This window comes from Sphaerisporangium rhizosphaerae, assembly GCF_042665155.1.
Taxonomy (GTDB): domain Bacteria; phylum Actinomycetota; class Actinomycetes; order Streptosporangiales; family Streptosporangiaceae; genus Sphaerisporangium; species Sphaerisporangium rhizosphaerae.
In genome coordinates this window covers 115,344-171,834 of sequence record NZ_JBHTCG010000005.1, presented here as the reverse complement: position 1 = coordinate 171,834, position 56,491 = coordinate 115,344, and the positions used below count along the sequence as shown (strand labels likewise).

Here is a 56,491-nt window from a genome sequence, read left to right as displayed (position 1 = left end):
CTCCCGTTGACAGTCGATCCATAGTGGATAAGCATGGGTCCGGTTTCTGTCCCTGCACGTGGTGCAAGCTGCACACAATGAGATGACATTTCCGGAAACATAAGTCAGCGACCCCCCGTCCTCCATATCCGTGACCATGCCGTCCCGCACCGTGGTCATGCGGTTCATCTCGATCGGCCCTGGCGCTGGTCGGTGTCAGCGCATGGTCGAGGCTGCCGGCCCGGTCCCCGATCCGGGAGCCCCCCACCCATGAGGATCAGCGAGAAATCCGACCGCGACGGCCGCGCGCCGTCGAACGCGGAGCGCCCGGGGTCGCCTGGCGCGCTGTCGGGGCCGGCCTCCCGCAAGCTCCCCGTGCCTCCCCGCGAACGCAAACCCGCACTCGCGGCCCTGGCGCTGCTCCTGGTCCTCGGCGGAGCGCTGGCCACCACGCTGCTGGTCATGCGCAGCGGCGACCGCGTCTCGGCCATCCAGATCAGCCGGCAGATCGGCCCCGGCCAGCCGATCGCCACCGACGCGATGGAAGAGGTCCAGATCGCCGACACCGGCGTCGCGTACGTCCCCTGGGTCTACCGCGACCAGGTCGCCGCGACCTTCGCCCGGGTCACGCTCCTGCCCGGCACCCTGCTGACCGAGCCGATGACCAGCAGGACGAGCGAGCAGGTCGGCCCCGGCAAGGTCGTCGTCGGCCTCGCCCTCAAGGCGGGGCAGGTCCCGCTCGGCCTGCGGGCGGGCGACCACGTCCAGGTGGTGTACGTCCCGGGGTCGGGCCGTGGCGCCGCGCAGAGCAAGGTGCTGGCCCCGAGCGCGCTGGTCGAGAGCGTCGGCGACAGCGAGCGCAGCGGCTCGGGCCTGGTGTCGGTCATCGTCGACGCCACGGTCTCCCCGACGATCGCCATGTACTCCTCCAGCGGCGAGATCGCCCTGGGCAAGCTCGCCGGAGCGGGCTGAGGTGGCCCTCATCGCGCTCGCCGCCGACAAGGGGGCGCCCGGCGTCACCACCGCCGCGACGGCGCTCGGCGCCGTCTGGCCGAGGCCGGTGCTGCTGGCCGAATGCGACCCCTCCGGCGGCGACCTGGTCTACCGCCTGCCCGGCGCGGACGGCTGCGTGCTGAACCCCTCGCGGGGCCTGCTCAGCCTCGGCGCGACCGCCCGCCGGGGCCTGCGCCCCGAGCAGGTGCACGAGCACACCCAGAAGCTCGTCGGCGGGCTCGACGTCCTGACCGGCCTCACCCACGGCGAGCAGGCCGCCGGGCTCACCTGGCTGTGGGGGCCGCTCGGCCGGGCCCTCGCCGCGCTGCCCGGCGCCGACGTCCTGGCCGACTGCGGCCGGCTCGGCGCCCACCCGCAGATGGCCGACCTCATCGCCGAGGCCGAGGTGACGCTGCTGTTCACCCGGCCGAGCCTGGACCACGTGGCCCACCTGCGCGAGCGGCTCATGCTCATCGGCGGGCAGATCGGCGTGGTGGTCATCTCCGATCCCCGTTCCTACCGCGCCTCCATCGACGAGGTGCGCCGCATCGTCGCCGCCACGAGCAGGGACGTCGCGTTCGTGGCGGGCCTGGCCTACGACCCCAAGGGCGCCGAACTGCTGCGGGGCCAGTGGGGCGGCCGCCTGGACCGCTCCCTGCTGATCCGCACGGCCCGCGAGCTCGCCGGCCGCCTGGCCGCCCGCGTCGCCCCCGTCCGCGCCGCCGACCCCCTCACCGACCTGCCCCGCCCGAGAACGGGGGACCGCGCATGAGCATCGACCACACGCTGGTCAAGCGGTTCCGGCAGGAGGTCGGCGACCGGCTGGCGCACCAGCGGCGGCTGGACCAGGCCAGCGGCCTGACCCCCATGTCCGGCGAGGACGAGCGCCAGTTCGCGCGGGCGCTGATCTCGCAGGTGCTCGAGGAGCACGCGCGCAACGAGATCGGCTCAGGACGCACCCCGCCGACGGCCGAGGAGGAGGAGGCCCTGGCGGCGGGCATCCACGCCGCGCTGTTCGGCGTGGGCCGGCTCCAGCCCCTGCTGGACGACCCCGAGGTCGAGAACATCGACGTCAACGGCTGCGACCGGGTGTTCGTCGGATACGCCGACGGCCAGGAGCTCGTCCACGACCCGGTGGCCGACTCCGACGAGGAGCTCGTCGAGCTGATCCAGATCCTCGCCGCCTACAGCGGCCTGTCGAGCCGCGCGTTCGACACCGCCAACCCGCAGCTCGACCTGCGCCTGCCCGACGGCTCCCGGCTGTCGGCCGTCATGGACGTCACCGTGCGGCCCGCGGTGTCGATCCGCCGCGCGCGGCTGGGCAAGGTCTTCCTCAGCGACCTGGTGGGCAACGGCACCCTGACCCCCGAGCTCGGCCGCTTCCTGTCGTCGGCCGTCGCGGCCAGGAAGAACATCATGATCGCCGGCTCGACGAATGCCGGGAAGACCACGCTGCTGCGGGCGCTGGCCAACGAGATCCCGCCGCACGAGCGCCTGATCACCGTCGAGCGCGCGCTGGAGCTCGGCCTCGACCAGTTCCCCGAGCTGCACCCCAACGTCGTGGCCTTCGAGCACCGCCTGCCCAACTCCGAGGGCCAGGGCGAGATCACGATGGCCGAGCTGGTGCGGCGCTCGCTCCGTATGAACCCGAGCCGGGTGATCGTCGGCGAGGTGCTGGGCGACGAGATCGTCACGATGCTGAACGCCATGACGCAGGGCAACGACGGGTCGCTGTCCACCATCCACGCCAACTCCTCGATGGAGGTCTTCAACCGCATCGCCACCTACGCGCTGCAGGCCGAGGAGCGCCTGCCGATCGAGGCGACGCACATGCTGATCGCCGGCGCCATCGACTTCGTGGTCTTCATCCAGAAGCGCAACGACTACCACCAGGGCGGCCGGCTGCGGCGGTACGTCGCGAGCGTCCGCGAGGTCGCCGGCGTGGACGGGCGGGTGCTGTCCTCGGAGGTCTTCGCTCCAGGGCCGGACGGGCACGCCGTCCCGCACGCGCCCATCGCCTGCGTCGACGACCTGGCCGAGCACGGCTACGACCCGACCATGGGAGCGTGGTCGTGATGCCGCTGCCGGCCGGGCTGTTCGACCCTCTGGCGGTCCTCGCGGGAGCGGCGGCCGGCGGCGGCCTGTTCCTGCTCGGCCTGGCCCTGTACGGGGTGCGCCCGGGCCCGGCGACACCCGACCGGAGGGCCCGGCGGCGCGAGCTGGTGCGCCGGCTGTCCACCCGCTCGGCGGTCGCGACCGTCACCGGCGCCCTGGTGCTGGTCGTCACCCGCTGGCCGGTCATGGCGGCGGGCGCGGTCCTGCTCGTGCTGGCCTGGCGCGGCCTGACCGGCGGGGCCGCCGAGGAACGCGCGGCCATGACCCGCCTGGAAGGGCTCGCGGCCTGGACCGAGTCGCTCAGGGACACCATCGCGGGCGCGGCCGGCCTGGAGCAGGCGATCCCGTCGTCGATCAGGGCCGCGGCGCCGACGCTGCGGCCCCACCTGCGGGCCATGGTCGACCGCCTGCACACCCGCATGCCGCTGCCCGACGCGCTTCGCATGTTCGCCGACGAGCTGGACGACCCCTCCGCCGACCTGGTCATCGCCGCCCTCATCCTCAACGCCAAACTGCGCGGCCCGGGCCTGCGCGAGGTGCTGGGCGCGCTGGCGGTCTCGGCGCGCGAGGAGCTCGACATGCGCCGCCGCGTCGAGGCCGAGCGCCGCTCGACGCGGCGCAGCGTCCAGATCGTCGTGGGCACGGCCGTCGCCTTCGCCGCCGCCCTGGTGATCTTCAACCCGTCCTACGTCGTGGAGTACGACTCGCTGCTCGGACAGGCCGTGCTGGTCGTCGTCGCGGGCCTGTTCGGCGCGGGCTTCGCGTGGATGCGGCGGCTCGCCCGGTTCGACAAGCCCGCCCGGCTCCTCGGGCCGGTCTCCGGCGCCCCGCTGGAACGCGAACCGGTGACGGGAGGGGTGGGCGTCCATGGTTGAGAACGTGCTCGCGGGAGCGGTGTTCGGCCTCGGGGTGTTCCTGCTCGTCCGGGCGCTGTTCCCGCCCCGGCCGGGGCTGGTCGCGCGGTTGCTCGCGCTCGACTCGGCCCGTGAGGTCGACGACGCGGCGCGGCTACGGCTGATCAACCCCGACGAGGAGGTCAGCGCCCTGCGCCGCGAGGTCGGCGTGCGGCTCGCGCAGCTGTACGCCGCGCGGGGCTGGGAGGTGCGCTCCACCCGCGCCGACCTGGCGCTGCTGGGCAAGTCGTTCGAGGGCTACCTGGCCACCAAGGTGCTGCTCGCGGTGTCCGGCCTGCTGGCGTTCCCGATCCTGGCCGGCTGGCTCACCCTGATGGAGGCGGGGGTCCCGCTCCAGGTGCCGCTGTGGGCGGCGCTGATCGTCGCCCTGGTCTTCTTCTTCCTCCCCGACCTGCAGATCCGCAGGGACGCCGCCGTCCGCCGCCGTGACTTCCGGCACGCCGTGGGCGCCTTCCTCGACCTGGTCGCCATGAACCTCGCGGGCGGCCGGGGCGTGCCGGAGGCGCTGCTGATGGCGGTGTCGGTCGGCGAGGGCGGCGACTCGCGCAACTGGGCGATGGCCCGCATCCGCGAGGCCCTGGCCAACGCCCGGATCATCGGCATCACCCCCTGGCAGGCGCTCGGCCGGCTCGGCGACGAGATCAACGTCGACGAGCTGCGCGACCTGTCGGCGGCGCTCGGCCTGGTCGCCGACGACGGCGCCAAGGTCCGGGCCTCGCTCACCGCCCGGGCCGCGACCATGCGCCGGCGCGAGCTGGCCGAGGTCGAGGGCCAGGCGGGGGAGCGTTCACAGTCCATGCTGGTCGCCCAGCTCCTGCTCTGCGCCGGCTTCGTGATCTTCCTGAGTTTTCCGGCAGCGATGAAGATGTTGGGGTCCTAGATGTTCACACCACCGTGGTTCACCTACCTGATCGCCGTACTCCACGTGCGTCTCGACCGAGCCAGGAACGCCCCCTCGCGCGGCGCCTCCGCCGTCGAATGGGTGATCATCACCGCCATCATCGCGGGCGTGGCCCTCGGCCTGGCCACGCTGATCAAAACGCTGGTCACGCAGAAGCAGGCCGAGATCCAGAGCAACTTCGGCGGCGGGGGTGGCGGTACCGGCGGAAAGCCGTGACCGCGCGCCCCGCGCCCGGCCAGGGCGCCACCGCGGCCGCCGCATCGCGCGGCGTCCCGGCGCCCGCCGGGCGGCGCGGGCGCGACCAGGGGTCGATGGCCGTCGAGACGGTGATGCTGGCTCCGGTCTTCCTGCTGTTCCTGCTGTTCCTGGTCGGCGCGGGACGCGTCGTCGAGGCGCAGGGCGAGGTCAACGGCGCCGCCAGGGACGCCGCCCGCGCCGCGTCCGTCCAGCGCACGCTGAACGCGGCCGAGGGCGCCGCCCGCGACGCCGCCCGCTCGGCGCTGGACGCGCAGTGCGCGCCGGCGGTGAGCCTCACCGGCAGCGACTGGCGCGAGGGCGGCACCGTGCGCGCGAGCGTCACCTGCGAGTTGAAGCTCGACTTCCTCGGGTTCGGCGTGGCCAGGCGGATGAAAGGCGACTCGGTGGTGCCCCTGGAGCAGTTCCGGAGGGTCGAATGACCGCCCGGCGGCCCTCGGAGGACCGCGGGTCCATGTCGGTGTTCGTGGTGATCTTCTCGGTGGTGGTCTTCCTGCTCGCCGGCCTGCTCGTGGACGGCGGCGCGGCGATCAACGCCCGGCTGCGGGCCTCCGACGTCGCCGAGCAGGCCGCGCGGGCGGCCGCCGACCAGATCGACGTGGAGAACCTGCGCGGCACCGGGCAGGTGCGCCTGCTCGGCGACGAGCGGGTCGTCTGCGGCCGGGCCCGCGAGATCGTCGACGCGCACGACGGCGACGACGTCAAGCTCACCCGGTGCGGCGTCGCCGCCGGGCAGGTCGCGGTGACCGTCGCGGTGAGCGCCCACTGGGACGCCACGTTCCTCGCGGCGTTCGGGTTCGCGGGCTCCGACATGTCCGGCACCGCCACCGCGGGCCCCGACCCCGGCGACCAGGAGGGATAGCATGACCGCGTCGCGCAGACCCCCCGCGCGCCCGCCGTACCGGGCGGCGCCGCCGGTGCAGCGCATCCGGCCGCGGCGGACCGCAGGCGACGTGATCGCCGGCATCGCGGCGCTCGCGGCGCTGGCCGCGCTCATGGGCGGCGTCCCCTACGCCCTGCTGCGCCTGACCGGCCCCCCGCTGCCCGCCGCCCTGCTCAACGGCGACCTGCTGACCCGGCAGATCAGCACCACCACGGCCGTCGCCATCCTGGTGCTGCTGGTGTGGCTCACCTGGTTCCAGCTCGTCATCTGCGTGATCGTGGAGGTCTACTCCGGGATCCGTCGCATCGGCATGCCCGCGCGCGTGCCGCTGTCGGGCGGGCCGCAGGCGCTGGCCAACCGGCTGGTCTCCACCGCGCTGATGCTGTTCACCGTGTCCGCCGTCGCGATCCCGATCGCCGGCATCGGCTCCGCGCCGCCGCCGGCCCGTCCCGCCGTGGTGGCCGCGGCCCTGACCGCGCCCATCCCCGAGGGCGGCTCCACGGCCGGGGTGATGAGCGGGTCCGCGCTGGAGGAGGTCCGCCAGGTCAAGAAGGTCTACGTGGTCCAGCCGCCGCACGGCCGCCACCACGAGAGCCTGTGGGAGATCGCCGACAAGTGCCTGGGGGACGGGCGCCGCTACCCCGAGATCTACCGGCTCAACCAGCACAAGCAGCAGCCGGACGGCAGCCGCCTGCAGATGGCCGACCTGATCCGGCCGGGCTGGGTGCTCGACATGCCGGACGACGCGCGGAACGTCCATGTCGTCCCGGTGGACGAGCGGCGGGAGACCACGCTCAAGAGGCACGCGGACGCGCCCGCCGAACTGGACGGCCGCACCCAGTTCCTGCCGTCCACCGCGGGCGAGGACGCGGCCGGGGACGACGCGCGGGGCAGCCGGAGCACCGGCGTGACCCAGCACTCCCGGCGCACCACCGGACCGGCGGAGCACGGCCGCGCGCCCTCCGCCACCGGCCACGAACAGGGCACGGCCGATCCGTCCGGCACCGGGACGCGCGGCCCGATCGCGACGACGGGGCCCGTGGCGACCGGCCGGCCGTCGGCGGCCGGCGATCCCACGGCGACGAGCCGGCCGTCGGTCACCGGCGGCCCGGAGGCCAAAGCCCCGGAGGCGAAGGTCCCGGAGGCGAAGGGCGATCCCGCGGCCACCAGCGGCCCCAAGGCGACGGACGCCGGCCGGGACGCGGACCGGGAGGGCGCCGGTGCCGACCGCGCCGGGCAGGCCGACCGCGCAGGGCAGGGCGGCCAGAGCGGCCAGGCGGGCGAGGAGAGCGGCCAGGGCGGCCAAAGCGGCCAGGACGGCCAGAGTGGGCAGGGTGACCGGGCGGGGCAGGGCGGTGACGGCGAGGGCGCCGGCGAGGTGGCGAAGCGGGGACGCACCGGCGTGGGCCTGCCGCCGGCCGGGCTCCCCGAACGCGCCTACCACCTGCCGCCCCCCTCCAAGGCGCCCTCCGTCTCGGCCAAGGCGCCGAGGGCCACCGTCTCGCCGGTGGCCGAGACGCCGGAGACCCGCGACCACGGCGGCGGCCTCGACCTGCTGGAGTACCTCGCCGGCGGGTCGCTGGCCGCGGCCGGGCTGCTCGTGGCGCTCGGCCGGCGCCGGCGCGAGCAGCTCTGGCACCGCGCCTTCGGCCACCGCATCCCCCGGCCGCGCGGCGACGCCGCCGGCGCGGAGGTCGCGCTGCGCCTCGGCTCCGACGCCCCCGGCAGCCGCATGCTGGACACCGGGCTGCGCCTGCTCGGCAAGCTGCTGGCCGAGCAGGGCCGCGTGCCGCCGACCATCTACGCCGTCCACCTGTCCGCCCGAGGGCTCGACCTGTGGATCCACCCGCCGGAGCAGGACGCGCCCGAGCCGTGGGAGTCGCACGACGGGGGACGCACCTGGCGGCTGCTCGCCCACGAAGGCCGCGCCATCGACGACCACGCCCTCGCGGACGTGCCCGCGCCGTACCCGGGCCTGGTCTCGCTCGGCGTGACCGAGACCGGCCGCGTGCTGATCGACCTGGAGGCCGCGCAAGGTGTGATCGCCGTCAGCGGGCACCGGGTGCGCGACGCGCTGTCCGCGCTCGCCGTCGAGCTGGCCACCAACCGCTGGTCCGACCAGATGCGCATCACGCTCGTGGGCTTCGGCGCCGACCTGGCGATGATCGCCCCCGACCGCGTCCGGGTCGCCGGCAGCCTGGCCGAGGCGCTGCCCGAACTGGAGGCTAGGGCCGAGGAGACGGCCGCCGCCGGCGGCCACGTGCTGACCGGCCGGGTCCAGGGACGCGCCGCCGACCCCGCCTGGCCCCCGCACTACCTGCTCTCGGCGATCGCGCCCGACCCGGAGGAGGCGCGCCGCCTGGCCATGCTCGGCCGCGCGGGCACCCGGATGGCCGCCGGGTACGTCATCGCCGGGGACTTCCCGCACGCCACGTGGACCTGGCAGGTCACCGACGACGGCAAGGCGAAGATAGCGGCGCTCGGCGTCACCGTGGCGGCCCAGTTACTGCCCCGCCGCCACTACGACGCGGTGATCGACCTGTTCCGCACCGCCGCGCGCAGCGACGGCGAGCCGGTGCGCGAGGAGGAGGCGCCCCGGGAGTTCACCACCACGCCCTCCATCAACGTGCGCATCCTCGGCCCGATCGAGATCGGGCCGTTGCCGCCGCTGGAGGAGGGCCGCGGCGAGCTGGCGTGCGAGATGATCGTGTACCTGGCCACCCATCCGGCCGGCGTGCATCCCGTCGTGCTCGGCGGCATCCTGTGGCCGCGCGGCGTGCAGGCCGTCGTCCGCGACGCGACGATCGCCCGGGTCGCCGACTGGCTGGGCACCGACAGCGAGGGCCGGCCGAACCTCCGCACCGACGACACCGGCCGGTTGCGGCTCGGCCCCGAGGTGCGCTCCGACTGGCAGCTGTTCCGGGAGCTGGTCCGCCGCTCCCACAACGACCCCGGCGCGCGCGCCGTGCTGCTGGACAAGGCGCTCGGCCTGGTCCGCGGCCCGCTCCTCAACGGCAGGCCGCGCGGGCGGTACGCCTGGCTGGCGGCCGACGAGCTGGAGTACGAGGTGATGGCCAGCGTGGCCGACGCCGCGCACCGGCTCTGCGAGGTCCGGCTGGCGCACGGAGACCCCGAGGCCGCCGTCGCCGCGGTGCGGGCCGGGCTGCTGCTGGCCGCCGATGACGAGGGGCTCTGGCGCGACCTGCTCCGGGCCGCCCACGCCACCGGCGACCCGCTCAAGCTGCGGGCCGTCGTGGACGGGTTGCACCGCCGCGCGTCCTCCCATCCCTACGGGGGCGGGATGGCCCCCGAGACCGAGGCGCTGATCGACGAACTGCTGCCGAGCTGGCGGCTGCACTCGATGCCGTCGGCCTGACGGCCGCCGGTCCAGATGATCCGACTAGCGCATGATCGCCCGTCCAGGTGAGGAGGCAGAGGTCACGGTGGTGGCTCGGACGACACGGGGCCTGAGAGACGCAGGCGACCCATGCCGGCGCGGCACGCCGGGGCTGTGGCCCGGCATGCTGGGGCGGGCCGGTACGCGGGCCCGCGCCGTCCTGGCCGCCGTCATCCTGGGCGGCGGCTGCCTGCTGGGCGCCGGTTGCGCCGAGCGCGGGCCCGAGCGCCCGTTCACCCCCGGCGGCGATCTCGCCTCCAGCGGCGCCCGCGCCGATCCGTCCGCCTCCGCCGCGGACGCCCCCGGCGCGCTGTCCACCCCGTGGGCGCAGACCGTCGAGGTCACCCCGGGCATGACCGTCTCCATCGAGTGGCCCGCCGGCCTCGACGCCGAACAGCAGGCCATGGTCAAGGCGTTCACCGACGGCTACGTCGCCTCGTGGAAGGCCGTCGTCAGCCAGGGCGAGGACGACGGCTACCTCGCCGGCGTCGAAGACCAGGCGAGCCGCGACGCCTACACCTGGGTGCGCGGCTTCGTGGACCGCCGCGAGTCCGCCACCGGGTCGGCCAAGCTGTACGCCGTCCGCGTGGCCTCGGTCACCGGTCGCGGCGCGGAGGTCGACGCCTGCGTCGACGAGTCCGGCGTCCGGGTGACCGACGCCGCCGGCGGGCGCCCCGTGGCCCGCCAGCCGGCCTGGACCCGCCCGCCCGCCGCCGTCTACCTGCAGGTCGCCGCCGTGCGCAAGGGCGACGACGGAGCGTTCCGGGTCCGGACCTACATGCACGCCTCCTACCCCCATCAGCGTGCGAAGGAGTGCCGCCGATGAGATCACTGCTGTCGTACGTCGTGGCCGCCACGATGGTCACCGCTCCCATGGCCGACCCCGGGGGGCCCATGGGCGAGGGGTACCAGAACGACCGCACGAGCGGCGTCGTCCTGCGCAACTCCAAGATCGTGCTGAGCGGCGACGGGCTCGGCGCCAAGAGCGACGGCTACCGCGTCAAACGGCCCTGCTGGTACGAGCCGGGCGACAACGCCGACACCATGCTGAACCGGCAGCAGGACCAGAGCACCCGTGAGTTCTGGTTCCACACCCACCCGGACGGCACCGAAGAGGACTTCAACGCCTTCGTCAAGCAGTACAAGGACAAGGTCGGCGAGAACGGCCGCTGGTGGGTGCCCGCGTACAACGCCGCCGACCCCGACGGGCTCTCCTGCTGGACGGGGCTCGAAGGGGCCGTGTGGGTGCCCGAAGGCGGCACCCCGCCGGGCGGGATCACCCTGGAGGAGCTCTACCAGCTCGCCCGGGCCGCGCTGACCGTCCCCGAACCGCAGATCAAGCTCAGCCCGGACGTCAAGAGCTACGTCAACCTGCCCACCTGGGTCTGGCTCGCGGGCGCCGGGCAGACCACGCGCTCGGTGACCGCGGAGATCCCCGGCGTCATGTCGGCCACGGTGACCGCCACCCTCGCCCGCGTCGAGATCAAGTCGGGCGCCCCCGCCGGGCGGGCGGAGGTGAAGGACGACTGCGGCCCGACCGGCCATCCCTACGTGAAGGGCGGCGCCTTCCGCTGCGGGGTGCGCTACCTGCGCGCCTCGGTCGACCAGCCGCGCAAGGTGTACGTCATGTCGGTGACCAGCGTCTGGCCGGTCACGGGCGGAGGCGACGTCGGCTTCGCCTTCCAGCCGGTCCAGGCGACGGCCACCCGGGACGTTCCCGTGGGCGAGGTCCAGACCACGGTCAGGGACGGCGCCGACGACTCCTGAACACGGCCCCCTGAACGCGGGTCTTGGGCACGGCCCTCATATGCGGGCCTTGAACGCGGGCCTTAAGCGCGGGCCTTGGACACGGACCTTGGGTGCGGTCGGGTTCGTCCGGAACGGGGTGGATCGTTCGGCTTACGCTCGGGCCGTGCCCTTGAGAGGGTGGACCGATGACGACACTGAACGGCCTGTTGCGGAGCTGCACCGGTGAGGGAACACTGCCGGGCGCGGTGGCCCTGGTGGCGCGCGGCGACGACGTCGAGGTCGAGGCCGTCGGCGCGGCCGACGTCCACGGCGCCTCCCCGGTGAGCAGAGACTCCATCTTCCGCATCGCCTCGATCGGCAAGCCGATCGTCGCGGCGGCGGTCATGACGCTGGTCGACGACGGCCGCATCGCGCTGGACGAACCGGTCGCGAAATGGCTGCCCGAGCTGGCCTCGCCGTCCGTGGTCCGGACGATGGACGCCCCCGTGGACGACGTGGTCCCGGCCGCCCGGCCGATCACCGTGGAGGACCTGCTCACCTTCCGCGCCGGGTACGGCTTCCCGTCCGACTTCTCGCTGCCGGTGCTCGCGCCGTTGTTCGCCGAGCTCAAGCAGGGCCCCCCGCAGCCGCAGATCGTCCCGGAGCAGGACGAGTGGATGGCGACGCTGGGCCGCATCCCGTTGTTGTGCCAGCCGGGGGACGCCTGGCTGTACAACACCTGTTCCGACATCCAGGGGGTGCTGATCGCCCGGGTCTCGGGCCAGCCGCTGCCCGAGTTCCTCGCCGAGCGGCTGTTCGAGCCGCTCGGCATGACCGACACCGGCTTCGAGGTGCCGGCCGCCGAACGCGACCGGTTCGTCCACTTCTACCGGCTCGGCCCGGAGGGCGGGCTGGACCTCGTCGACGCCCCCGACGGGCAGTGGAGCAGCATGCCCGCGTTCCCGTCCGGCGCCGGTGGGCTGGTCTCGACCGCCGATGACTGGCTGTCGTTCGGCCGGATGCTCCTCGCCGAGGGCACCGTCGGTGGACGCCGGGTGCTGTCGAGCGCGGCGGTGCGGCAGATGACCAGCGACCACCTGACCGCGTCGCAGCGTGAAGCCGGCAGGCTGTTCCTGGAGGGGCAGGGCTGGGGGTTCGGCGGCTCGGTCGACGTCGAGCCCATCGACCCGTGGAACGTCCCCGGCCGCTACGGCTGGGTCGGCGGCACCGGAACGGCGGCGCACATCATCCCCGCCACCGGTGCGGTCACCATCCTGCTCACCCAGGTGGAGCTGGCCGGTCCGACCCCGCCCTCGGTCATGCGCGCCTTCTGGAGCTGGGCCGCCGGCGCCTGACCTCCCGAGGCGGCCCGCGGAAGAGACCGTCCCGGACAACGGGCCGTCCCGGACCACGGGCCGTCCCGGACAACGGGCCGTCCCGGACAACGGGCCGTCCCGGACAACGGGCCGTCCCGGACAACGGGCCGTCCCGGACAACGAGCCGTCCCGGACCACGGGCGTCTGGAGAAACGAGCCATCGTGGGAGCGGATTCGTCGCGAAAACGGGTCGTCCAGGGAGGCGGGCGGCACGTAGCGTCGCCGGTATGAGACTGCTGTCGGTGAACGTCGGCAAGCCGAGACCCAACCCGTGGAAGAGCGCCGGGACGACCGGCATCGACAAGGGGCCCGTCGAAGGATCGGTGAGGGTGTCCGACCCCGGGCCGAAGGGCACCGGGGCCGTCGGCCTCGCCGGGGACCGGGTGTACGACCTCGCCCACCACGGCGGGTCCGACCAGGCCGTCTACGCCTACGCCCGCGAGGATCTCGACCGTTGGGAGCCTGAACTGGGCCGGCCGCTGGCGAACGGCGTCTTCGGGGAGAACCTCACCACCGCCGGCCTGGACGTCAACGGCGCCTTGATCGGCGAGCGGTGGCGCATCGGTTCCCAGGTGGTCCTGGAGGTGTCCTGCCCGCGGATCCCCTGCTCGACCTTCCAGGGGTGGCTGGCGCGCGAGAGGTGGATCGATCGGTTCACCGAGGCGGCGTCGCCCGGCGCGTACCTGCGGGTCGTCGAGCCCGGTGACATCAGGGCCGGCGACCAGATCGAGATCGTCCACCGGCCCGCCCATGACGTCACCGTCGCCGTCACCTTCCGCGCACTCACCCTGGAACCCGGCCTGCTGCCCCGCCTGACCACCGCCGAGGCGCTCCCCGACGGGATCAGGCAGCAGGCGCACCGTCGTACGGGGATATAGGCGGTGGCGGTCGCACGGGTCAGATGGCGCGCTCGTGCCTGAGCAGCCACTCCTTGACCGGGCTGCCGTAGTAGTAGCCGCCGAAACCGCCCACGGAGGGCAGCACCCGGTGGCACGGCACGAAGGGGGCGATGAGGTTCTGGGCGCAGGCCGATCCGGCGGCCCGCGCGGCCGTCCTCGGCAGCCCGGCGCGCTCGGCCAGTTCGGCGTAGCTCACGGTCGTGCCCGCCGGGACCGCGCGCAGCGCCGCCAGCAGGCGCTGCCTGGTCGGCGTGCCCGGCTGGTCCACCTCCACGGCGTCCAGGGCGAACAGGTCGCCTTCCAGGTAGTCCCGGACGGCCTGGGCGGGCTTGCCCAGGTCCTCGACGGCCTGGAGCGACAGCGCCCTGAGCGCGGCGGGCAGGCGATCGAACATCCGCGTCGGGTCGGTGGTGAACCCGGCCGCGACCAGCACGCCGTCATGAACGAGCAGCGACAGCGGCCCCGCCGGCGTGGCCAGAACCTGGGCGTCAACGGTCGATGTCATGAGATCTCCTTGCATGCGCGAATGCGTTAACTGATAGGCCGGGATGACGCTTAGTTCGAATCAGTGCGGGGGGTCGGCGGCATGGGATCACTCCGAGCTCCAGAGGTGCATGGCGGCGTAGGCGCGCCAGGGGCGCCAGCGTTCGACGTCGTCCTCGGCGATGTCCAGCGCGCGCATGGCCCGTCGCAGGCCGAGATCGCCATCCGGCCAGGCGTCCGGGTCGCGCAGCGCCCGCATCACGATGTAGCCGGTGGTCCAGGGGCCGATGCCGGGGATCTCCATCAGGCGCGCCGCCGTCTCGGCAGGGTCGGCGCCCGCGTCCAGGTCCAGCTCGCCGGCGGCGGTCTTCTCGGCGAGCGCCTTCAGCGTCGCGACCCGGCGGCCGGTGAGCCCGAGCCCGGACAGGTCGGCCTCCGCCAGCCGCTCGGCGGTGGGGAACAGCAGGAACGGCCCGTCGGCTCCGGCCCCGCCGGCGGACGGGGTGGACCACTGGGTCGCGTCGGCGGGCGGGGTTGACCGCGTGGTCATGTCAGTGGGCGGGGTGGACCGCTCGGTCGCGTCAGTGGGCGGGGTAGGTCTGGCGATACCGCCGCCGGGCGGGGTCGGTCTGGCGGGGGTGCCGGCGCGGGCGACGATGCGGCCGAGCAGGGTCCTGGCGCCGGCCACGGAGACCTGCTGGCCCACCACGGCGCGCACAGCCAGCTCGAAGCCGTCGAAGGCGCCCGGCACCCGGAGCCCGGGCCGCGTGGCGACCAGCGCCCGCAGCGTGGTCGCGCCCAGCGCGTCGGCGATCGCGACCGGGTCGGCGTCCAGATCCAGCAGGCGGCGGCAGCGCGAGACGATCTTGGCCAGGTGGCGGGTGTCGTCCAGGGTCACCGACAGCTTGACGTGCCCGTCCGCCGGGGTGAGCGTGATCGACCCTCCGGTGACGGCGCGCCGGTAGCCACTCGGGCTCGCCTCCTCCATCCCAGGGATCGCGCGCGCGGCCAGGAAGCCCAGCAGCGTCGCCGCGTCGTAGGGAGCCCTGTGGTTCAGCCGCAGCGTGAGCGCGGCCGGAGGCTCCGCGGCGGTGGCGAGCCGGACGCCCTGAGCGTCACCGAGCCGGGCGTCCTGGGCATCACCGGGCCGGGCGCCCTGGGCATCACCGGGCCGGGTGCTCTGAGCATCACGATCGGCGGCCGGGCCGGCGCTGTGCCGCGTCTCAGGGGCCGCGTGGCCGGCGGCCCGTGGCGCCGGGGCTCTGCGGGCGGCGGCGAGGGGACCGTTCGACGTGCGCAGCTCACTCGGGGCGAAGCCGTACGCCTCCTTCATCGTCGCGTTGAACTGGCGCACGCTGCCGAACCCGGCGGCGAAGGCGACATCGGTGATCGGGAGCGCGGTCTCCGTCAGCAACTGCTTGGCCAGCAGCAGCCTCCGCGTCCGCGCCACCGCGAGGGGACCGGCGCCGAGCCGGGCGGTGAACAGGCGCAGCAGATGGCGCTCGGTCACGTGCAACCGCTGTGCCAGCCCGGCCACGCCGTACTCGTCGGCCACCCCGTCGTCGATCAGCCGCAGGGCCCGGCCCACGAGGTCAGCGGCGACGTCCCAGCCGGGGTCGCCGGGGCTGAGCTCGGGCCGGCAGCGGCGGCACGGGCGGAACCCGGCCGCCTCGGCCGCGGCGGCGTGCCGGTAGAAGCGGACGTTGCGCCTGGCGGGGGTGCGGGCCGGGCAGATGGGGCGGCAGTAGATGCCGGTCGAGGTGACGGCCGTGTAGAACCGCCCGTCGAACCGCATGTCCCGGGCGCTCGCCGCCCGGTAACAGGAGTCGAAGTCGAGGGTCTGGTGTGGAGTCACAGATCGAGGCTATGCCCTGCTCAGCCCCGGCGACCGGCGGAATTCGGACGCCGCTGTGACCACCCGGCGCCACGCTTCCCGGCCCGCCCACCGCGCGATGGCGCCGGCCCTCGTCGCACCACTTCCCGCCGCCGCGGCGCCGGTCGATCGGCCGTCCGACGGTGAGGATGAGGCGTGGGCATGCGGTACACCGATCCTCGGTGGCGCTCGGGGGATGGGGGTTATTTGGTGGAGATGCCGACGCCGAGGTCGAATTCTCGGTAGACGCGGGCCCAGAAGCCGTCGCGGAGCCAGACGCGGGCCTCGGGGTAGGGGCGCAGTGAGTGGCCCAGCTCCTTTTCGGCCTCGATGAGCAGCTCGGTGTCGATGACGGTCGGCAGGAGCGGTCCAGGGAGCAGGTCGCGGATGTTGTCGCGGCCCCGGGTGAGGATCCACTTCTGCGCGACGTGCTCGCCGACCTCCTCGACCCTCGGCCGGCTGGGGCCGAGCTTGGTGACCTGACCGGGCTGTTTGACGACGGGCTTGGCCATGGCGGTGCGCCCGGCGAACACCTGGGCGGGCGAGGGCGGTGACGGCGCGGCCGGCACGACCTGGGCGGAGCGGCTGAAGTACGGGCGCAGGAAGTCGGCGGTGAGCTCCTCCACGGTGTCGGACTCCCAGACCAGGCGCTCGGCCTGGTTGGTGCCGTAGGGCGGCTCCACCCCCCACAGGTGGATGCGCACGCCGAACGTCTGGGCGGCCTCGACGGCGGGCACCATGTCCTCGTCCCCGGCGATGAGCACGGTGTCGCTGACGGCGTGGTGGCGGGCGAGGGCTTCGAGGTCGCTGCGGATCTGGGCGTCGACGCCCTTCTGCTGGCCGCGGGCGTTGAGGTTCCCGAGGCGCACCTTGACCCAGGGCAGCTGGGCGATCACGCGCTGGTCGACGGTGGGCACCCGGTCGCGGGCGGCGTCGTACCAGTAGACCCGCAGCAGCTCGCCGGGGATGCGCTCCATCGCGTGCTTCTTGAGGGCCTGGATGAGCTCGTCCGCGGCGACGCGGTATTCCTTGCGCTCCTTGGCCCCCAGGATGACCTCGCCCGCCGCAGCGTAGAGATAGCCGACGTCCACGAGGACGGCGTATTTCGCCGCCACGGGATGCGGTGTGAGGTCCGGGATTGCCATGCTCTCCTCCAGGCCTCGGTCCTAGGCGATGATCGGCTGACTATATTCCCCCATTTCTAGATAGTCCCAACTCTCAGCGCGCTTGACACCCACTTCCAAAGATCTAATGAGGCCGTGAGCTCGCCCGCCACGCTCCTGGCCCGGTGGGGAAGACTCTTCTCATCTGATGTGCTGGGTTACGCCATAGTTCGCGGCTTCGGACGGGTTGGGCCGGTTTCGCGGTTCTTGTGGCGACGGCGATGACCAGCGCGGCCACCTCCTCCGGAGTGGCGCCGCCGTGAACGATCCTCAGATAGGGCTGATCCATGGCCGCCTCCTACAGGGGGATGTTGCCGTGCTTTTTCGGCGGCAGGGCCTGGCGCTTGTTGCGCAGCGCGCGCAGCGCCCTGACGACGCGCACCCGGGTGTCCGACGGCCGGATCACCGCGTCGACGTACCCGCGCTCGGCCGCTAGGTAGGGGTTGGCGAGCGTGTCCTCGTACTGGGTGATCAGACGCGTCCGCTCGGTCTCGGGGTCCTCGGCCGTGGCCAGCTCGCGCCGGTAGAGGATGTTCACCGCTCCCTGGGCGCCCATGACCGCGATCTGCGCGGTGGGCCAGGCCAGGTTGATGTCGGCCCCGAGGTGCTTGGAGCCCATGACGTCGTACGCGCCGCCGTACGCCTTGCGGGTGATCACCGTCACGAGCGGCACGGTCGCCTCGGCGTAGGCGTACAGCAGCTTGGCGCCCCGTCGGATGATCCCGTTCCATTCCTGGTCCGTACCCGGAAGGAAGCCCGGTACATCGACAAAAGTCAGTACAGGGATATTAAAAGCATCGCAAGTACGGACGAAGCGTGCGGCCTTTTCCGAGGCGGCGATGTCCAGCGTGCCGGCGAAGTTCATCGGCTGGTTGGCCACCACCCCCACCGGCTGCCCTTCGACCCGCCCGAACCCGACCACGATGTTCGGCGCGAACGCGGCGTGGACCTCCAGGAACTCACCCTCGTCCAGCACGTGCTCGATCACCTGGTGCATGTCGTACGGCTGGTTCGCCGAGTCGGGGATCAGCGTGTCGAGCTCGCGGTCGGCGTCGGTGACCGTCAGGTCGGCGGGGGAGTCGAACACCGGGGCCTCGTCCATGTTGTTGGACGGCAGGTACGACAGGAGCGCCCGGGCGAACTCCAGGCAGTCGTTCTCGTCGGCCGCCTCGTAGTGGGCGACACCCGACCTGGAGTTGTGGGTGCGCGCCCCGCCGAGCTCCTCGAAGGTGACCTCCTCGCCGGTGACCGTCTTGATGACGTCCGGCCCGGTGATGAACATGTGGGACTTTTCCCGCACCATGAGCACGAAGTCGGTCAGCGCCGGGGAGTACACCGCGCCGCCCGCGCAGGGCCCCATGATGAGCGAGATCTGCGGGATCACCCCGGAGGCGTGCACGTTGCGCTTGAAGATCTCGGCGTACAGGCCGAGCGAGACCACGCCCTCCTGGATGCGGGCGCCGCCGGAGTCGTTGATGCCGACGATCGGGCAGCCGGTCTTCAGCGCGTGGTCCATGACCTTGACGATCTTCTCGCCGAAGACCTCGCCGAGCGACCCGCCGAACACCGTGAAGTCCTGGGCGAACACCGCCACGGGACGGCCCGCGACGGTGCCGTACCCGGTCACCACCCCGTCGCCGTACGGGCGCTCGCCCGCCATGTCGAAGGCCGTGGCCCGATGGCGGGCCAGCTCGTCGAACTCCACGAACGAGCCCTCGTCGAGGAAGGCGACCAGCCGCTCGCGCGCCGTCATCTTGCCCTTGGCGTGCTGCCTCTCCACGGCCCGGGCGGACCCGGCGTTGGCGGCCTCGTGCAGGCGCCGCTCCAGGTCGGCGATCTTTCCCGCGGTGGTGTGCGGGTCAACTCCATCGACGTGCGGAACCGGGTCAGCGCTCATGCCCGTAGGGTAGTCCTCCCCGTCGCGGCGTCGTTCGACCGGTCGCGGCGTCGTTCGACCGGTCAGGGCGTCGTTCGGCCGGTCACGGCATCGGTTCGGCCGGTCGCGGCCGCGCTCGCGGTTAGAGTGACGGCATGACCCACTTCGCCGCCGGGGACGACGCGCCCGTCGCGGGCCAGGCCGGACGCGCCGAGGCGGTCCGCACACGAGGGCTGTTCAAGCGGTTCGGGCACCAGGTGGCGGTGGCGGGGGTCGATCTGGCGGTGCCGCGCGGCAGCTTCGCCGGGCTGGTGGGCCCGAACGGCGCGGGCAAGACCACGACGCTCAGCATGATCACCGGCCTGCTCGTGCCCGACGCCGGCTCGGCCGAGGTCGGCGGGGTGGACGTCTGGCGCGACCCGGTCGCGGTCAAGGCCCGCATCGGCGTGCTCCCCGAGGGGCTGCGCCTGTTCGAGCGGCTGTCGGGTCGCGAGCTGCTCATGTACAACGGGCAGCTCAGGGGCATCGCCAAGGACGAGGTCGCCAGGCGCGCCGAGGAGCTGCTCACGGTCATGGACCTCGTCGGCTCGGCCGACAAGCTGGTGGTCGACTACTCCACCGGCATGCGCAAGAAGATCGGCCTGGCCGCCGCGCTGCTGCACAATCCCCGGGTGCTGTTCCTGGACGAGCCGTTCGAGGGGGTCGACCCGATCAGCGCGAACACGCTGGTCGAGGTCCTGCGGCGCTACACCGCCTCCGGGTCCACCGTCGTGTTCTCCAGCCACGTGATGGAGCTGGTCGAGCGGCTGTGCGACTGGGTGTCGGTGATGAACCTCGGCCGCATCGTCGCCCAGGGCCCGCTCGCCGACGTCCGCGGCGGCCAGACCCTCAACGAGGCCCTGCTCCACCTGGTCGGCGCCAGGGACAACGGCGAGGAGGGCCTGTCGTGGCTCGGCTCCGGAGAGGGGGCCCCGTGGCGTGGCTCTTCGTCCGGCTGAAGCTGCGGCTGATCGCCGGCAACCTGCGCGGCGACGCCATGCGCCAGATCGGCTTCGTCTTCACGCTCGTCGGGGCGGCCGCGGCGGCCTGCGGCGGCCTGGTGCTGACCAGCCTGCTCCGGCTCGCGCCCGCCGACGTCGCGGCGGACGCCGGCATGGTGCTGTTCACCCTGCTCGCGCTGATCTGGGTGGCCGGCCCGCTGCTGGTCTTCGGGGTGGACGAGACCCTCGACCCGGCGCGGCTGTCGCTGTTCCCGCTGACCGCCGGTCAGATGGCCGTCGGCATGTTCGCCGCCTCGGTCACCGGGCCCTGGCCGCTGGCCTCGCTGTTCACGCTTCTCGGCGCGGTCTTCGGCCTGTCGCGCGACGTCTCCGGAGCGCTGATCGGCCTCGTCGCGGTGCTCTTCCAGCTCGCCTTCTGCCTGGTGGCCTCGCGCGTGGTCACCACGGCGCTGTCGCGGGTGCTGCGCACCCGGCGCGGACGCGACCTGCTGGCCATCGGCGTCGTGTTCGTCATCCTGCTCACCCAGGTGCCGAACCTGCTGCTCAACCGGGGCATCGGCGGCGCGCCGCGCGAACTGCTGAGGAGCCTCGCCGAGGCGGTGCGGTGGGGGCCGCCGGGCATGGCCGCGCACGCGATCGCGGACGGCTCGTTCGCCGGGCTGGCCGAGGTGGCGGCCGTGGGCGTGGTGGTGCTGATCCTCGCCGACGTGTGGGTCGTCGTGCTGCGCCGGACGATGGTGCGCTCCGACGCCTCCACCGAGGTCGGCTCGGTGCGCCGCAGCCGTTTCGACGGGCTGCTCCCCGCCGGCCCGCTCGGCGCCGTCGTGTCCAAGGAGCTGAAGTACCTGCGCCGTGAGCCGCGAGGACGCATGGGCTGGATCGCCGCCGTGGGCATTTCCGGAGTGCTGATGTTCTCCTTGAGCAGCGGCCCCAACGGCCTGGCCGGCGCGACGCTGGCCGTCTCCGCCGCGTGCGCCGGAGCGCTCATGATCGGGCTGCAGGGCGCCAACGCCTTCGGCATCGACGGGCGGGCCCTGTGGATGAACGCGATCGTGTACTCCTCCCGGCGCGACCTGCGCACCGACCTCGCCGGCCGGCATCTGGCCGTCTCGCTGGTCGCCGCCCCGCTGCTGGCGTTGCTGTCCGTCGCCGGGGCGCTGGTCGCCGGGCACGCGGTCTGGGCCGTCCCGGCGCTGCTCGCCTCGATCGGGCTGCTGCAGATCGCGCTCGGCGTGGGCGCGGTGATCAGCGTGGTGCTGCCCTACACCTACCCCGAGCGGATCAACGCCTTCACCAGCGCCGCCCCCGGTCAGGGCGGGGTGGCCTTCGCCGGGTCGTTCGGCGCCATGCTCGGCACGAGCCTGTTGTCGGCCCCGGTGGTGCTGCCGGTGCTGCTCGGGCTGACCTGGGCGTCGGTGCTGGTCGTCCCCTACGGGCTGGCGGTGGGCGTCGGGGGCCGCAGGCTCGCCGCGACCATCGGCTACGCCCGCCTTCCGGACCTGCTCGCCGCCGTCTCCCGGCCGTCCTGACCCCGGTCCGGCGTGCGGGTTCACCTGCGGGTCCCGTACGGTTCACCGGCTCGTGGCAAGTGGTCTAGTCCAATGGATGAGACTGGTATCCAGCGTGTCGGAGACACTGGATACCCTTCGTGGTATGGCCGCCAACGCATCACAGCAGGCAGAACGTTCTCTTGCCGAACGGCACAGTGCCGTCTCCGAGATGCCCGACGAACTGCGCGCCGACGTGCGCATGCTGGGGGAGCTGCTGGGCCGTGTCATCGCCGAGGACGGCGGGCCCGACCTCCTGGCCGACGTCGAACGGCTGCGCAAGGCGGTGATCGCCGCCCGCAGGCGCGAGCTGTCGGTCGACGAGGTGGCCGCCATGGTCGCCGAGTGGCCGGTCGACCGCAGCGTGCAGATCGCCCGCGCCTTCACCTGCTACTTCCACCTGGTCAACCTCGCCGAGGAGCACTACCGCATCCGCATCCTGCGCTCGCGCGACACCGGCGAGGCGCCGCTGCCCGAGTCGCTCGCGGCGGCGGTCGGCGAGCTGAAGCACGACCTCGGAGACGACGAGCTCGCCCGGCTGATCGCCGAGCTGGAGTTCCGTCCCGTGCTCACCGCACACCCCACCGAGGCGCGCCGCCGCGCCGTGGCCACCGCGATCCAGCGTGTCAGCGTCCAGCTCGCCGAGTACAACGCCCCCGACCGCGGGGCGCACGAACGGCAGGAGGCCCACCGCCACCTGCTGGAGGAGATCGACCTGCTGTGGCGCACCGCCCAGCTCCGGCACACCAAGCTCGACCCGCTGGACGAGGTCCGCACGGCGATGGCGGCCTTCGACGAGACGCTGTTCCGCACCGTGCCGCGCATCTACCGCTCGCTGGACGCCGCGCTCGCCGAGGGCACCGGCAGGCGGGCCCCGCTCGCCCGGGCCTACATCCGCTACGGCAGCTGGATCGGCGGCGACCGTGACGGCAACCCCAACGTCACCGCGCGCGTGACCAGGGAGGCCGTGCTCATCCAGGCCGAGCACGTGCTCACCGCCCTGGAGAACGCCACCACCCGCATCGGCCGCAGCCTCACCGTCTGGAACGGCGACAGCCCGCCCAGCAAGGACCTGGTGGAGGCGCTGACCGCGGCGGCCGACGACCACCCCGAGCTGGTCTCCGAGCTGGCCAAGCGCTCGCCCCGTGAGCCGCACCGCCAGTGGCTGCTGTTCGTGGCCGCCAAGATCGCCGCCACCCGCCGCCGTGACCTCGACCTCGCCTACCGCTCGCCCGACGACCTGCTCACCGACCTGCGCCTGTGCCAGTCCTCCCTGGTGGCGGCCGGGGCGGCGCGCCAGGCGTACGGGGAGGTCCAGCATCTCATCTGGCAGGTCGAGACCTTCGGGTTCCACCTGGCCGAGCTGGAGGTCCGCCAGCACTCCCAGGTGCACGCCGCGGCGCTGCGCGAGATCGCCGAGGGCGTCCTCTCCGAGCGCACCGAGGAGGTCCTGGCCACCATCCGCATGATCGCCTGGATCCAGGAGCGCTTCGGGGTCACGGCCTGCTCCCGGTACGTGGTGTCGTTCACCCGGTCGGCGGACGACATCGCCGCCGTTTACGAGCTGGCCGAGCACGCGCTCGGCGGCCGTGCGCCCGTGCTCGACGTCGTGCCGCTGTTCGAGTCCGGGGAGGACCTCGCCAACTCGGCCGACGTGCTCGCCGGCATGCTGCGCCTGCCCGCGGTGCGCAAGCGCGTGGAGGCCAACGGGCGCCGTCTTGAGGTCATGCTGGGCTACTCCGACTCCGCCAAGGAGCTCGGCCCGGCCGCAGCGACGCTCAAGCTGTACGACGCGCAGGCCGAGCTGGCCGCCTGGGCCCAGGCCAACGACGTGCGGCTGACGCTGTTCCACGGCCGCGGCGGCGCCCTCGGCCGCGGCGGCGGCCCCGCCAACCGCGCCGTCTTGGGCCAGGCCCCCGGCTCGGTCTCCGGCCGGTTCAAGGTCACCGAGCAGGGAGAGGTGATCTTCGCCCGGTACGGCCACCCGGCCATCGCCCTCCGGCACATCGAGCAGGTGACCAACGCCGTCCTGCTCGCCTCCACCCCCTCGGTGGAGTCCCGCACGGCCGACGCCGCCGCCTGCTACCGCGTGCTGGCCGAGCGGGTCGCCTCCGCCTCCGAGCACGCCTACCGCTCGCTGACCGAGGCGCCCGGGTTCCCCGAGTGGTTCGGGCTGGTCAGCCCGCTGGAGGAGCTCGGTTCGCTGCGCCTCGGCTCCCGTCCGGCGCGGCGCGGCCTCGGCGCCCCCCGGTCGCTGGACGACCTGCGCGCGATCCCGTGGGTGTTCGCCTGGGCGCAGACCCGCGTCAACCTGCCCGGCTGGTACGGCCTGGGCAGCGGCCTGCTCGCCGCCACCCGCCCCGACCCGGCCACCCCCGGCGACCCGGGGCCGGGGCTCGCGGAGCTGCGCCAGGCCTACCGCGAGTGGCCGCTGTTCGCCTCGCTCATGGACAACGCCGAGATGTCCCTGGCCAAGACCGACCGCGAGATCGCCGCCCGCTACCTGGCCCTCGGCGGCCGTCCGGACTTCGCCGAGCAGGTGCTCGCCGAGTACGACCTCACCCGCACGCTCGTGCTCGCCGTCACCGGCCACGCGCGGCTGCTGGAGAGCAGGCGCGTGCTGTCGCGCGCCGTCCAGCTCCGCGACCCCTACGTCGACGCGCTGTCCCACCTGCAACTGCGCGCCCTCGCCGCCCTCCGCGCCGAGGAGCCCCTCTCAGAGGCCGAGCGCGAACGCCTGGAGACCCTCCTGCTCCTCAGCGTCAACGGCGTAGCCGCCGGCCTCCAGAACACCGGCTGAGTCAGATCTTGCCGGTCCAGTCGTCCACGATCTCCAGCCAACAGTCCTCGTTGAGGAAGTGGCAGTACGGCAGGTTAGTTCTGGCGATACGGAGTGGCTTGTGTCCGGACCAGCAGGCGACCTCGACGTGCCCGAGCCGCAGATTCTTGATCGTCTCCACCGCCGGCAGCAGGTCGGTGTCGCTGGAGAAGAGCACGAGGGCGTCGTACTGCCCTCGTAGCGCGAGGTGGATGAGATCGACGGCGATCGCGACGTCGATGCCCTTCTCCTGAGGAGGCCGGTCTGGCCATCCGCGGTAGTTCAGTTGGCGGCGCACCATGTGGACGCGAGCGTCGCGCTGCCATCGGGCCGCTTGCGCGTCGTTCGCGGCCGCAGGGGTGGGCTGGTGGTTCGGGTCCGGCCTGCCGCGGTACACCCGGACGGCGACGGCTTCGCTGGGGCGGCCCCGGCGTTTGGCGATCATGTCGGCGATCTTGGCGGGTTCGGGTACGCAGGAGTACAGAGGTGTTCCATACGCCTCGAACAGGCCGTGGCCGCTCAGATGGACATTTTGATAGTCAAGGAACACGGCGACGCGCTCGGTCACGTTGTCTCCATGAAAAAGCCCCGCCAGTCCCGTAGGACGGCGGGGAGTAATGACGTCAGTGTAGCAAGTAACTCCCGCCAGAAAGATAGCTCTGCGGCACGTCATCCGAGTGCACAACGTAAAAGTTCGGTGACCTAGTGTGTATGGCGGGAGGCTGTGCTCAACGGCGTGGCCACGGCATCGCCGGGAGGTGTGGTGGCTGTTGGGTCATTCAGGATGGGTGCTGACGCGGTCGGGGCCTGCGTAGATGTTGAAGCGTTCGTTTCTGAGGAAGCCGATGAGGGTCATGCCGAAGTCTCTGGCCAGGTCGACGGCCAGGGAGGACGGGGCCGAGACGCCGCACACCATGGGCAGGCCGGCGGCCAGGGCCTTCTGCATGATCTCGTAGCTGGTCCTGCCGCTGACGAGCAGGAGGTTGCCCGCGAGCGGCAGGCGGCCGGACAGCAGCGCCCAGCCCACCAGCTTGTCCACGGCGTTGTGCCGGCCGACGTCCTCGCGCACGGCGAGCAGCGACCCGTCGGCCGTGAACAGGCCCGCGGCGTGCAGGCCGCCGGTCTTGCCGAAGATCCCCTGCGCCTGCCGCAGCCGTCCGGGCAGTTCGTACAGGACCTGTGCGGGTACGGGCGGCAGCGTGTGCCCACGATCGCAGGTGTGGTCGACGGAGGGCCGGCCGAGGGCGGCGTGGCGGGTGTGAAGGGCGTCGAGGCTGGCGGTGCCGCAGACGCCGCAGGCGCTGGAGGTCAGGAAGTGCCGTTGCATGGAGGGGTGCTCGGGCAGGACGCGGCCGCGCAGGTGCACGGTGACGGTGTTGTAGCGCGCCTCCGGCGGCAGGTCCTCGTCGGTGCAGTAGGCGATCGAGGCGATGTCGTCCGGCCCCGCGATGCCCTCGCCGGACAGGAACCCGGCCGCCAGCTCGAAGTCCGCCCCCGGCGTCCGCATGGTGATCGCCAGCGTGCGGGTGTCGCCGCCCGCGGCGATGCGGATCTCCAGCGGCTCCTCGGTCGCCAGGTCGTCGCGGCGGTCGCGCACGGCCGTGCCGGAGACCTCGCGCACCCGCACCCTGCTGGTCGGCCCGGGGCGCGGGTGGCCGAGGGCGCCGGCCACCCGCCGCTCCGGCAGCTCGCCGGTGGTCATGGCGCGGTCTTCGTGAGCGTGACCACGGCGTTGTAGTCGGGGATGCGGGCGTCGGGGGAGCGGCGGGCGGCGTCCAGCAGGACGTTGCCCTCCGGCCAGTGGATCTGCAGGTTGCCCGGCGTCAGCGGCGCGCGCAGCACCCGGCCGGTGAACCGCCCGGCGGCGCCGCGCAGCTCGACCTCGGCGCCGTCGGGCAGGCCGAGCCGGTCGGCGTCGTACGGGCTGATCAGGACGGCCTCGCGGGTGGCGCCGTTGAAGCCGTCGCGGCGCTCGTGGACCATGCTGTTGAACTGCTTGCCGCGCCGCGTGGCAACCATGAACGACCCGTCGGGGCGTTCCAGCTCGGGCAGGGCGACGGCGGAGAAGCGGCCGAGACCGTCGGTGGTGGGGAACCGGCCGTCGGGGCACAGGTGCCGCCCGCCGTACTGCACGTTGTCCCCGAACGCGGCCAGCTTCGCGATGCCGGCGTAGAACGGCACGGCGTCCTCGATCTCCCGGCGGATCTGCGGCGTGCCGCCCGGGTAGCGGACCAGGCCGGCGAGCTCGGGACGGGCGCGGGCGGCCAGCTCGGTGAAGATCTTCCACTCGGGCCACGCCTCGCCGACCCGCGGCCCCCGGACCTCGGGGGAGAAGATGACACGGCGCTCGGTCGAGGTCTCGGTGACCCCGCCCGTCATCTCGTACCGCGTCTGCGCCGGCAGCAGCAGCACGTCGCCCTCGGATTCGGCCAGCATCTGGCTGGACAGCACGATGTCGATGTGGACGCGCAGCGGCAGGCGGCCCAGCGCCTCGCGGCAGTAGGCCGGGTCGGGCAGCACCTCCAGGAAGTTGCCGCCGGAGGAGACCAGGACGTCCAGCTCGCGCGCGTGCGCCGCGTCGATCATGTCGGTCGCGGTGAGCCCCGGCGTGGCGGGCACCTCGAAGCCCCACTTCCCGGCGAACAGGCCGGCGTTCTCCGGGGTGATCGGCAGGCCGCCGGGCAGGCCGGTGGCATAGGCGCCCATCTCGGCGCCGCCCTGGACGCCGCTGTGCCCGCGGATCGGCATCAGCCCGCAGTGGTCCCGCCCCACGAAGCCCCTGGCCAGCGCCAGGTTGACGATGGAGCGGACGTTCTCCTCGCCGTAGGAGTGCTGGGTGATGCCCATCGACCACACCAGCACCGCCGACCTCGCCTCGCCGAGCAGTTTGGCCAGCTCGTACATCTGCTCGCGCGTCGCGCCGCTGAGCGCCTCCAGCGACTCCCACGACTGGCCGGCGACGGCCCGCAGGGCGTCGTCGAAGCCGGCGGTGTGCGCCTCGATGAACGCCTTGTCCAGCCAGTCGTTCTCCACCAGGTGCTTGAGCACGCCGTTGAGGAAGCCGATGTCGCCGCCGACGTTCACTCCGAAGAAGTCGTCGGTGATCTTGGTGCCGAACATCGCCGACTCGGCGTTGGAGGGCACCCAGTAGCGCTCCATGCCGGGCTCGCGGTAGGAGTTGACCATCGCGACGCGGGTGCCGGCCTTCTTCGCGTGGTACAGGTACTTCATGGCGACCGGCTGGTTGTTGGAGGGGTTGGACCCGATGAAGACGATCAGGTCCGAGCCGATCCAGTCGGTGTAGGAGCAGGTGGTCGCGGCGGCGCCGATGGTCTGCTTGAGTGCCACCGTCGAGGGCGAGTGGCAGATGCGCGCCGCGTTGTCGATGGAGTTGGTGCCGAGCGCCCGCACGGCCTTCTGGGCGGCGAAGTAGTTCTCGTTGGGCACGCCCCGGCTGGTCAGGTACGCCCCGAGCCGCGCGCCGGGGTGCAGGTGCGAGGCCGCCAGGTCCAGCGCCTCGTCCCAGCTCACCCGGGTGAAGCCGGGCTCGCCCCGGCGGCGCAGCATCGGGTGGGGCAGGCGGCCGAGGTCGCGCAGTTCCGCGCTGCGCATCGAGGACAGCCCCGCGACCTCGGCCAGCCGGGCGGTGTCCAGCGGCGGCATGGTGTTCAACTGGAGCAGGCGCAGCCGGATGTTGCACAGGTGGATCTCGTCCATCGTCCAGTCGCGCATGCCCCGGGTGCCCAGGGCGCACCCGTCGCAGGTGCCCTGGGTGAGGATGCGCCAGGCGTAGCGCCGGTTGCCCTTGACCGACCGGAAGGCCTTCCACAGCTCCAGATAGTTGTTGGGTTTGCGCTCGCCGATGCCGAAGGGCTTCCAGCTCGCCCAGTTTCGAGGGTCCAGACGCTTGCTCACCGGACGTTCACCCGTTTCTCGTCCCTGCTGCCGGCCGTTCGCGCGGCTAGTTCATAGCATCACCCATTTGCCGGATCTGACGAACCGGGCGCGGTTCACGGGCGGCCGGCGGCCCGTTCCGCCGCCTCCCGGTGATGACCGCACTACCCACTGTCGGCCCGTCGTCCCGTGGGCGGGGAGGCGCGACGCGGAGGAAGGGAGGAGGATGGAGGGGTGCTTGACTCGCCGTACACCGATCTCGAGCGGCCGCCGCTGTCGCAGGCCGCGCTGACCAAGGCGGTCGTCCGCCCCGGAAGCCTGTGGTCGCGGCTCGCCGTCGTCGACCGCACCGGCTCCACCAACGCCGACCTGGCCCAGGAGGCCGGCCGCGGGGCCGGTGAGGGCGCCGTGCTGATCGCCGAACTGCAGGAGGCCGGGCGCGGGCGCCTCGGCCGGGTGTGGACGGCGCCGCCGCGCGCGGGCCTGACCTTCTCGGTGCTGCTCCGGCCCGCGGTGTCCCCGGCCAGGCAAGGGTGGGTGACGCTGCTGGTGGGGCTGGCCGCCGCCTCGGCCGTGCGCCGCCTCGCCGGCGTGGACGTCCGGCTGAAGTGGCCGAACGACCTGCTCGTCGGCGAGCGCAAGCTCGCGGGCATCCTGGCCGAGCGGGTGGAGGACGCCGTCGTCGTCGGCATGGGCCTCAACGTCTCGCTGCGGCCCGAGGAGCTGCCCGTCCTCACCGCCACCTCGCTGACCATCGAGAACGCCGAGTGCGCCGACCGTGACCCGCTGATCAGGGCGGTGCTGCGCGAGATCGAGACGCACTACCGCGACTGGATCGCGGCCGGCGGCGACGCCGACGCCAGCGGGCTGCGGGCCGCGTACGCCGCGGCGAGCGCCACGATCGGCCGGCAGGTACGGGTCGATCTGCCCGGCGGGAGCGTGCTGGAGGGCCTGGCCACCGGCGTGGACGCCTCGGGGCACCTGATCGTGCGCGCGGACGGCGCCGACCACGCCCTCAGCGTCGGCGACGTGGTCCACGTCCGCTCCGCCAAGTCCTGACGCCTCCTGCGGCGCGCCGCGACCGTCCTCTCGCCGCCCGGCCCGGCGCGCGTGCCGTCCGCCGGGCGCGTGCGGGGTGCGCCGGCGTGGGCGGTCAGCCGCCGGGGTCGTCGCCGAGGTAGCGCAGGATGGCCAGCACCCTGCGGTTGTACTCCGGGTCGCGGGGGAGCCCGAGCTTGTCCATGATCGCGTTGATGTGCTTCTCGACGGTGCTGAGCGACACGTGCAGGCGTCCGGCGATCGCCGTGTTGACGTGGCCCTGCGCCAGGTGCCGCAGTACCTCGGTCTCCCGCGGGCTCAGGCTGCTCAGGGTGTCGGCGCGGGTGGTGTGGGCGAGCAGACGGCGGACCACCTCCGGGTCGAGCACGGTGCCGCCCGCCCGCACCCGCTCCAGCCCGTCCAGGAAGCCGGCCACCTCCGACACGCGGTCCTTGAGCAGGTAGCCCAGCCCCGCGGTGTCGCCCGCGAGGAGCCGGGTGGCGTAGGTCCGCTCCACATACTGGGACAGGACGAGCACGCCGACCTCGGGCCGGCGCCGCCGGATCTCCAGCGCCGCCCGCAGCCCTTCCCCGGTGTGCGTCGGCGGCATGCGCACGTCGACCACCGCGACGTCCGGGCGGTGCCGCTCGACGGCGTCGAGCAGCGCCGGGGCGTCCCCGACGGCGGCGACGACCTCGTGCCCGGCGTCCTCCAGCAGGCGGGCGAGGCCCTCGCGGAGCAGCACCGAGTCGTCGGCGAGGATCAGCCGCACGGCACGCCCTTCGGCATGGTCGCGCTGACCCGGGTCGGCCCGCCCTCGGGGCTGTGCACGCTCATCGCGCCGTCCAGCGCCAGGACGCGCCTGGCCAGCCCCGCCAGCCCGCCGCCGGCGGGATCGGCGCCGCCCGCGCCGTCGTCCGAGATCGTCACGGTCACCGCCCGCTGGTCCTCGGTCAGCTCGACCAGGATGTCCCGCGCCTCCGCGTGCTTGACCGCGTTGGTGATCGCCTCGCGGGCCACGAAGTACAGGGCGGTCTCGACCTCCGACGCCGGCCGCTCCGACAGCTCGTAGCGCAGGGTGACCGGGATGCCCGAGCGATCGGCGAGGTTCGCCAGCGCGGTCCGCAGGCCGAGCTCGTCCAGCGCGGCGGGGTAGATGCGCCACGCCACCTCGCGCAGTTCGTCCAGCAGCCGGCGCGACTCCCCGTACGCCTGGGCGACCAGGTCGTCGGCGCGGGCCGGGTCGGTGGTGTGCCGGGCCCGGCCGAGCAGCATCGCCAGGGCCACCACCCGCTGCTGCACTCCGTCGTGCAGGTCGCGCTCGATGCGGCGGCGCTCGTCGTCCACCGCCCGGACGATGCCCGAGCGGGTATGGGTGAGCTCGGCGATGCGCCTGCGCATCGACTCCGCGCCGCCGGGCCCGAGGAAGCGGTCGGCCAGCCGCCGCTCGCCCGCCCCCACGGCGAGGACGCCGAGGGCGACCAGGGTCAGCACGCCCCCCGCGCAGGTCAGTCCGAGCACACCGCTGTTGGTGGTCACCCGCACCCCCGGCATGCGCAGCGGAACGTCCTCGGCCCCGCCGGAGGCCAGCTCCCACAGCCCGCCGCACAGCAGCAGCCCGCCCAGGAACAGCCCGGCGGCGCAGCCGTACCCGCCGAGGACGCCCAGCGCGGCGCGGGCCGCGACGAAGCCGTAGCCGCCGCCGGTCGGCGGGACGGGGTGGTCGAGCCAGGCCGCCAGCCGGGCGCGCTCCAAGGCCACCAGCCATGCCAGGCCGCGGTCCGTGACCGGACGCGCGGCGGGGACCAGGCGGGCCGGCCAGGCCGCGCAGAGGAACACCAGCTCCACCCAGCCGAGGACCACGCCCGCGAGCACGCCGACGGTGGTGCGCGCGATGCGGTTGCCGGACACGGCGGCAGTCTAGGCACCTCGCGGGCGCCAGGGGCATGGTGGTTTCCCGTAAAAGACGCCACGGGTTTCCGTGATGTCGGAGGCGGGGGCGGCTCCCTAGCGTCGTCGGGTGGTCCGAAACGCCTTCGCGGCGCTCTGCGTCGCCCTGCTGCCCCTGTCCCTCCCACTGCCGGCGTCCGCCGGGTTCCCGGCGTCCCTCCCGTCATCCGCACGCGCTCCGCTCGCCTCCGTCTCGTCCTCGGGGGGCGCCGTCACGGCGGGCGCCCCGCCCGGCGTCACGCCCGCCGCCGTCGATGCGTTCGTCGCCCGGTACCGGGAGGCGACGGGGTTGCCGGGGGTCGCGGTCGCGGTCGTCAAGGGAGGCCAGGTCGTGCACGTCGCCGGGTACGGCCGGACCGCGACCGGCGAGCGCGTCACGGCGGACACGCCGATGGCCGTCGCCTCGGTCAGCAAGTCGTTCACCTCGCTCGCGGTCATGCAACTGGTGGAGAAGGGCGAGGTGGACCTGGACGGGCCGGTGCGCGACCACCTGCCCGAGTTCACCATGGCGGACCCCCGGGCGGCGCGGATCACCGTCCGGCAGCTGCTCGACCACACCTCGGGCATGGCCGACTCCGCCTTCCACGAGCGGAGCCTTCCGCTGCCCGCGACGCTCCAAGGCGCCGTGGCGCGGCTCAGGATGGCCCGGCTCGCCGCCGCGCCGGGGACGGCGTTCAGCTACCACAACACCAACTTCCAGGTCGCCGCGCGGCTGGTCGAGGTGGTCGGCGGCGAGCCGTTCGCGCACTACCTCCGCGCGCACGTGTTCACACCGCTCGGCATGCGCCACAGCGGCACCGTCGACACCGAGCGCGACCTGCCCGGCAGCGCGCGCGGCCACCTGTACGTCCTGGGCCGTCCCCTCGCCGTGCCCGAGCCGGCCGGGTTCGGCGGCGGCTCGGGCGGCGTCCTGTCCACGGCCGCCGACATGGCCCGATGGCTGATCGCGCAGAACCGCGGCGTGCCGTCCGAGCGGAGTGCCCGGGAGCTGCGCGCGGCATCGGAGCGGCATGCCCGGTACGCCCTGGGCTGGGAGCTCGGCACGACCGGGCGCGGCACCCCCTTCATCGGGCACGGCGGCGACCTGTTCACCTCGACGGCGGACCAGCTGCGCATGCCGGGGTCCGGGTACGGCGTCGCGGTCATGGCCAACACCGGTACGGCCTTCGGGGACGCCCACGCGATCACGGACGGTCTGGTCGCCCTGATCGAGGGCGCCGAGCCCGAGGTGCCCTCCGCGCTGCCCTACCTCCTCATCGACGTCGTTCTGCTGTCGCTGACCCTGGCCACCGCCGGTCTGGCCGCTCGCGGTGTGGCCCGGTCCCGGCGCTGGGCCGCGCGGCGTACCGGATGGCAGCGGTCGCGCCTGGTGCCCTATCTGGCGCCGCTCGCGCTGTGCGCGGGGATGGTCCCGGTGTTCCGCGTGCTCTCCCGGGGGCGCGACATCGCGTGGATCCAGCTGTGGTACCTCTACCCGACGTTCATGCTCTGGCTGGTCGTGGCCGCGGTGGCCTGCACGGCGGTGGTGGTCGCGCGGCTCCTCGGCGCCATGGGCGCACGGCGGCGGTAAAAGCCCGGCATGGGACCCGCCGCGCCGAGGGCGGCGTTCGCAGGTGCCGGGCCGCTGGGCGTGTCACGATTTGCCCTATGGGTCTCCCTGAACATCATCTGACGACGGGGGAGCGGGTCGTCCACTCGTTCCACCCGCACTGGAAGCGCCTTGTCCTGCCGTTCATGGCGCTGCTGCTCGTCGTCGCCGCGTCCAGCGCGGCTTTTCTCCTGATTCCTACCGATTACGAGTACGCCAGGTACGCGTGGATCGCGGTCGCCGTCGTCTCGGTGGTCGCGCTCACCCTCTGGTCGTTCATCCCCTACCTGCGGTGGAAGACGACCTCCTACACGCTGACCACCCACCGCTTCAACATCAGCACCGGCATCCTCAGCAAGTCCGACGACGACATCCCGCTGACCAAGGTCAACAGCGTGAGCTCCGACCAGACCTTCATCGAGCGGATGCTCGGCTGCGGCACGCTGGTGGTGGAGTCGGCCTCCGACAAGGGGGAGATCAACCTCAGGGACATCCCCAAGATCCAGGCCGTCCGGTCGGAGCTGTTCCGGCTGGTGGAGGACGCCTCCGACGGGGACATCGACGGCCGGTGAGACATGCCCCGAAGGTGGCGTAACCTCCTGAAGGTGGCTGAGACCGACACCGTGCGCCGTCCCACCGCCGAGGAGATCGAACGGCTGTTCGTGGGCTCGGCGCCCCGCCACACCCGCGGCGAGGTGGCGAGCCTGGCCGGCGTTCCCCCGGAGCTGGCCCGGCGCATCTGGCGGGCTCTCGGGTTCGCCACGCCCGCCGACGACACCCCTGCCTTCACCGACGCCGACGTGGAGGCGCTGCGCCGCGTGGCCGGGATGCTCGGCGGCGAGACGATCGACGAGGAGACCGTCGTGCGGATGGCCCGCGCGCTCGGCCAGACCACGGCCCGGCTCGCGCAGTGGCAGTCCGAGATCATGATCGGCGCGCTGTTCGACCCGGCGGAGCCGCCCGGCGACCAGGAGCTCGCGGGCGCGGTGGAGGCCACGCGGCGGCTGCTGCCCGACTTCGAGGCGCTGCTCGTGCACGTGTGGCGGGCGCAGCTCGCCGCCGCCGGCACCCGCCTGCTCGCGATGGCCGACGTCGGCGCCGAGACGGGGCCGGGCCGCCCCAGCATGGCCGTCGGGTTCGCCGACCTGGTGTCGTTCACGCAGGTGTCGCGCGAGCTGGACGAGCAGGGCCTGGCCGAGCTGGTGGAGAACTTCGAGGCCAAGACCTCCGACGTGGTCGCCGGCCACGGCGCCCGGCTGGTCAAGACCCTCGGGGACGAGGTGCTGTTCACCGCGCCGACGGCCGAGACGGCGGCGCGCGTCGCCCTGGACCTGGTGGACGTGCTCCGCGAGGAGGGCAGGGACGTCCGCATCGGGCTGTCGTACGGCCCCGTCCTGCCGGCCATGGGCGACGTCTTCGGCACCACGGTGAACCTCGCGGCGCGGCTCACCGCGATCGCCCGGCCCTGCACGGTGCTGGTCGACGCGGGCCTCGCCGAGGCGGTCGAGGGCAGCCCCGGCCTGCTGCTCCACCGCATCCGCCGCAGGCCCGCCCGGGGTCTCGGGGTGATCCAGCCCTACGTGCTGCGCCGGCCCCCGGAGGGCCCGGCCTGACCGGGCGGCCCCGGGGCCCGTCGACGTTGTCAACGCACATGCGTGCCGCTATACGTTGTGCAGGCCAACAGAGGGAGAGACGCACCATGCCGTACGAAGTCCAGGGCGTGATCGCGGGTGGCAAGGGCGAGGCCGTGACGCTGCAGACCGTCATCGTCCCCGACCCCGGGCCGGGCGAGGCGGTCGTCAACGTGCAGGCGTGCGGGGTGTGCCACACCGACCTGCACTACCGCGAGGGCGGCATCAACGACGAGTTCCCCTTCCTGCTCGGGCACGAGGCCGCCGGAGTGGTCGAGGCCGTGGGCCCGAACGTGACCGGCGTCGCCCCCGGCGACTACGTGATCCTCAACTGGCGCGCGGTCTGCGGCAACTGCCGCGCCTGCCTGCGGGGCCGCCCCTGGTACTGCTTCGCCACCCACAACGCCGCGCAGAGGATGACGCTGGCCGACGGCACGCCGCTCAGCCCGGCCCTGGGCATCGGCGCGTTCGCCGCCAAGACCCTGGTCGCCGCCGGCCAGTGCACCAAGGTGGACCCCGACGCGCGCCCGGCGGTGGCGGGCCTGCTCGGCTGCGGGGTGATGGCCGGCCTCGGCGCGGCGATCAACACCGGCGGCGTCTCGCGCGGCGACTCGGTGGCCGTCATCGGCTGCGGCGGCGTGGGCAACGCGGCCATCCTCGGCTCGTCGCTCGCCGGCGCCGCGAGGATCATCGCGGTGGACGTGGACGACCGCAAGCTCGAACTGGCGGGCGGGTTCGGCGCGACGCACGTCGTGAACTCCTCGACCGCCGACCCCGTGGAGGCGATCCGCGAGCTGACCGGCGGGCACGGGGCCGATGTGGTCATCGAGGCGGTGGGCCGTCCCGAGACCTACAAGCAGGCCTTCTACGCGCGCGACCTGGCGGGCACCGTCGTGCTGGTCGGCGTGCCGACCCCCGACATGACGCTCGACCTGCCGCTGCTGGACGTCTTCGGCCGGGGCGGGGCGCTGAAGTCCTCCTGGTACGGCGACTGCCTGCCGAGCCGCGACTTCCCCATGCTGATCGACCTCTATCTGCAGGGGCGGCTCAACCTCGACGGGTTCGTGTCCGAGACCATCGAACTGGACCAGGTCGAGGAGGCCTTCGCCAAGATGCAGCGCGGCGAGGTCCTGCGCTCGGTGGTGGTCCTGTGACCCGCGCGCGGCGGGCCGTGACACGAGAGGAGGGCCCGCGATGACCATCGGGAAGATCGTCACCTCGGGGACGTTCACGCTGGACGGCGGAAGCTGGGACGTCGACAACAACGTGTGGCTGGTCGGCGACGACCACGAGGTCGTGGTGATCGACGCCGCGCACGACGCCGAGGCCATCCGCCAGGCGGTCGGCGACCGGCGGCTGAAGGCCATCGTGTGCACGCACGCGCACAACGACCACATCAACGCGGCCGGCGCGCTGGCCGACGCGACCGGGGCGCCGATCTTGCTGCACCCGGCCGACGCCGTGCTGTGGGAGATGGTCTACGACGCCGAGCGCGAGTACGAGCCGCTCAAGGACGGCGACGTGATCGAGGTCGCCGGAGCGGCGCTGCACGTCCTGCACACCCCCGGCCACGCCCCGGGGGCGGTGTGCCTGTACACGCCGCAGCTCGGCGCCGTGTTCACCGGGGACACGCTGTTCTCCGGCGGGCCGGGGGCGACCGGGCGCTCGTACTCGTCCTTCGGCACGATCATCGACTCCATCCGCGACCGGCTGCTGACGCTGCCGCCGGAGACGGTCGTGCACACCGGGCACGGCGACTCCACCAGCATCGGCGCCGAGGCGCCCGATCTTCAGGAGTGGATCGACCGGGGGCACTGAGCGGGCGGACCGGACGCGGGGGTACGCGCCGGGGCGTGGCATGGCGGGGTGAAGGCTCGGTCGGTGTTGCACAACTCACATAGGCAACCCTTACCTGTGTGAGTTACCTTAGGTATGCCTTACCTACGTAGACGTGAAGGGCATACCCCCATGTATGTGTGCATCTGCCGAGCCGTGACCGAGAACGAGGTGCACGACTGCATCGCCTCGGGCGCCAGGAGCGCACGGCAGATCCGCGATCTCACGGGCGCCGGAGGGGACTGCGCGACGTGCGTGCGGAAGATCTGTGCGATGCTGAAAAGAGCGGAGGAACTGGTCGCGACCGCATAGAACGCATAGAAAGGGATGCTGCCCGTGCAGGGGGACAAAGACATCATCGCTCTGTTGAATGAGCAGTTGACGTCCGAGCTGACCGCCATCAACCAGTACTTCCTGCATGCCAAGCTGCAGGAGCACTGGGGCTACACCAAGCTCGCCGCCATCACCAGAGCCGAGTCGATCGACGAGATGCGGCACGCCGAGGTGCTCACCGACCGCATCCTGTTCCTCGAGGGCCTTCCCAACTACCAGAAGCTCGGCACGCTGCACATCGGGCAGACCATCCTGGAGCAGCACACGGCCGACCTGGAGCTCGAACTGGACGTCGTGCGGCGCCTGCGCCCGGGCATCCAGCTCATGCGCGAGCGCGGCGACCACACCTCCGCGCGTCTCTTCGAGGACATCCTGAAGGACGAGGAACACCACATCGACTACCTCGAGACCGAGCTGCAGCTGCTGGAGACCCTGGGTGAGGGGCTGTACCTCCAGCGCTACGTGGACCTTCCCGGCGGCTCCGCCTCCTGATCGCACGACCGCGTGTCGCGCCCCCCGACCGCCGGCCCGCCGGCGACCGGGGGGCGTTTCGGCGTGTCCCCGGACCCGGTCGCGGAGGGTCGCCGCGACGCGCCGCTCCGTTTTCTCGTGCCGGTTCGCGAGCGTACTCCTGGGGCCATCGGGGTAGAAGGCAATGCGGGCGGGGTCGTCCGAGTTTCTGAGTCTTTGCCCAGGTCAATTGGTGGGTCAACGACGAGTCAAACCGCGCGCTGTACCCGGGAAACGATCGCCTAAGGTCCTACGATCGCTTTATGACCTGCGTACTTCTCGCCGAGGATGACACCTCGATCTCCGAGCCCCTGGCGCGCGCGCTGCGCCGAGAGGGCTATCAGGTTGAGGTGAGCCCCGATGGCCCGCAGGCCCTGGAAAGGGCTCTGTCCGGGGGCGTCGACCTCATCGTGCTCGATTTGGGCCTACCGGAAATGGACGGCCTGGAGGTCGCCCGCCGCATCCGCGCCGAAGGGCACGGCACGCCCGTGCTCATCCTGACCGCCCGCGTCGACGAGGTCGACACCGTGGTCGGGCTCGACGCCGGTGCCGATGACTATGTGACCAAGCCGTTCAGGCTTGCGGAACTGCTCGCCCGGGTGCGGGCGCTCCTGCGGCGCGGCACGTCCGAGACCCCCGTGGTCCAGGGCGTGCGCATCGACGCCGACTCGCGCCGCGCCTGGATGGGAGACAAGGAGCTGCATCTCACCACCAAGGAGTTCGACCTGCTTCGCGTGCTCGTCCGTGACGCCGGCAAGGTCGTCACGCGCGAGCAGATCATGCGGGAGGTCTGGGACACCAACTGGTGGGGTTCCACGAAGACTCTCGACATGCACATCTCGTGGCTGCGGCGCAAGCTGGGGGACGACGCCGCCAAGCCGCGCTACATCACCACGGTCCGTGGGGTCGGCTTCCGATTCGAACGCGAATAGCCCATAGCTAGATGCGCCGGAGGTTACTGTCCTCGACCCTGGTGGTCGCGGCCATAGCGGTCCTGCTCCTGGGGGTCCCGCTCGGTCTGGTGGTCACCCGTCTCATCAACGACGAGGCGGTCCAGCAGCTCCGGGCGCAGGCCACGTTGCTGCTCAGCCAGGTGGAATACGCCCGCATCGAAGATCGGCCGATCGATCCCGACGAGTTGCAGCGGCAGTATCCCAGCAGGTACGTCCAGATCTTCATCCGCAACAGCCCGACCGTCATCGTCGGGGCCGAGCCCCCGCCCGGCCGCCAGATGACCGAGGAGACCCACTCGGAGAGTGGGGTCTATGTTCGGATAACGCGCGACCGCGCCCAGGTCGAGCGCAATGTCCGGGGATGGCTCATGCTCATCGTGGCCCTCGCCGGGCTGGCGCTGGCGGTCGCCGTGTCGCTCGCCGTCGTGCAGTCACGCCGGCTCACCCTGCCGCTCCTGGACCTGGCGAGGATCGCGGAGCGGCTGGGCTCAGGCGAGGCCCGGCCGAGCAGGCACCGCTACGGCATACCTGAACTCGACCGGGTGGCCGAGGTGCTCGACCGCAGCGCGACCCGCATCGCCGACCTGCTGAGCCGCGAGCGGGAGTTCGCCACCGACGCCTCCCACCAGCTCCGCACGCCGCTCACCGGGCTGACCATGCGGCTGGAGGAGATCGTGGACGCCGCCGACCAGCCCGCCATCGTCCGTGAGGAGGGCGAGGCGGCGATCGTCCAGGCCGAGCGGCTCACCGCGGTCATCGATGAGCTGCTCGCCGCAGCCCGGCGCCAGCGGCACGCCCAGGCCGAGGCGATCCCGGTGGACGAGGTGCTGCGCCAGCAGCTCACCGAATGGGAGCCCGCCTTCCGCCGGGCCAGAAGGACGCTCCGCCTGGCCGGCGACCGCGACCTGCGCGCCCTGGTCAGCAAGGGAGGGCTGAGCCAGGTGGTCTCGACGCTGCTGGAGAACTCGCTGGAGCACGGCGACGGCGCGGTGACGATCACGACGGGCAGCTCGGACAAGTCCATCGTGATCGAGGTCGCCGACCAGGGACCGGGCATCCCCGAGCACCTGCGCGCCCGCGTGTTCGACCGCAACGTCAGCGGCGGCGGTGGCACCGGGCTCGGCCTGACGCTGGCCCGCGCCCTCACCGCCTCCGACGGCGGCCGCCTGGAGCTGGTGCGCATGCGCCCGGCGGTGTTCGCGCTGTTCCTGCGGCCGGCCGGCGAGACCGCCCGCCACCGCGTGGTCAGCGGACCGGCGTGATGCCCGGGCTGTTGCCGTTGGCGCTGGTCTCGGCGCCGGTGACCGGCGGGAGCTGCGGACCCGCGAGCGGGTGGGCGCCGCGCTGAGGGGGCTGCTCGTCGGCCGGGCCGGCCTCGGGCAGCCCGGTGTGCGGGTCGACCGGGGGAAGCTCCGGCGGCAGGAACACCCACTTCTTGTACGACCAGTAGCGGAACACCGTGCCGAGCGCGGTTCCGATGAAAAAGGAGATGTTGTAGCTCAGCGGGTCGGTCATCTTCAGCGTGTACTCGACGAAGCCGATGATGAGCAGCGAGATGAGCAGGCCGATGCCGTTGAGCACGAAGAACAGGAAGTACTCCCTGGCCAGGCCGCTCTTCTCGCGGTGCCGCCAGGTCCAGTAGCGGTTGGCCAGGTAGGCCAGCGTGGCGGCGAGCACCGTGGCGAAGGTCTTGGAGGTCAGCGGGCCCAGCTCGACCACGTATCTCAGCAGGTTGGTGGAACCCCAGTCGACGATGAAGGCGACCGCGCCGACGATGCCGAACTTGGCGAGCTCTCGGAGGAGCGAGGAGAACTGGTCATACAGACGACGGATGAACTGCACAACGGTCCTTCCTAGGTGTCCGGGAGCCTCCTCAGGTTACCGGTGTGCCGGCCGCTCTGGGTCTTGTCCTCCAAGCGCGTCCTTTCCGCTATTTACTGAAATATCGGTACTTTCACGGCGAGTAACCGAGGTGGTGCGCTAGGCTGCGCCGCAGATCGCCAAGGTGTGCCATGGAGAGGTGGCTCCCGCCGTGCTGCGCCGACTGGTCGCTGTGCTCATCAGCGTCGCCCTGCTGACCGGATGCGGCGCGCGGAGCGGGGGCGAGGCGACTCCTGCGCCGGAGCCCGCCTCCGAGGGCGCCACGGCCCGCACGGTCGTGGAAGACGAGGCCGCGACGGCGTTCGGGCTGCTCGAAGAGCTCGACGAAGCGCGCGGGAAGCGCGACTGCGACAAAGTCCTGTTCCTGACCACCTCCGCCGCGAGCGAACTGGGCGGTCGTGCCTGCGAGGCCACCCGGAACGGCCGCCCGGTTCCCGCGCCCGTCTCCTACGGCGACGTCGAGTACTTCCTGCCCGACAGCCCCGAGGAACGGCCCTGGTTCGCCGCGCTGGCGCGCAAGCCGCAACCGTCCTACTTCGTGTTCGCCTACGAGGAGGACCGCTGGCGGCTGGCGTACGGCCCGGTGCGGCTGGTCGGGAACGCGCCCCGCCTGGACGCCGACGCGATCACCCGGGTCGTCCCCACCGACGACCCCGAGGACGGACTGCGCGCCAGGCTGGTGCCGCAGAAGCACCTGGCGTTCCTGTCCGACCGCGTCGGTCTCAGCGGCGTGCGCTTCGCCTCGGGCGACCCGATCAGGAGCCTGCTGACCGAGCTGGTCAGGAAGCCGGCCACCGTGCGTCCCGACCGGCTCAGCTACGACGTTCAGCTTCTGCCGGGCGACACCAGGGCGCTCGGGGTGGACGGCGGCGGCGCGCTGGTCTTCCACGCCATCAAGATCATCTACACGCAGAAGGCGCACGGGCGCAAGCTCGCCCACCCGCTGTTCGGCGGCGCCGCCGTGCGCGCCTTCACCGGCGGCGGCGACCGCGCCGTCGTCCACGTCACCGAGATCGTCTCGCTGGCCACCAAGGTCGCCCAAGACGGGAAGCTGACGACGGTCGCCATGTCCCGGGGGCTCGCCGACATCACCCGCTGACCGGCCCCTGACCGGCCTCTGACCGTCCCGGGCCGCGAGGGCCCGGGCGACAGCACGGCCACCGGAACGTCATGGGTAGGGTTTGGGCTTGTGACCAGTGTTGTGACCAGGAGGGAAACCCCTCACATCGGGCCTGTCGTCGGCATGGTGGGCGCGGGCCAGCTCGCCCGGATGACCCAGCAGGCCGCCATCGCGCTCGGCGTCGAACTGCGCGTCCTGGCGAACTCCTTCGACGAGAGCGCGGCGCGGGTGATCGCCGACACCCGGCTCGGCGACTATCGCGACCTCGCCGCGCTGCGCGCGTTCGCCGAGGGCTGCGACGCGATCACCTTCGACCACGAGCACGTGCCCACCGGCCACATCGAGGCCCTCGCGGCGGCCGGGTTCGCCGTCCGCCCCGGCGCCGAGGCGCTGGTGCACGCCCAGGACAAGGCCGTGATGCGCGAGCGCCTCACCGCGATCGGCGTCCCCTGCCCGGCCTGGGCCCGGGTCTCCTGCGCCGACGACCTGGACGCCTTCGGCAAGGAGCACGGCTGGCCGGTCGTGCTCAAGGCCGTGCGCGGCGGCTACGACGGCAGGGGCGTGTGGGTCTGCTCCTCGGCCGAGGAGGTCGCGGCGGTCCTGGCCAGCGGCACCGAGGTGATGGCCGAGGCGTTCGTGCCGTTCGAGCGCGAGTTGGCCGTGCTGGTGGCCCGTTCCCCGCACGGGCAGGGCGTCAGCTACCCGGTCGTCGAGACCGTCCAGCGGGACGGCATCTGCGTCGAGGTCATCGCCCCGGCGCCCGGCCTGGACCCCGAGCACGCCGCCCAGGCCCAGCACATCGCCCTGAAGATCGCCAACGAGCTCGGCGTGACCGGGCTGCTCGCCGTCGAGATGTTCCAGCTCCCCGGCGGCCGGGTCATCGTGAACGAGCTGGCCATGCGCCCGCACAACAGCGGCCACTGGACCATCGAGGGCGCCCGCACCTCGCAGTTCGAGCAGCACCTGCGGGCGGTGCTCGACCTGCCGCTCGGCTCCCCGGCCCCGGTGGCGCCCGTCGTGGTCATGGCCAATGTGCTCGGCGGCGACGATCCGGACGTCTTCGGCCGGTACGAGCACGTGATGGCGCACGATCCGGGGGTGAAGGTCCACTTCTACGGCAAGGAGGTGCGGCCCGGCCGCAAGATCGGGCACGTCACCGCGTTTGGCACCGACGTGGACGAGGTACGGGCCCGCGCCCGGCACGCCGCCGTCCACCTGGCCACGGGGGAGTACGTCTGATGGCCCGCGACCCCCAGGTCGGCATCGTGATGGGCAGCGACTCCGACTGGCCGGTCATGCGGCTCGCCGCCGAGGCGCTCGGCGAGTTCGGCGTCCCGTTCGAGGCCGACGTGGTCTCCGCGCACCGCATGCCGCAGGAGATGATCTCCTACGGCGAGCGGGCGGCCGAGCGCGGCCTGCGCGTCATCATCGCCGGGGCGGGCGGAGCCGCCCACCTGCCCGGCATGCTCGCCGCGGTTACGCCACTCCCGGTGATCGGCGTGCCGGTGCCGCTGAAGTACCTCGACGGCATGGACTCCCTGCTGTCGATCGTCCAGATGCCCGCCGGCGTGCCGGTGGCCACGGTGGCGATCGGCGGCGCCCGCAACGCCGGGCTGCTGGCCGTGCGCGTCCTGGCCGCCGCCGACGAGGACCTGCGGGCCAAGATGCTGGCCTTCCAGTCGTCCCTCAGGGACCAGGCCCACGCCAAGGGCGAACGCCTGCGCGCCGAGGCCGCCACCCTGGCCTCCGGAGAGCCCGCGAACTGACCGGCTCCGCGATCGGAGCTACGGGCGGCCCAGGGCGCGGTAGTGCCAGCCGGCGGCCCGCCAGGTCTCGGCGTCCAGCGCGTTGCGTCCGTCCACGATCTTGCGGGCGGACACGACCTCGCCGAGCTTGTCGGGGTCGAGGTCGATGAACTCCTGCCACTCGGTCAGCAGCAGCACCACGTGCGCGTCCTTGGCGGCCTCCAGCGCCGAGGCGCCGAACCCGAGGGCCGGGTGGGCGCGGCGGGCGTTCTCCAGCGCCACCGGGTCGTACACCGTGACCTGGCCGCCCTGCTCGCGGATCTTCACGGCGACGTCCAGCGCGGGCGAGTCGCGGATGTCGTCGGAGTTCGGCTTGAAGGCCGCGCCCAGCACGGCCACCGTGCAGCCGCGGAAGGATCCGCCCGCCAGCTCGCGGGCCAGGTCCACCATGCGGGCGCGGCGCCGCATGTTGATGGCGTCCACCTCGCGCAGGAACGTGAGCGCCTGGTCGGCGCCCAGCTCGCCGGCGCGGGCCATGAACGCCCGGATGTCCTTGGGCAGGCAGCCGCCGCCGAATCCGAGACCGGGGTTGAGGAACCGGCCCCCGATGCGCTCGTCGAACGACAGCGCCAGCGACAGGTCCTTGACGTCGGCGTGCGCGGCCTCGCAGACCTCGGCCATCGCGTTGATGAAGGAGATCTTGGTGGCGAGGAAGGCGTTGGCCGCGACCTTGACCAGCTCGGCGGTCGGGTAGTCGGTGATGATCAGAGGCGTGCCCTCCGACAGCATCGACTCGTAGACCTCCCGCATCATCTTTTCGGCCTTTTCGGACACGACGCCGAGCACGATGCGGTCAGGGTGCATGGTGTCGCGGACGGCGAAGCCCTCGCGCAGAAACTCGGGGTTCCAGGTGAGCTCGACGGCCTCCCCGGCCGGCGACAGCCGGACGAGCTTGTCGGCCAGACGCTGGGCGGTGCCCACCGGCACGGTGGACTTGCCGACCACCAGGCAGTCGCGGGTCAGGTGAGGCGCGAGGGACTCGACCACCGCGTCCAGGTAGGAGACGTCGGCGGCGTACTCGCCCTTCTTCTGGGGCGTGCCCACGCAGATGAAGTGGACGTCACCGAACTCGGCGGCCTCCTGGTAGGAGGTGGTGAAGCGCAGCTTTCCGGACGCGAGCCCCTGCCGCAGCAGCTCCTGCAGGCCGGGCTCGTGGATGGGGAGCTCCCCCGCCTGAAGGCGGGCGACCTTGTCCGGGTCCACGTCCAAGCCGAGCACGTCGAAGCCGAGCGCGGCCATGCACGCCGCGTGTGTGGCACCCAGATATCCGGTCCCGAGGACCGTCAGGCGATAGGACACGTGCGTGCTCCCTCCATGTACCGCTGTCGACCCAATCTTTACCGTAACGTTGCCGAGGCATGTTACCGGGCTCCCGCCTTGGAGCAACAGTACAAACCGGACATTTCGCCGTGTAGGTGTGTCTCATATACCCCTGAGTCAGCCACCGTATAGTCGGACGTCCTAGTATTTGAACATGAGCTTCCCTCTCTACGCGCCCGGCGAAGAGCACGCGATGCTGCGCGAGACCGTCCGGGCCCTCGCCGATGACAAGATCGCTCCGCACGCCGCCACGGTCGACGAGACGGGCGAGTTCCCGTGGGACGCCTACAAGGCCCTCGTCGCCGCCGACCTGCACGCGGTGCACATCCCCGAGCAGTATGGCGGGGCCGGAGCCGACGCGCTCGCCGCGGTGATCGTCATCGAGGAGGTGGCGCGCGCCTGCGCCTCCTCGTCGCTGATCCCGGCCGTCAACAAGCTCGGCACCGTGCCCCTGCTGCTGTCGGCCTCCGAGGAGCTCAAGCAGCGCTACCTCGGTCCGGTCGCGCGCGGGGAGGGCATGTTCTCCTACGCCCTGTCCGAGCCCGAGGCCGGCTCCGACGCCGCGGCGATGAAGACCCGCGCCGTGCGGGACGGCGACCACTACATGCTCAACGGCACCAAGATGTGGATCACCAACGCGGGCGTGTCGGAGTTCTACACGGTCATGGCGGTGACCGACCCGGACGCCGGAGCGCGGGGCATCTCGGCCTTCGTCGTGGAGAAGGCCGACGAGGGGGTCTCCTTCGGCGCCAAGGAGAAGAAGCTCGGCATCAAGGGCTCGCCGACCCGCCAGGTCATCTTCGACAACGCGCGCATCCCCGCCGACCGCATGATCGGCGAGGAGGGCACCGGCTTCAAGACCGCCCTGGCCACGCTCGACCACACCCGCGTCACCATCGCCGCGCAGGCCCTCGGCATCGCTCAGGGAGCCCTCGACTACGCCATCGGGTACGTCAAGGAGCGCAAGCAGTTCGGCAAGCCCATCGCCGAGTTCCAGGGACTCCAGTTCATGATCGCCGACATGGCCATGAAGCTGGAGGCCGCCCGGCAGCTCACCTACGCCGCCGCCGCCAAGTCCGAGGCCGCCATGCACGGCGAGAAGATCGCCGACCTGACCTTCTTCTCCAGCGCCGCCAAGTGCGCCGCCTCCGACGCCGCCATGGACATCACCACCGACGCCGTCCAACTCCTCGGCGGCTACGGCTACACCCGCGACTACCCCGTCGAACGCATGATGCGCGACGCCAAGATCACCCAAATCTACGAGGGCACCAACCAGATCCAGCGCATGGTCATGGCCCGCCAGCTCCTCAAGTAGCCCCTGACGTGCGCGAACCCCGTCTCCCTCCTCTGGGCGGCGGGGTTCGCTGTGCCCTCACAGGGCTCCCGAACGATCACTGTTCCGGCCCAAGCGATCAGCTCTGATCGTTCTCGGTCACAGCGCCGAGTGGTGACGTTGTCCACTGATCGCGGTCGTTGACCGGCGAGGTCGACCCGCCCCACGAAGTCGATCTTCAGGTCGCCGTGCAGCCGAAAGGCCGAAGTCGTGGAGCTGCGTGCAACTTTCAGGCTGTCCTCCTGAACCGTGGCCGGGTCGGTACGGGGCGGGCAGGGCTTGACCAGGAGACGCACCTAGTCAGGGGCCGAGATTTCCCGGTACCGCCTGGCCGCCGCCCTCCGCGCGACCGCAGCGCCTTGACTCGGGTGAAGCATCCGGTCAGGCTCCTCGATTGTCGACCGATGGATCTATTGGCGGGAGCGTCGATGATGGGTGCTCAACGGCGGCGGAAGCTGCGACCGGCCACGACGCTCGGCGTAGCGGTTTCCTTGGTGGCGGGGACATTGACCGTCCAGGCGGCCCTGGACCCGGCCGCGGCGGCGGCGGGTCCCACGTTGTCGGTGGACCTGTCCGCCGCCCGGCATTCCATCAGTCCGGACATCTACGGCATGAACGGCGCCGACCCGGCGTTCGCCGCCGAGATCGGCCTGCCGGTGGCGCGCTGGGGCGGCAACGCGAGCACGCGTTACAACTTCAAGAACCACACCTACAACACCGGTAGCGACTGGTACTTCGAGAACATCGTCGCCGGGCCCGACAACACGGTCGAGGCGTTCGTCAAGACCAACAAGGACCGCGGCACCAAACAGGTCGTCACCGTGCCGATGAGCGGATGGGTGGCCAAGGACTCGCCCGCCCAGCACCCGTTCGCCTGCGGATTCCCCGCCGGCCGGTTCCCCGCTCAGGACGGATTCGACCAGTGGGACGCCGGCTGCGGCAACGGCAGGCTCAACAACGCCAACCTCACCGGGGCGGTGCCCGAGGACACCTCGATCCCGGCGGACGCCTCGTTCGACGGCGAGATGGTGTCGCACCTCGTGGGCCAGTTCGGTAAGGCGGCGCGCGGCGGCGTGTCGATCTACGAACTCGACAACGAGCCGGTGTTGTGGAACTCCACGCACCGAGACGTGCACCCCGAGGCGGTCTCGTACGACGAGCTGGGCAGCAAGGGCACCGCGACCGCCGCGGCCATCAAGGCCGCCGACCCGAGCGCGGCGGTGCTCGGCCCGTCCGGCTGGGGATACTGCGAGTGGGTCGCGTCCGGAGTCGACGGATGTGGGCCGGGCGCCGACGCGGCCGCGCACGGCGGGCTCAACCTGTCGCAGTGGTGGCTGAAGAACATGAAGGACTACAGCGCCGCGCACGGCGGCAAGCGCATGCTCGACTACTTCGACCAGCACTACTACCCGCAGATCAACGGCGGGAAGGATCCCGAGTCCAACGCGTGGCGGCTGCGGTCCACGCGTTCGCTGTGGGACCCGACGTACGTCGAGGAGTCCTGGATCGGCCCCACGGGCGTGAACGCGCCGCCGCTGCAGTTCATCCGCAAGATGAAGGAGTGGGTCGCGCAGTACTACCCCGGCACGAAGACCGCGATCACCGAGTACAACTGGGGCGCGCTGGACGACATCAACGGCGCCCTGACGCAGGCCGACGTCCTCGGCATCTTCGGGCGTGAGGGTCTCGACCTCGCCACCATCTGGGGCGAACCCCAGCCGACGCAGCCCGGCGCCTACGCGTTCCGGATGTACCGCAACTATGACGGCGCGGGGAGCCGGTTCGGCGACGTCAGCGTGTCGGCGGCCAGCAGCGATCAAGGGCAGCTCGCGGTGTACGGGGCGCAGCGCTCGCGCGACAAGGCGGTGACCCTGATGGTCATCAACAAGACCGGCGGCGAGCTGACCTCGCCGTTGTCGATCGCCGGACTGCACGGCAACGCCAAGGCGCAGCGGTTCACCTACAGCACGGCCGATCTCAACTCGATCGTGCGCGGTGACGATCTCATGGTGCACCAGGGCCGGGTCAATGCGGTGTACCCGGCGAACTCGATCACCCTGCTGGTTGTGCCGGGGCAGCGGCGTTGATGGTTCCCGGGAGGGAGCGGCCAGGCTCCTGAACAGCAAGAACCCGGTCCCGGGGAAGCCCTGGGACCGGGTTCGCCGTATGACGGATGATCTTAGGAGAGGCGCGCGCCGACCACCCCCTGCCGATCGATACGGCCTGTAGCGCCCCGCGACATGGGCCTACCGTTCGCCTCCAGGCATGCACCGCCCCGCGCGCCCGAGGGGCCGACAGATCACTCCACCATGTCGAGGAGGGCGGTCCACTGGGAGGCGGTGACTCGGAGATACCCGCGTGCCGGGTCCTTGGAGTCGCGGATGGCCTTGGCGCCGCCGGGGAGGCCGGCCACCTCTACGCAGTTGTTCTCTGGGCCGCTGTAGGTGGACTTGCGCCAGGCGAGGGAGTCGGCCGGGGAGTGACTCATGTCTTGGTCCCTTCTGCGAGGTGGACGATGCGAGCGAGGGAGTCCTCCACAGATAGCGCAGAGGCGCGGATGCGATCAATGCCCCTGGCGAATGGAATCGCGTCCTCGCCCTCGATGTAGGTGGCTCCGCTCAGGTTCTCCAAGAGCACGATGTCAGGAAGGGCCCCAGGGAAGACGACGAGGCTGAAGCCTCCCATGATGCCGGGATGCGGGGTGGCATCCAGCGGCATGATCTGGATGGTGACGTTCGGCAGTTCCGCGGCATCGAGCAGGCGGCGAAGTTGTTCGCGCATGGTGGCGGGACGAACGGCGAATCGCTGGTGCAACGCCGCCTCATGAATGATCGCCCATAGTTCCAGTGGGTTGCCGGGGCGGCTGAGCACGGCCTGACGCGCCTGACGTACCTCTGCGAGTGCCGCGATCTCATCTGGCGTCCGGGTCATGCTGCTGCCGGCGATGGTCTCGCGGGCGAAGGCGGCGGTTTGCAGCAGGCCGGGCACGAGCAGCGGGCACCACTCGCTGATGCGGTCCGCGTCCGTCTCCAGTGAGATGTAGTCGGCGTAGGCGGGAGCGAGGACGCCGCTGTAGGTCTGCCACCAGCCCTTCTTGCCGGCGTCTCTGGCCAGGTTTTCGAGAGCCTTGCTCACGTCGGCGTCGGTCACGCCGTAGCCCTTGACCAATGCGGCGACGTCTACGGGACGGATGGTGGCGCAGGCGTTCTCGACCTTCGACATCTTCGGGGCCTTCCACCCCATCAGAGCGGCGGCCTCGTCCAAGGTCAGGCCTGCGTCGTTGCGCAGGCGTCTGAGCGTGGCACCGAGACGTCGCCGCCGGACGGTCGGCACGACAGGTGCATTTGGCATGAGCGCAGTCTGACATCGGCGACAGCATGGAGTCACAACATTCTCGCTCTAAGTTAGGTAGAAAGCTTGCGCCCTTCTCCGGAAAGCCTCCATCATCTGTCGCAAGCCGTTGTGACGCTGCGTGTCCGATAAAACCCTTTACGTGGCGAAATCATGGCGCTCCCAGTTACAGCGACGTCGTAGGAGGGTGCACGTGCGAGCAGTGCGGACGGAGGCGGAGTTGGGGTTCTACCTGGCTCGGGGGCCGCGGGGGTTCGTCGTGCACATGAACGTGTGCGAGGAGAACCTCCGGGCGGTGCGGAAGGTCACCCTGGAGGTCTTGGCGGCAGCCGGTGTCGACCTCGAAACAGCCGAGTCGGCGCGGTTGGTCGCGTCGGAGCTGATCGGCAACGCCGTACGGGCCTGCGGGCACTGGACGCCGGTCGTCGTCGAGGTCGAGCAGGACGCCACGGGAATCTGGGTCAAGGTGCACGACCCGAATCCCGCTCGCCTGCCTGTACGGTCGGCCACGGCTCCAGACCACCCGAACGCCGAGTCCGGGCGCGGGCTGTGGTTGCTGGACGCGCTCGCCCCGGGCTGGGATGTCGCACTCACTCCCATCGGCAAGCAGGTCCGTTGTCTGCTCCCTTCCCCTGAGACCGTGCGAGTTGGGATCCTTTGAGACGAGGGCGTGGTGTCGCCGGACAACGGGTCGGTGGACGACTCCGTGGTCCTGATCATTCGCATGGAGGAAGAGAAGACGACGTGGCCGATCCCGAGCTCGACCTCTACGCCCACCTGAACTGGCGCAAGTCCTCTCACAGCGCCGCCGAGAACGACTGTGTCGAGGTCGCCGACCTGGCCGCCGGTGCCAAGGCCATACGAGACTCCCAGGCCCCTTCGCGCGAGCCGTTGCGGTGCGTCGCCTCCGAGTGGACGGCATTCCGCATGGGTGTGCTGTCCGGACGGTTCTCGGCACGCTGAACCATGGTCTCGGCTTCGGGACCGCCAGGCATGATCGCTCGCTTGGCATAGGGAAATGATCGTCCGGCATGGTCCCTCGCTCCGGGCCGTGTTTCCCAGGGGGGCTTCGCCCCCTTCGCCCGCCGGGCGCAAGGCGTTGCCACTTGCGCTCCCGGTTCCCCCTGACGGCCCACGGCGATTCGCGCCGGATGGGCAACGGTGTGGCAGCGGGCAGATCAGGGGCTGTGGGGGAACGAGTGACCTCCGATGGGACCCCGACAGCCGGGCAGGCCAGTCCGATGACCTTTGCTCTTGCCGGAAAGACGGCAGTGGGGGAAGCTGCCTCGCGTGAGTTATGACCTGGTGGTCTGGGAGGGCGAGCGACCGGCGGACGACAAGGCTGCCGAGGTAGCACTGGCTGCGTGATCGCCAGGTGGATGCCTGCTTGGGCATCATGCGGGAGTCCAATCGAGTGCAGTTCGGCTTCCTGTCCGCGTGGAGAGACGGGACCAGAACGGACTGGGTCGCGTGGAACGAAGCGCTGACCGTCCTCACGCTGGTCAGCCGCCCGGATCTGGTTTCTGTAGCGCATCAGATCGATCGGGTCTTCTGGGAGACGAACCGGAAGATCAACATGTGCGAGATCACTTCAGAGGAGGAGTGGGCTGCGGCCCGCAGCACCATCGAAGACGCCCGTCTGATCTTCATCAACCTCGCGCGTCGCCAGTTGGCTGACCGCCCTGAGCCGGTAGCGCGCTTGGCCGCGCGGCCGCCCTTCCCTGAAGGAGGTCAGCAGGTCGCGGAGGTGGAGAGGCCGACTCAGTCGTAGAGGGCGGCGAGTAGCGACTCGTTGGCGCCGTTGCTTCCGTGGCCGGCTTCGCGACGCCGCAGGGCTAACCTCGATGACTCGGCAGCAGCGGTCGGGTGGAAGCTCATTTGGAGACAGGGGCGCGCCGGGCGTTGGCGAGGTGTTCGAGGTGGGTGACGGTTTCGTCGAGGGGGATGCGGGTGTCGATCTCGGTGGTGGCCGTGGCTCGTAGGAGGGGTTCCACGACGGCGAGGTGGTGCAGGATCAGGTTCCGCTCCTCGCTCTGCTTGCCGTAGGGGTTGTCGGTGCGTGCGGCGATCCTGGCCATCAGGACGTCGGCGGGCGCGCTGAGCAGGACGATGTGGTCGAACAGCGGATAGAACCGGCCCTGGTTGGACTTGCAGCCGGCGACGAAGAGCCCGCCGTCGTCCGGCTCGGCCAGCAGCGCGCCGATGGCGTCCTCCCGCCACACCCAGTCGGGCGATCCGTCCGGCAGTGTCACCCAGTGGCTCCACTGGTCGGTGTCGGTGTCCACGACGCGATAGCCCCGCAGCCCGAGCCGCCGCAGCACGGTGGACTTGCCCGTGCCCGACATGCCGGTGACCAAGACCTTCGCCATTCGGCCACGCTATCGAGCCGGGGGCCGGTGGTCGGTGGAGACGCCGGTTCCGCTGCACGCGTCGGTGGGTTGACGGGATGTGAGAAGTGCTCGCAGGATGTCGGGATGGTGTTACGGGCGGCCATCGCCGCGCTCATGGCAGCGATCGTGGCCGGTGGTCCGGCCGAGGCCGTGGCGGCCACGCCTGTGGCCGGTGCTGTGGCCCAAGCTGTGGCGGCCACGCCTGTGGTGCGTTATGTCGGCCTTGGTGCGTGCCTGCAGGATGATGGCGGGCGGCATCCGTGCGGGCCGTGGAAGGTGTGGCTGAGCAACGGCCGGGTCGTCGCGCTGCCTGAGGCGCGCAGGACCGTGGCGCCCGGCGAGTACGTGACGCAGGCGGTCGTCGACGTGACCCAGGACGGCGCGCAGGTCGCGTACTTCCGTGAGCGCGACGGCGTGCTGATGATCTGGAAGGCCGCCACGGGCAAGGCGCGTCCGGTCCCCAAGGTGACCTGGCCGGACGATCTGCAGATGAGCTGGCTGACCCTTGCGCCGGGCGGCCGGTTCGTCGGCCTGCGTGGCCTCCTGCCGTCCGGGCGGGAGGTGGAGCGGCTGGTGGACACCAGCAAGGGCAAGGCCTTCACGCTGCCCAAGGGGTACCAGTCGTGGGGGTTCAGCCCGGACGGAGGGCGCATGCTCGCCGGGAACAACCGCACGGCGGTGCTCTATGCGACCGGCACGTGGAAGGTGAAGCTGCGGCGATCGGTCTATACCCGGGGTGCCCTCGGCCCCGGCGGCGTCACCGTGGCGGGCATCCAGGCCAGTGACAGCGCTTCGCGCAAGAACGCGGTGCTCCTTCGCAACCTGGCCACCGGAAAGAAGACCACCATTCCCTTCCTGCTCGGCAAGGGCGAGAGGCTTCTGGCGACACGCTGGGACAAGGCCGGCCACGTCGATGTCCTGACCCGCGTCGACCGCGGGTCGGGCAGCGCGTACCGCAGGACGCACACCTGGTACCGGTTGGACCGCACGACACACCGGCTGCGGCGGCTGGACTCCTTCGTCATCCCCGCCTCCGTGGGAGGCTACGTCCTGACCGCTCCCTGAGACGGTCAGTCCCGCCAGGACGCACTGGTGGTCGACTACGCGGCCACCCCCGAGGACCCGGCCGTCACTCAGGCCATCGAGAAAGACCTCGCCTGAGCCCCTGCGACCCCCGACGCCGGGCCGTACGGGACGAGACCGGTCGATGTCATGGATGCGGGCGGGGAGTCGCGCGCCACGGTGTGAAGGCGCCGGCCGTTCTTGGCAGGGCAGCCGCCAGTTCGGGGCAGTGGCGGAGGATGACGCTGGTCATGCCGTTGCGTTCGACCCAGTCCATCCCCAGCGGTGTATAGATTCCCGGTCTGAAGTCGACCGTGAGAAAGCGATCACTCTGGAGTCGCCGGCTGGCCATGAGGATGAACAGGCGGAAGGCGGTGTCGCTGAAGCCGAAGCCCTTGGGCGGATTCTCGGCGAAGAGTCCGACCATCGTGTCGATCTCATCGACCGTGCGGTAGACGTCCTTGAGCCGCGCCAGCGTCTCCGGCTGGGACGTGAGATCCTCGAACCGCCGGAGGAGCGGCTTGTGCAGGCCCGCCCGGAAGTCGTTGTAGCGCGGGATGCCGCGGCGCCGGTCGCGTACGAGATCGACGACGGACAGGTCGATCAGCTCACCACCCCGCTCGAACGCCTGGAGCGCGCGCGGGAAGTTGTGCAGGGTGACCGCGCCCGGGTGAGCGATGCCGAACGAGTAGAGCGAGTTGGCCAGGCCGGTCCTGCGGATGACCGCCTCGGTCGCGGCGCCCTGGATCTCGTTCAGCGTCAAATTCTCCAGCCGCCGGCCGGAGGGGTGGTCGGCGATCTCGAAATCGTCCGGGATCAGTGGGTGCATCCGATAGATGGTGACGAACTCCTCGGTGAGGGAGTAGGGCACGTTGTGGTGGTCAGGAAGGGTCTTGGGGATGCCGGTCAGGGCGTGCGTGTCGTACAGCCACAGGCCCAACTGGGTGAGCCAGTTCTTCGGAGGGCCGTACCAGTTGGCGTGCAGCGCGGTGTCGATCAGGTCGGTGGCCAGGATCGAGGGAGTCCACTCCACCGTATGGATCTTGGCGATGAGGGCGGAGATGACGAGCCGTGCGGTGTGGTAGACGCTGTCGTCGCTCATATTGGGGTACTCGCCGCGCAAGGCCTGACACACGGCGTTGTGCTCGCGGGCGAACAGGGTGTGCATGATGCTGAGACCAAGCCACCAGTTCTCCCGGAAGCCGGTGATGGGGGTGCCGTTCGGGCCGGACGGCAGGTGGCCCTGGTCCAGACGCAGTTCCGCGCCGCCGCCCGGTTCGCGCAGTGACATGGCGACGGTCTCGTCCCCGCCGTAGACCTCCGAACCGTCCCACCAGTGCGACGCGCTGTTGGCGAACAGGATCGGCGGCCGCGTGCCCTCGATGGAGGCGATCCCCTCGTTCTCGGCGAAGCGCATCATTTCTTCGAGCGGTCCTTCGGGGGTGTTGCGCCATCTCATGCCCGGCGGGAGCGGCACCTCCACGGTCTTGGTCCCGAACGGATAGCGCTTGTGGTCGACCCAGTCGTGCACCTGGAACTGGATCCACGCGGCGGCGAGGATGTTCAGCGACCGTGCCGGTACGAAGGTGTCACGGTGGAGCAGCTCACGGCTGACCACGACCGGGTTGGGCGTGTCGAAGAGATCGGGGCGATGGACAGGTGCGAGGTTGCGGCCGAAGGCGGAGCCGACGCTGCCCATCGCCGGCGCCGACAGATCGTTGTGGCTGCCGTCATAGCTGCGCCGGATCCGCAGCCGCTCGTCGATGGGCGGGGGCACTGGACGCGCCTTCGGCGGGGCCTGCTTGATGTCGGTGTCGATGAGATTGTCCTGGCGCAATGCCTGTCGCAGGGCATCGAGGTTGACGAGGCCGAGCCGCGAAGGGAGCCGGTGCCAGGGTACGACCCGGTTGAGGAGACGGAATCCGGCCCGTACGGGCACGCCGACCACGGTGTTGCGCCGTGGCACCGGCGTGACGAAGCGGTCGCCCAGGCGATGGGCGCTGCCGGCCTCATAGGCGGCCTTACGTGCGCGGTTGAGGTTGCCGAGGGGCCGGAACTCCTCTGTGGTGTTCCATGGATTGAAAGCGAGATCGTCGACCCGCCGTTCTGCGGCACGCGCCTCGGCGGTTGCGGTGTCCTGACGGGGGATCGTCAGCGTGGCCACCGGGATGACGGGCGTGTCCTCCTCCCGCCAGTCGGCCGCGCCGTCCTCGATGGGCGTGCGCCTTGCGTCCACGTAGCGCTGTACGCACAGATGGAAGACGACGTCGGTGGTGGCCAGCCGCCTGGACAGTTCGTGGCGCAGGTAGTCGGGGTCGGTGCGCGACGCCGCGGGAGCCGGCGGCGCGTGCGTGGCGGGGCGGAGCTGGTAGCGCACCGGCCCCGACTCTCCCCACAGGATCGCGGTGCGACTCCAGAACCTCTCAAGCGCGAGGCTGCGGACCGGGCGCCGGGTCCCCGCCTTGAGGTTCCGCCGCATGCGTGCGGCGGAGGACCAGCCGAGCGCCATGGGGAGCTTGACGAACCAGGCGAACGCCTTGCGAGGCGTCGAGTTCGCGCCGGCCATGGCCCGCGCGAACATGACGAGCTCCCGTGCGTTCCTGGCATGGGAGACCGGGAAATTGGTCATGAGGAGGTCGTGAGCCTCGTCCGGCCCTACTTGGATCCGTAGCGCCGCACTCCGCAGGTCGGGCGCGAAGTCCGGCCGGCGGGCACCGCTGGCATTGGACAGCCGGACGATGACCGGATATTCGGCGCCCGGCTGAGCGAAGCCGGCTCGCAGGTCGCCGGGAAGGTCGGCGTGGAAGGTCAGCCGGGCATTGTCCAGGCCGAGGATCGTCTTCGCCTGGAAGGCCCTCGCGATATCGGCGGCGCCGGTGGCCTTCTTGGTTCTCAGCTGCACCAGCATGAGGTCCTGGGCGAGCTTCTCGAATATCGGCAGCTCCGCCTCGGGAGTGCCGCCGACATAGCGCTCTCGCCACATGGCCTTCGGGGCCATGCCGGCACGGCGTTCTCGTTTCTCGACCTTGCTCATCCGGCTCCCCTTCCCGGGAGCTTCCTCGCCGGGCCCGTCGGCCACAAAACGTGTGATCGACGGTATTTGGGGTTCTACTTGCGGAAATACCTGCTGTTCCTGAGAAGTCGGATTCCACCCCGGCCGGACGGCTGGAGCCGGCCGATTACTGGCGGTCCGCGACTGCTGCTGAGATCACACCCCGCCAAGGTGGCCCGCACGGCGAGCGTCGCCCGAGCCGGCCGGTGAGGGGATCGCCGGTCCGGACGGGTCCCAGGGGAGCGGCTCGGTGACGTCGGGCCGGGCCGACCAGTCCAAGATCTGCGCCTCCATCTCCGCGTCCGAATCGAAGCGCAGGGGCTCATAACAACCGAGCGGGAACAGCGTCGTGCGGATCGCGCATCGATTACAGAAGGTGCACGGCCGGGCGGGAGCCTCCCCTCCCTGACGGAACACCTCGACGAGGTCGGGGTTCGCCAGCAGTGGCCGTGCCATCGATATGAGGTCGCACGCACCGGATTCGAGTGCCTCCTCGACCAGTGACCGTCTCTGAAAGCCGCCGTTGGCGATCACCGGCAGCCCGACCTCCTGGCGGAACCGCTGCGCGTCACGAAGGTTGGCCGCTTCGCCGGTCGTCCACCCGATGCCCAAGACCCGGTCCAGCAGCATCTTGGGCACCACGTTGAGAATCGTCGCCCGTACCGCCGCCTTGGCCGACAGATGCCGGGTGGAGTTGGCGAACTGCCGCACCTCGTCGACCGGGAACCGGCCAGGGGTCTCGCCCGGGTTGATGAAGCCGTAGCCGTTGCTCACATGCAGGTAGTCGACGCCCAGGTCCCGCAGCCACCGGCCATAGCGGAGGTAGGTGTCGATGTCGTTGCCCCGGAGGAACGCGCGCAGTGGCCTTGTCACCGGCCACCGGATGTCGATCGGCAGGTAGTTGCGGTCCCAGGCCGATATCCGCACGCCGACCATGAAGTCGTCGCCGACTTGCCGGCGCACCGCGCCGATGACCTCGCGCAGGAGCTGGAAGCGTCTCTCGACGGAGCCGCCGTATCGGTCCCGGCGGCGGTTGATGGCCGGGTTCAGGAATTGATGGATCAGATAGCCTTTCGACGCGGTGATCTCGACGCCGTCGGCGCCGGTCTCACGCACCCGCCGCGCCGCCTGCCCGAATTCGTGCACCGTCTGCTCGATGTCGGCGAGCGTCATCTCGGTCCGCCGGGTGCGGTAACCGAACAGGAGGTCGAAGCCCGACGACGGACCGTAGCCGTCCTGG

General features: G+C 71.7%; 52 protein-coding genes (1 of these 52 running past the window's edge). 35 read left to right on the top strand and 17 right to left on the bottom strand.

Annotated elements, in window-relative coordinates:
- Positions 1-249: 249 nt before the first annotated feature.
- The 13 genes from ACFQSB_RS09800 to ACFQSB_RS09740 all read left to right on the top strand — a co-directional run bounded on the left by ACFQSB_RS09800 (position 250) and on the right by ACFQSB_RS09740 (position 13,419).
- Positions 250-951: a hypothetical protein gene (locus ACFQSB_RS09800; RefSeq protein WP_354837261.1), complete on the top strand. Its 702-nt coding sequence runs from the start codon at positions 250-252 to the stop codon at positions 949-951.
- 1 nt (position 952) lies between these two features.
- Positions 953-1,744, top strand: a complete 792-nt coding sequence (locus ACFQSB_RS09795; protein WP_380825752.1) for a hypothetical protein — start codon at positions 953-955, stop codon at positions 1,742-1,744.
- Positions 1,741-3,048 carry a CpaF family protein gene (locus ACFQSB_RS09790; RefSeq protein WP_380825751.1) on the top strand — a complete coding sequence of 436 codons (1,308 nt, stop codon included), beginning with the start codon at positions 1,741-1,743 and terminating at the stop codon, positions 3,046-3,048. The genes ACFQSB_RS09795 and ACFQSB_RS09790 overlap by 4 nt, the downstream gene beginning before the upstream one ends.
- Complete coding sequence (locus tag ACFQSB_RS09785; protein ID WP_380825959.1) at positions 3,048-3,962, top strand: type II secretion system F family protein; 915 nt, start codon at positions 3,048-3,050, stop codon at positions 3,960-3,962. The genes ACFQSB_RS09790 and ACFQSB_RS09785 overlap by 1 nt, the downstream gene beginning before the upstream one ends.
- On the top strand, positions 3,955-4,881 hold the full coding sequence (locus tag ACFQSB_RS09780; protein WP_354837255.1) for a type II secretion system F family protein: 927 nt from the start codon (positions 3,955-3,957) through the stop codon (positions 4,879-4,881). The genes ACFQSB_RS09785 and ACFQSB_RS09780 overlap by 8 nt, the downstream gene beginning before the upstream one ends.
- A complete protein-coding gene (locus ACFQSB_RS09775) occupies positions 4,882-5,118 on the top strand; it encodes a hypothetical protein (protein ID WP_354837253.1) in 237 nt (78 codons plus the stop codon).
- A complete protein-coding gene (locus ACFQSB_RS09770; RefSeq protein ID WP_380825750.1) occupies positions 5,115-5,579 on the top strand; it encodes a TadE/TadG family type IV pilus assembly protein in 465 nt (154 codons plus the stop codon). The genes ACFQSB_RS09775 and ACFQSB_RS09770 overlap by 4 nt, the downstream gene beginning before the upstream one ends.
- Positions 5,576-6,019 carry a pilus assembly protein TadG-related protein gene (locus ACFQSB_RS09765; RefSeq protein ID WP_380825748.1) on the top strand — a complete coding sequence of 148 codons (444 nt, stop codon included), beginning with the start codon at positions 5,576-5,578 and terminating at the stop codon, positions 6,017-6,019. The genes ACFQSB_RS09770 and ACFQSB_RS09765 overlap by 4 nt, the downstream gene beginning before the upstream one ends.
- Before the next feature lies 1 nt (position 6,020).
- On the top strand, positions 6,021-9,416 hold the full coding sequence (locus ACFQSB_RS09760; protein WP_380825747.1) for a BTAD domain-containing putative transcriptional regulator: 3,396 nt from the start codon (positions 6,021-6,023) through the stop codon (positions 9,414-9,416).
- Between the two features lie 145 nt (positions 9,417-9,561).
- Positions 9,562-10,263 carry a hypothetical protein gene (locus ACFQSB_RS09755; RefSeq protein ID WP_380825746.1) on the top strand — a complete coding sequence of 234 codons (702 nt, stop codon included), beginning with the start codon at positions 9,562-9,564 and terminating at the stop codon, positions 10,261-10,263.
- Positions 10,260-11,204, top strand: a complete 945-nt coding sequence (locus tag ACFQSB_RS09750; protein WP_380825744.1) for a hypothetical protein — start codon at positions 10,260-10,262, stop codon at positions 11,202-11,204. The genes ACFQSB_RS09755 and ACFQSB_RS09750 overlap by 4 nt, the downstream gene beginning before the upstream one ends.
- Positions 11,205-11,371: 167 nt before the next feature.
- On the top strand, positions 11,372-12,520 hold the full coding sequence (locus tag ACFQSB_RS09745; protein WP_380825743.1) for a serine hydrolase domain-containing protein: 1,149 nt from the start codon (positions 11,372-11,374) through the stop codon (positions 12,518-12,520).
- Between the two features lie 248 nt (positions 12,521-12,768).
- A complete protein-coding gene (locus ACFQSB_RS09740) occupies positions 12,769-13,419 on the top strand; it encodes an MOSC domain-containing protein (protein ID WP_380825740.1) in 651 nt (216 codons plus the stop codon).
- 19 nt (positions 13,420-13,438) lie between these two features.
- On the opposite strand, the gene ACFQSB_RS09735 is transcribed toward ACFQSB_RS09740, so the two are convergent.
- The 5 genes from ACFQSB_RS09735 to ACFQSB_RS09715 all read right to left on the bottom strand — a co-directional run bounded on the left by ACFQSB_RS09735 (position 13,439) and on the right by ACFQSB_RS09715 (position 18,856).
- Entirely contained in the window at positions 13,439-13,945 is a 507-nt protein-coding gene (locus tag ACFQSB_RS09735; protein WP_380825739.1) for a methylated-DNA--[protein]-cysteine S-methyltransferase, read from the bottom strand.
- Between the two features lie 87 nt (positions 13,946-14,032).
- Positions 14,033-15,778, bottom strand: a complete 1,746-nt coding sequence (locus tag ACFQSB_RS09730) for a DNA-3-methyladenine glycosylase 2 family protein (protein WP_380825737.1) — start codon at positions 15,776-15,778, stop codon at positions 14,033-14,035.
- A gap of 221 nt (positions 15,779-15,999) precedes the next feature.
- Positions 16,000-16,941 (bottom strand): NYN domain-containing protein, encoded by a 942-nt coding sequence (locus ACFQSB_RS09725; RefSeq protein ID WP_354837233.1) that lies wholly within the window; start codon positions 16,939-16,941, stop codon positions 16,000-16,002.
- 103 nt (positions 16,942-17,044) lie between these two features.
- A complete protein-coding gene (locus ACFQSB_RS09720; RefSeq protein WP_354837231.1) occupies positions 17,045-17,248 on the bottom strand; it encodes an acyl-CoA carboxylase subunit epsilon in 204 nt (67 codons plus the stop codon).
- Between the two features lie 9 nt (positions 17,249-17,257).
- Positions 17,258-18,856, bottom strand: a complete 1,599-nt coding sequence (locus tag ACFQSB_RS09715; RefSeq protein ID WP_380825735.1) for an acyl-CoA carboxylase subunit beta — start codon at positions 18,854-18,856, stop codon at positions 17,258-17,260.
- A gap of 134 nt (positions 18,857-18,990) precedes the next feature.
- Between ACFQSB_RS09715 and ACFQSB_RS09710 the strand changes: the two genes are divergently transcribed.
- The 3 genes from ACFQSB_RS09710 to ACFQSB_RS09700 all read left to right on the top strand — a co-directional run bounded on the left by ACFQSB_RS09710 (position 18,991) and on the right by ACFQSB_RS09700 (position 24,183).
- A complete protein-coding gene (locus ACFQSB_RS09710) occupies positions 18,991-19,833 on the top strand; it encodes an ABC transporter ATP-binding protein (RefSeq protein ID WP_380825734.1) in 843 nt (280 codons plus the stop codon).
- Positions 19,809-21,365, top strand: coding sequence for a hypothetical protein (locus ACFQSB_RS09705; RefSeq protein ID WP_380825732.1), 1,557 nt, complete (start codon positions 19,809-19,811; stop codon positions 21,363-21,365). Before ACFQSB_RS09710 ends, ACFQSB_RS09705 begins: the two co-directional genes overlap by 25 nt.
- Positions 21,366-21,489: 124 nt before the next feature.
- Positions 21,490-24,183: a phosphoenolpyruvate carboxylase gene (locus tag ACFQSB_RS09700; RefSeq protein WP_380825730.1), complete on the top strand. Its 2,694-nt coding sequence runs from the start codon at positions 21,490-21,492 to the stop codon at positions 24,181-24,183.
- A gap of 1 nt (position 24,184) precedes the next feature.
- Here ACFQSB_RS09700 and ACFQSB_RS09695 read toward each other — a convergent pair whose 3' ends face one another.
- The 3 genes from ACFQSB_RS09695 to ACFQSB_RS09685 all read right to left on the bottom strand — a co-directional run bounded on the left by ACFQSB_RS09695 (position 24,185) and on the right by ACFQSB_RS09685 (position 28,116).
- A complete protein-coding gene (locus ACFQSB_RS09695; protein ID WP_380825729.1) occupies positions 24,185-24,769 on the bottom strand; it encodes an NYN domain-containing protein in 585 nt (194 codons plus the stop codon).
- Positions 24,770-24,976: 207 nt separating this feature from the next.
- Positions 24,977-25,903: a formate dehydrogenase accessory sulfurtransferase FdhD gene (gene fdhD / locus ACFQSB_RS09690; protein WP_380825728.1), complete on the bottom strand. Its 927-nt coding sequence runs from the start codon at positions 25,901-25,903 to the stop codon at positions 24,977-24,979.
- Complete coding sequence (locus ACFQSB_RS09685; RefSeq protein ID WP_380825727.1) at positions 25,900-28,116, bottom strand: FdhF/YdeP family oxidoreductase; 2,217 nt, start codon at positions 28,114-28,116, stop codon at positions 25,900-25,902. The genes fdhD and ACFQSB_RS09685 overlap by 4 nt, the downstream gene beginning before the upstream one ends.
- Before the next feature lie 213 nt (positions 28,117-28,329).
- Here ACFQSB_RS09685 and ACFQSB_RS09680 point away from each other — a divergent pair, with 213 nt between their 5' ends.
- The gene (locus tag ACFQSB_RS09680; protein ID WP_380825725.1) at positions 28,330-29,154 is read left to right on the top strand and encodes a biotin--[acetyl-CoA-carboxylase] ligase; all 825 of its coding nucleotides are present in this window, start codon (positions 28,330-28,332) and stop codon (positions 29,152-29,154) included.
- Between the two features lie 94 nt (positions 29,155-29,248).
- On the opposite strand, the gene ACFQSB_RS09675 is transcribed toward ACFQSB_RS09680, so the two are convergent.
- Both ACFQSB_RS09675 and ACFQSB_RS09670 read right to left on the bottom strand, forming a co-directional pair.
- Positions 29,249-29,905: a response regulator transcription factor gene (locus ACFQSB_RS09675; protein WP_380825724.1), complete on the bottom strand. Its 657-nt coding sequence runs from the start codon at positions 29,903-29,905 to the stop codon at positions 29,249-29,251.
- A complete protein-coding gene (locus tag ACFQSB_RS09670) occupies positions 29,896-31,044 on the bottom strand; it encodes a sensor histidine kinase (protein ID WP_380825722.1) in 1,149 nt (382 codons plus the stop codon). The genes ACFQSB_RS09675 and ACFQSB_RS09670 overlap by 10 nt, the downstream gene beginning before the upstream one ends.
- 109 nt (positions 31,045-31,153) lie before the next feature.
- Here ACFQSB_RS09670 and ACFQSB_RS09665 point away from each other — a divergent pair, with 109 nt between their 5' ends.
- The 9 genes from ACFQSB_RS09665 (at position 31,154) to ACFQSB_RS09625 (ending at position 39,196) form a co-directional block, all read left to right on the top strand.
- The gene (locus ACFQSB_RS09665; protein WP_380825721.1) at positions 31,154-32,653 is read left to right on the top strand and encodes a serine hydrolase domain-containing protein; all 1,500 of its coding nucleotides are present in this window, start codon (positions 31,154-31,156) and stop codon (positions 32,651-32,653) included.
- Between the two features lie 77 nt (positions 32,654-32,730).
- Positions 32,731-33,243 (top strand): PH domain-containing protein, encoded by a 513-nt coding sequence (locus ACFQSB_RS09660; protein WP_354837209.1) that lies wholly within the window; start codon positions 32,731-32,733, stop codon positions 33,241-33,243.
- 33 nt (positions 33,244-33,276) lie between these two features.
- Positions 33,277-34,284 carry an adenylate/guanylate cyclase domain-containing protein gene (locus ACFQSB_RS09655; protein WP_354923449.1) on the top strand — a complete coding sequence of 336 codons (1,008 nt, stop codon included), beginning with the start codon at positions 33,277-33,279 and terminating at the stop codon, positions 34,282-34,284.
- An 86-nt stretch (positions 34,285-34,370) separates the two neighbouring features.
- Entirely contained in the window at positions 34,371-35,456 is a 1,086-nt protein-coding gene (locus ACFQSB_RS09650) for an S-(hydroxymethyl)mycothiol dehydrogenase (protein WP_354923447.1), read from the top strand.
- A gap of 40 nt (positions 35,457-35,496) precedes the next feature.
- Positions 35,497-36,120 carry an MBL fold metallo-hydrolase gene (locus ACFQSB_RS09645; protein ID WP_354837203.1) on the top strand — a complete coding sequence of 208 codons (624 nt, stop codon included), beginning with the start codon at positions 35,497-35,499 and terminating at the stop codon, positions 36,118-36,120.
- 114 nt (positions 36,121-36,234) lie between these two features.
- Complete coding sequence (locus ACFQSB_RS09640; RefSeq protein ID WP_354837201.1) at positions 36,235-36,450, top strand: (2Fe-2S)-binding protein; 216 nt, start codon at positions 36,235-36,237, stop codon at positions 36,448-36,450.
- 15 nt (positions 36,451-36,465) lie between these two features.
- Positions 36,466-36,963 (top strand): bacterioferritin, encoded by a 498-nt coding sequence (bfr, locus tag ACFQSB_RS09635; RefSeq protein ID WP_452568867.1) that lies wholly within the window; start codon positions 36,466-36,468, stop codon positions 36,961-36,963.
- 281 nt (positions 36,964-37,244) lie between these two features.
- The gene (locus tag ACFQSB_RS09630; protein ID WP_030451323.1) at positions 37,245-37,913 is read left to right on the top strand and encodes a response regulator transcription factor; all 669 of its coding nucleotides are present in this window, start codon (positions 37,245-37,247) and stop codon (positions 37,911-37,913) included.
- A gap of 11 nt (positions 37,914-37,924) precedes the next feature.
- On the top strand, positions 37,925-39,196 hold the full coding sequence (locus ACFQSB_RS09625) for an ATP-binding protein (protein WP_354837195.1): 1,272 nt from the start codon (positions 37,925-37,927) through the stop codon (positions 39,194-39,196).
- On the opposite strand, the gene ACFQSB_RS09620 is transcribed toward ACFQSB_RS09625, so the two are convergent.
- Positions 39,180-39,776 (bottom strand): GtrA family protein, encoded by a 597-nt coding sequence (locus ACFQSB_RS09620; protein WP_380825719.1) that lies wholly within the window; start codon positions 39,774-39,776, stop codon positions 39,180-39,182. The two genes, ACFQSB_RS09625 and ACFQSB_RS09620, sit on opposite strands and share 17 nt — an antisense overlap.
- A 190-nt stretch (positions 39,777-39,966) precedes the next feature.
- On the opposite strand from ACFQSB_RS09620, the gene ACFQSB_RS09615 reads away from it, so the two are divergent.
- The 3 genes from ACFQSB_RS09615 to purE all read left to right on the top strand — a co-directional run bounded on the left by ACFQSB_RS09615 (position 39,967) and on the right by purE (position 42,701).
- Positions 39,967-40,914, top strand: coding sequence for a hypothetical protein (locus ACFQSB_RS09615; protein WP_380825717.1), 948 nt, complete (start codon positions 39,967-39,969; stop codon positions 40,912-40,914).
- Positions 40,915-41,004: 90 nt separating this feature from the next.
- Positions 41,005-42,174: a 5-(carboxyamino)imidazole ribonucleotide synthase gene (locus tag ACFQSB_RS09610; RefSeq protein WP_380825716.1), complete on the top strand. Its 1,170-nt coding sequence runs from the start codon at positions 41,005-41,007 to the stop codon at positions 42,172-42,174.
- On the top strand, positions 42,174-42,701 hold the full coding sequence (gene purE, locus ACFQSB_RS09605; protein WP_380825715.1) for a 5-(carboxyamino)imidazole ribonucleotide mutase: 528 nt from the start codon (positions 42,174-42,176) through the stop codon (positions 42,699-42,701). Before ACFQSB_RS09610 ends, purE begins: the two co-directional genes overlap by 1 nt.
- Before the next feature lie 18 nt (positions 42,702-42,719).
- On the opposite strand, the gene ACFQSB_RS09600 is transcribed toward purE, so the two are convergent.
- Positions 42,720-44,039 (bottom strand): UDP-glucose dehydrogenase family protein, encoded by a 1,320-nt coding sequence (locus ACFQSB_RS09600; protein ID WP_380825714.1) that lies wholly within the window; start codon positions 44,037-44,039, stop codon positions 42,720-42,722.
- A gap of 175 nt (positions 44,040-44,214) precedes the next feature.
- On the opposite strand from ACFQSB_RS09600, the gene ACFQSB_RS09595 reads away from it, so the two are divergent.
- Both ACFQSB_RS09595 and ACFQSB_RS09590 read left to right on the top strand, forming a co-directional pair.
- On the top strand, positions 44,215-45,378 hold the full coding sequence (locus ACFQSB_RS09595) for an acyl-CoA dehydrogenase family protein (protein WP_380825713.1): 1,164 nt from the start codon (positions 44,215-44,217) through the stop codon (positions 45,376-45,378).
- A 512-nt stretch (positions 45,379-45,890) separates the two neighbouring features.
- Positions 45,891-47,483 (top strand): glycoside hydrolase family 44 protein, encoded by a 1,593-nt coding sequence (locus ACFQSB_RS09590; protein WP_380825712.1) that lies wholly within the window; start codon positions 45,891-45,893, stop codon positions 47,481-47,483.
- Between the two features lie 212 nt (positions 47,484-47,695).
- Here ACFQSB_RS09590 and ACFQSB_RS09585 read toward each other — a convergent pair whose 3' ends face one another.
- Positions 47,696-47,884 carry a DUF397 domain-containing protein gene (locus ACFQSB_RS09585; protein WP_380825710.1) on the bottom strand — a complete coding sequence of 63 codons (189 nt, stop codon included), beginning with the start codon at positions 47,882-47,884 and terminating at the stop codon, positions 47,696-47,698.
- Positions 47,881-48,747, bottom strand: coding sequence for a helix-turn-helix domain-containing protein (locus tag ACFQSB_RS09580; RefSeq protein ID WP_380825709.1), 867 nt, complete (start codon positions 48,745-48,747; stop codon positions 47,881-47,883). The genes ACFQSB_RS09585 and ACFQSB_RS09580 overlap by 4 nt, the downstream gene beginning before the upstream one ends.
- 193 nt (positions 48,748-48,940) lie before the next feature.
- Here ACFQSB_RS09580 and ACFQSB_RS09575 point away from each other — a divergent pair, with 193 nt between their 5' ends.
- From ACFQSB_RS09575 to ACFQSB_RS09565, 3 genes are all read left to right on the top strand, one after another.
- The gene (locus ACFQSB_RS09575; RefSeq protein WP_380825707.1) at positions 48,941-49,408 is read left to right on the top strand and encodes an ATP-binding protein; all 468 of its coding nucleotides are present in this window, start codon (positions 48,941-48,943) and stop codon (positions 49,406-49,408) included.
- An 83-nt stretch (positions 49,409-49,491) separates the two neighbouring features.
- Positions 49,492-49,710 (top strand): DUF397 domain-containing protein, encoded by a 219-nt coding sequence (locus ACFQSB_RS09570; RefSeq protein ID WP_380825706.1) that lies wholly within the window; start codon positions 49,492-49,494, stop codon positions 49,708-49,710.
- 424 nt (positions 49,711-50,134) lie between these two features.
- Positions 50,135-50,518, top strand: coding sequence for a hypothetical protein (locus ACFQSB_RS09565; RefSeq protein ID WP_380825705.1), 384 nt, complete (start codon positions 50,135-50,137; stop codon positions 50,516-50,518).
- A 103-nt stretch (positions 50,519-50,621) separates the two neighbouring features.
- Here ACFQSB_RS09565 and ACFQSB_RS09560 read toward each other — a convergent pair whose 3' ends face one another.
- Positions 50,622-51,116: an AAA family ATPase gene (locus tag ACFQSB_RS09560; RefSeq protein WP_380825703.1), complete on the bottom strand. Its 495-nt coding sequence runs from the start codon at positions 51,114-51,116 to the stop codon at positions 50,622-50,624.
- Positions 51,117-51,221: 105 nt separating this feature from the next.
- Between ACFQSB_RS09560 and ACFQSB_RS09555 the strand changes: the two genes are divergently transcribed.
- Entirely contained in the window at positions 51,222-52,202 is a 981-nt protein-coding gene (locus tag ACFQSB_RS09555; RefSeq protein ID WP_380825702.1) for a TolB-like translocation protein, read from the top strand.
- 145 nt (positions 52,203-52,347) lie between these two features.
- Here ACFQSB_RS09555 and ACFQSB_RS09550 read toward each other — a convergent pair whose 3' ends face one another.
- Positions 52,348-55,233 (bottom strand): peroxidase family protein, encoded by a 2,886-nt coding sequence (locus tag ACFQSB_RS09550; RefSeq protein ID WP_380825701.1) that lies wholly within the window; start codon positions 55,231-55,233, stop codon positions 52,348-52,350.
- Between the two features lie 174 nt (positions 55,234-55,407).
- Positions 55,408-56,491, bottom strand: partial view of an oxidoreductase gene (locus ACFQSB_RS09545; protein WP_380825700.1) — the 3' portion only. Its footprint extends 341 nt past the window's final position; only the last 1,084 of its 1,425 coding nucleotides appear in the window; the start codon falls outside the window, past its right edge — the gene reads right to left on this strand; its stop codon occupies positions 55,408-55,410.

Bases quoted from the DNA above. Each gene is read 5' to 3' on its own strand.
- ACFQSB_RS09595 (WP_380825713.1), top strand. From the start codon at position 44,215: ATGAGCTTCCCTCTCTACGCGCCCGGCGAAGAGCACGCGATGCTGCGC.
- ACFQSB_RS09775 (WP_354837253.1), top strand. From the start codon at position 4,882: ATGTTCACACCACCGTGGTTCACCTACCTGATCGCCGTACTCCACGTG.
- ACFQSB_RS09660 (WP_354837209.1), top strand. From the start codon at position 32,731: ATGGGTCTCCCTGAACATCATCTGACGACGGGGGAGCGGGTCGTCCAC.
- ACFQSB_RS09740 (WP_380825740.1), top strand. From the start codon at position 12,769: ATGAGACTGCTGTCGGTGAACGTCGGCAAGCCGAGACCCAACCCGTGG.
- ACFQSB_RS09645 (WP_354837203.1), top strand. From the start codon at position 35,497: ATGACCATCGGGAAGATCGTCACCTCGGGGACGTTCACGCTGGACGGC.
- ACFQSB_RS09650 (WP_354923447.1), top strand. From the start codon at position 34,371: ATGCCGTACGAAGTCCAGGGCGTGATCGCGGGTGGCAAGGGCGAGGCC.
- ACFQSB_RS09700 (WP_380825730.1), top strand. From the start codon at position 21,490: ATGGCCGCCAACGCATCACAGCAGGCAGAACGTTCTCTTGCCGAACGG.
- ACFQSB_RS09715 (WP_380825735.1), bottom strand. From the start codon at position 18,856: ATGAGCGCTGACCCGGTTCCGCACGTCGATGGAGTTGACCCGCACACC.
- ACFQSB_RS09735 (WP_380825739.1), bottom strand. From the start codon at position 13,945: ATGACATCGACCGTTGACGCCCAGGTTCTGGCCACGCCGGCGGGGCCG.
- ACFQSB_RS09580 (WP_380825709.1), bottom strand. From the start codon at position 48,747: ATGCCAAATGCACCTGTCGTGCCGACCGTCCGGCGGCGACGTCTCGGT.
- ACFQSB_RS09640 (WP_354837201.1), top strand. From the start codon at position 36,235: ATGCCTTACCTACGTAGACGTGAAGGGCATACCCCCATGTATGTGTGC.
- ACFQSB_RS09710 (WP_380825734.1), top strand. From the start codon at position 18,991: ATGACCCACTTCGCCGCCGGGGACGACGCGCCCGTCGCGGGCCAGGCC.
- ACFQSB_RS09555 (WP_380825702.1), top strand. From the start codon at position 51,222: ATGGTGTTACGGGCGGCCATCGCCGCGCTCATGGCAGCGATCGTGGCC.
- ACFQSB_RS09585 (WP_380825710.1), bottom strand. From the start codon at position 47,884: ATGAGTCACTCCCCGGCCGACTCCCTCGCCTGGCGCAAGTCCACCTAC.
- fdhD (WP_380825728.1), bottom strand. From the start codon at position 25,903: ATGACCACCGGCGAGCTGCCGGAGCGGCGGGTGGCCGGCGCCCTCGGC.
- ACFQSB_RS09725 (WP_354837233.1), bottom strand. From the start codon at position 16,941: ATGGCAATCCCGGACCTCACACCGCATCCCGTGGCGGCGAAATACGCC.
- bfr (WP_452568867.1), top strand. From the start codon at position 36,466: ATGCTGCCCGTGCAGGGGGACAAAGACATCATCGCTCTGTTGAATGAG.
- ACFQSB_RS09720 (WP_354837231.1), bottom strand. From the start codon at position 17,248: ATGGATCAGCCCTATCTGAGGATCGTTCACGGCGGCGCCACTCCGGAG.
- ACFQSB_RS09560 (WP_380825703.1), bottom strand. From the start codon at position 51,116: ATGGCGAAGGTCTTGGTCACCGGCATGTCGGGCACGGGCAAGTCCACC.
- ACFQSB_RS09790 (WP_380825751.1), top strand. From the start codon at position 1,741: ATGAGCATCGACCACACGCTGGTCAAGCGGTTCCGGCAGGAGGTCGGC.
- ACFQSB_RS09755 (WP_380825746.1), top strand. From the start codon at position 9,562: ATGCTGGGGCGGGCCGGTACGCGGGCCCGCGCCGTCCTGGCCGCCGTC.
- ACFQSB_RS09630 (WP_030451323.1), top strand. From the start codon at position 37,245: ATGACCTGCGTACTTCTCGCCGAGGATGACACCTCGATCTCCGAGCCC.
- ACFQSB_RS09760 (WP_380825747.1), top strand. From the start codon at position 6,021: ATGACCGCGTCGCGCAGACCCCCCGCGCGCCCGCCGTACCGGGCGGCG.
- ACFQSB_RS09750 (WP_380825744.1), top strand. From the start codon at position 10,260: ATGAGATCACTGCTGTCGTACGTCGTGGCCGCCACGATGGTCACCGCT.
- ACFQSB_RS09780 (WP_354837255.1), top strand. From the start codon at position 3,955: ATGGTTGAGAACGTGCTCGCGGGAGCGGTGTTCGGCCTCGGGGTGTTC.
- ACFQSB_RS09800 (WP_354837261.1), top strand. From the start codon at position 250: ATGAGGATCAGCGAGAAATCCGACCGCGACGGCCGCGCGCCGTCGAAC.
- ACFQSB_RS09785 (WP_380825959.1), top strand. From the start codon at position 3,048: ATGCCGCTGCCGGCCGGGCTGTTCGACCCTCTGGCGGTCCTCGCGGGA.
- ACFQSB_RS09550 (WP_380825701.1), bottom strand. From the start codon at position 55,233: ATGAGCAAGGTCGAGAAACGAGAACGCCGTGCCGGCATGGCCCCGAAG.
- ACFQSB_RS09745 (WP_380825743.1), top strand. From the start codon at position 11,372: ATGACGACACTGAACGGCCTGTTGCGGAGCTGCACCGGTGAGGGAACA.
- ACFQSB_RS09765 (WP_380825748.1), top strand. From the start codon at position 5,576: ATGACCGCCCGGCGGCCCTCGGAGGACCGCGGGTCCATGTCGGTGTTC.
- ACFQSB_RS09625 (WP_354837195.1), top strand. From the start codon at position 37,925: ATGCGCCGGAGGTTACTGTCCTCGACCCTGGTGGTCGCGGCCATAGCG.
- purE (WP_380825715.1), top strand. From the start codon at position 42,174: ATGGCCCGCGACCCCCAGGTCGGCATCGTGATGGGCAGCGACTCCGAC.